This window comes from Bacteroidales bacterium (assembly GCA_035647615.1).
Classification (GTDB): domain Bacteria; phylum Bacteroidota; class Bacteroidia; order Bacteroidales; family 4484-276; genus SABY01.
Window position 1 is genome coordinate 1 of sequence record DASRND010000027.1, and the last position, 57,671, is coordinate 57,671.

At 46.3% G+C, this 57,671-nt stretch carries 46 protein-coding genes and 2 tRNA genes (1 of these 48 running past the window's edge); 10 read left to right on the forward strand and 38 right to left on the reverse strand.

The window, feature by feature from the left end:
- The 7 genes from VFC92_08630 to VFC92_08660 all read right to left on the reverse strand — a co-directional run.
- Window positions 1-197: hypothetical protein (locus VFC92_08630; protein ID HZK08253.1), on the reverse strand; the 197-nt coding region annotated here is incomplete at its 3' end.
- Window positions 166-615, reverse strand: coding sequence for a helix-turn-helix transcriptional regulator (locus tag VFC92_08635; GenBank protein HZK08254.1), 450 nt, complete (start codon window positions 613-615; stop codon window positions 166-168). The genes VFC92_08630 and VFC92_08635, both read right to left, overlap by 32 nt.
- On the reverse strand, window positions 603-1,112 hold the full coding sequence (locus VFC92_08640; protein HZK08255.1) for a hypothetical protein: 510 nt from the start codon (window positions 1,110-1,112) through the stop codon (window positions 603-605). The genes VFC92_08635 and VFC92_08640 overlap by 13 nt, the downstream gene beginning before the upstream one ends.
- 251 nt (window positions 1,113-1,363) lie before the next feature.
- Complete coding sequence (locus VFC92_08645; protein HZK08256.1) at window positions 1,364-3,199, reverse strand: DUF262 domain-containing protein; 1,836 nt, start codon at window positions 3,197-3,199, stop codon at window positions 1,364-1,366.
- Window positions 3,200-3,560: 361 nt separating this feature from the next.
- The gene (gene lpdA / locus VFC92_08650) at window positions 3,561-4,952 is read right to left on the reverse strand and encodes a dihydrolipoyl dehydrogenase (protein HZK08257.1); all 1,392 of its coding nucleotides are present in this window, start codon (window positions 4,950-4,952) and stop codon (window positions 3,561-3,563) included.
- Window positions 4,953-5,137: 185 nt separating this feature from the next.
- On the reverse strand, window positions 5,138-6,892 hold the full coding sequence (locus VFC92_08655) for a hypothetical protein (protein HZK08258.1): 1,755 nt from the start codon (window positions 6,890-6,892) through the stop codon (window positions 5,138-5,140).
- 74 nt (window positions 6,893-6,966) lie between these two features.
- Entirely contained in the window at window positions 6,967-8,391 is a 1,425-nt protein-coding gene (locus tag VFC92_08660; GenBank protein ID HZK08259.1) for an MBOAT family protein, read from the reverse strand.
- A 548-nt stretch (window positions 8,392-8,939) separates the two neighbouring features.
- Here VFC92_08660 and uvrA point away from each other — a divergent pair.
- The 4 genes from uvrA (at window position 8,940) to VFC92_08680 (ending at window position 13,335) form a co-directional block, all read left to right on the forward strand.
- Window positions 8,940-11,762: an excinuclease ABC subunit UvrA gene (gene uvrA, locus VFC92_08665; GenBank protein HZK08260.1), complete on the forward strand. Its 2,823-nt coding sequence runs from the start codon at window positions 8,940-8,942 to the stop codon at window positions 11,760-11,762.
- Between the two features lie 458 nt (window positions 11,763-12,220).
- Window positions 12,221-12,958 carry a TIGR00730 family Rossman fold protein gene (locus tag VFC92_08670; GenBank protein ID HZK08261.1) on the forward strand — a complete coding sequence of 246 codons (738 nt, stop codon included), beginning with the start codon at window positions 12,221-12,223 and terminating at the stop codon, window positions 12,956-12,958.
- 148 nt (window positions 12,959-13,106) lie between these two features.
- Window positions 13,107-13,182 (forward strand) — tRNA-Gly (locus VFC92_08675).
- A 65-nt stretch (window positions 13,183-13,247) separates the two neighbouring features.
- Window positions 13,248-13,335: transfer RNA gene (locus tag VFC92_08680), tRNA-Leu, on the forward strand.
- Between the two features lie 96 nt (window positions 13,336-13,431).
- On the opposite strand, the gene VFC92_08685 is transcribed toward VFC92_08680, so the two are convergent.
- The 14 genes from VFC92_08685 to VFC92_08750 all read right to left on the reverse strand — a co-directional run bounded on the left by VFC92_08685 (window position 13,432) and on the right by VFC92_08750 (window position 30,154).
- Window positions 13,432-14,499, reverse strand: a complete 1,068-nt coding sequence (locus VFC92_08685; GenBank protein HZK08262.1) for a hypothetical protein — start codon at window positions 14,497-14,499, stop codon at window positions 13,432-13,434.
- Window positions 14,499-16,985 (reverse strand): AAA family ATPase, encoded by a 2,487-nt coding sequence (locus VFC92_08690; protein HZK08263.1) that lies wholly within the window; start codon window positions 16,983-16,985, stop codon window positions 14,499-14,501. Before VFC92_08690 ends, VFC92_08685 begins: the two co-directional genes overlap by 1 nt.
- 40 nt (window positions 16,986-17,025) lie before the next feature.
- Window positions 17,026-18,855, reverse strand: a complete 1,830-nt coding sequence (locus tag VFC92_08695) for a hypothetical protein (GenBank protein HZK08264.1) — start codon at window positions 18,853-18,855, stop codon at window positions 17,026-17,028.
- Between the two features lie 96 nt (window positions 18,856-18,951).
- The gene (locus tag VFC92_08700; GenBank protein HZK08265.1) at window positions 18,952-19,419 is read right to left on the reverse strand and encodes a hypothetical protein; all 468 of its coding nucleotides are present in this window, start codon (window positions 19,417-19,419) and stop codon (window positions 18,952-18,954) included.
- 217 nt (window positions 19,420-19,636) lie between these two features.
- Entirely contained in the window at window positions 19,637-20,827 is a 1,191-nt protein-coding gene (locus VFC92_08705) for a hypothetical protein (protein HZK08266.1), read from the reverse strand.
- Between the two features lie 25 nt (window positions 20,828-20,852).
- Window positions 20,853-21,500, reverse strand: a complete 648-nt coding sequence (locus VFC92_08710; GenBank protein ID HZK08267.1) for a P-loop NTPase fold protein — start codon at window positions 21,498-21,500, stop codon at window positions 20,853-20,855.
- 99 nt (window positions 21,501-21,599) lie between these two features.
- Window positions 21,600-22,244 (reverse strand): hypothetical protein, encoded by a 645-nt coding sequence (locus VFC92_08715; GenBank protein ID HZK08268.1) that lies wholly within the window; start codon window positions 22,242-22,244, stop codon window positions 21,600-21,602.
- Between the two features lie 330 nt (window positions 22,245-22,574).
- Entirely contained in the window at window positions 22,575-25,724 is a 3,150-nt protein-coding gene (locus VFC92_08720) for a beta-phosphoglucomutase family hydrolase (protein HZK08269.1), read from the reverse strand.
- A 158-nt stretch (window positions 25,725-25,882) separates the two neighbouring features.
- Window positions 25,883-26,713: a translation elongation factor Ts gene (gene tsf / locus VFC92_08725; protein HZK08270.1), complete on the reverse strand. Its 831-nt coding sequence runs from the start codon at window positions 26,711-26,713 to the stop codon at window positions 25,883-25,885.
- Between the two features lie 107 nt (window positions 26,714-26,820).
- A complete protein-coding gene (gene rpsB / locus VFC92_08730; GenBank protein ID HZK08271.1) occupies window positions 26,821-27,738 on the reverse strand; it encodes a 30S ribosomal protein S2 in 918 nt (305 codons plus the stop codon).
- A gap of 110 nt (window positions 27,739-27,848) precedes the next feature.
- The gene (gene rpsI, locus VFC92_08735) at window positions 27,849-28,235 is read right to left on the reverse strand and encodes a 30S ribosomal protein S9 (protein HZK08272.1); all 387 of its coding nucleotides are present in this window, start codon (window positions 28,233-28,235) and stop codon (window positions 27,849-27,851) included.
- Window positions 28,236-28,238: 3 nt separating this feature from the next.
- Window positions 28,239-28,694, reverse strand: a complete 456-nt coding sequence (gene rplM / locus VFC92_08740) for a 50S ribosomal protein L13 (protein HZK08273.1) — start codon at window positions 28,692-28,694, stop codon at window positions 28,239-28,241.
- Between the two features lie 115 nt (window positions 28,695-28,809).
- Window positions 28,810-29,133 carry a MerR family transcriptional regulator gene (locus VFC92_08745; protein HZK08274.1) on the reverse strand — a complete coding sequence of 108 codons (324 nt, stop codon included), beginning with the start codon at window positions 29,131-29,133 and terminating at the stop codon, window positions 28,810-28,812.
- Window positions 29,134-29,182: 49 nt separating this feature from the next.
- Complete coding sequence (locus VFC92_08750; protein ID HZK08275.1) at window positions 29,183-30,154, reverse strand: M23 family metallopeptidase; 972 nt, start codon at window positions 30,152-30,154, stop codon at window positions 29,183-29,185.
- 197 nt (window positions 30,155-30,351) lie between these two features.
- Between VFC92_08750 and alaS the strand changes: the two genes are divergently transcribed.
- Window positions 30,352-32,976 carry an alanine--tRNA ligase gene (alaS, locus tag VFC92_08755; protein HZK08276.1) on the forward strand — a complete coding sequence of 875 codons (2,625 nt, stop codon included), beginning with the start codon at window positions 30,352-30,354 and terminating at the stop codon, window positions 32,974-32,976.
- 46 nt (window positions 32,977-33,022) lie between these two features.
- Here the strand turns inward: alaS and VFC92_08760 are convergent, their stop codons facing one another.
- The 15 genes from VFC92_08760 to mraZ all read right to left on the reverse strand — a co-directional run bounded on the left by VFC92_08760 (window position 33,023) and on the right by mraZ (window position 49,481).
- Window positions 33,023-34,129, reverse strand: a complete 1,107-nt coding sequence (locus tag VFC92_08760) for an alanine racemase (protein HZK08277.1) — start codon at window positions 34,127-34,129, stop codon at window positions 33,023-33,025.
- Between the two features lie 95 nt (window positions 34,130-34,224).
- Window positions 34,225-34,677 (reverse strand): GatB/YqeY domain-containing protein, encoded by a 453-nt coding sequence (locus VFC92_08765; protein HZK08278.1) that lies wholly within the window; start codon window positions 34,675-34,677, stop codon window positions 34,225-34,227.
- 69 nt (window positions 34,678-34,746) lie between these two features.
- Window positions 34,747-36,375, reverse strand: coding sequence for a cell division protein FtsZ (gene ftsZ, locus VFC92_08770; GenBank protein ID HZK08279.1), 1,629 nt, complete (start codon window positions 36,373-36,375; stop codon window positions 34,747-34,749).
- A 34-nt stretch (window positions 36,376-36,409) separates the two neighbouring features.
- Window positions 36,410-37,702 (reverse strand): cell division protein FtsA, encoded by a 1,293-nt coding sequence (gene ftsA / locus VFC92_08775; protein HZK08280.1) that lies wholly within the window; start codon window positions 37,700-37,702, stop codon window positions 36,410-36,412.
- Between the two features lie 4 nt (window positions 37,703-37,706).
- On the reverse strand, window positions 37,707-38,492 hold the full coding sequence (locus VFC92_08780; protein HZK08281.1) for a hypothetical protein: 786 nt from the start codon (window positions 38,490-38,492) through the stop codon (window positions 37,707-37,709).
- On the reverse strand, window positions 38,489-39,886 hold the full coding sequence (murC, locus tag VFC92_08785) for a UDP-N-acetylmuramate--L-alanine ligase (protein HZK08282.1): 1,398 nt from the start codon (window positions 39,884-39,886) through the stop codon (window positions 38,489-38,491). The genes VFC92_08780 and murC overlap by 4 nt, the downstream gene beginning before the upstream one ends.
- The gene (gene murG, locus VFC92_08790) at window positions 39,879-41,009 is read right to left on the reverse strand and encodes an undecaprenyldiphospho-muramoylpentapeptide beta-N-acetylglucosaminyltransferase (GenBank protein HZK08283.1); all 1,131 of its coding nucleotides are present in this window, start codon (window positions 41,007-41,009) and stop codon (window positions 39,879-39,881) included. The genes murC and murG overlap by 8 nt, the downstream gene beginning before the upstream one ends.
- On the reverse strand, window positions 40,993-42,168 hold the full coding sequence (locus VFC92_08795; GenBank protein HZK08284.1) for an FtsW/RodA/SpoVE family cell cycle protein: 1,176 nt from the start codon (window positions 42,166-42,168) through the stop codon (window positions 40,993-40,995). Before VFC92_08795 ends, murG begins: the two co-directional genes overlap by 17 nt.
- A 79-nt stretch (window positions 42,169-42,247) precedes the next feature.
- Window positions 42,248-42,802 carry a cyanophycin synthetase gene (locus VFC92_08800; protein HZK08285.1) on the reverse strand — a complete coding sequence of 185 codons (555 nt, stop codon included), beginning with the start codon at window positions 42,800-42,802 and terminating at the stop codon, window positions 42,248-42,250.
- Window positions 42,803-42,848: 46 nt separating this feature from the next.
- On the reverse strand, window positions 42,849-44,099 hold the full coding sequence (gene mraY, locus VFC92_08805) for a phospho-N-acetylmuramoyl-pentapeptide-transferase (GenBank protein ID HZK08286.1): 1,251 nt from the start codon (window positions 44,097-44,099) through the stop codon (window positions 42,849-42,851).
- A 29-nt stretch (window positions 44,100-44,128) separates the two neighbouring features.
- Entirely contained in the window at window positions 44,129-45,601 is a 1,473-nt protein-coding gene (locus tag VFC92_08810; protein ID HZK08287.1) for a UDP-N-acetylmuramoyl-L-alanyl-D-glutamate--2,6-diaminopimelate ligase, read from the reverse strand.
- Entirely contained in the window at window positions 45,598-47,706 is a 2,109-nt protein-coding gene (locus VFC92_08815; protein ID HZK08288.1) for a penicillin-binding protein, read from the reverse strand. Before VFC92_08815 ends, VFC92_08810 begins: the two co-directional genes overlap by 4 nt.
- 14 nt (window positions 47,707-47,720) lie before the next feature.
- Window positions 47,721-48,113 carry an FtsL-like putative cell division protein gene (locus VFC92_08820; GenBank protein ID HZK08289.1) on the reverse strand — a complete coding sequence of 131 codons (393 nt, stop codon included), beginning with the start codon at window positions 48,111-48,113 and terminating at the stop codon, window positions 47,721-47,723.
- Window positions 48,094-49,023 carry a 16S rRNA (cytosine(1402)-N(4))-methyltransferase RsmH gene (rsmH, locus tag VFC92_08825; protein HZK08290.1) on the reverse strand — a complete coding sequence of 310 codons (930 nt, stop codon included), beginning with the start codon at window positions 49,021-49,023 and terminating at the stop codon, window positions 48,094-48,096. Before rsmH ends, VFC92_08820 begins: the two co-directional genes overlap by 20 nt.
- On the reverse strand, window positions 49,023-49,481 hold the full coding sequence (gene mraZ, locus VFC92_08830) for a division/cell wall cluster transcriptional repressor MraZ (GenBank protein HZK08291.1): 459 nt from the start codon (window positions 49,479-49,481) through the stop codon (window positions 49,023-49,025). The genes rsmH and mraZ overlap by 1 nt, the downstream gene beginning before the upstream one ends.
- Before the next feature lie 460 nt (window positions 49,482-49,941).
- On the opposite strand from mraZ, the gene VFC92_08835 reads away from it, so the two are divergent.
- The 5 genes from VFC92_08835 (at window position 49,942) to VFC92_08855 (ending at window position 56,262) form a co-directional block, all read left to right on the forward strand.
- Complete coding sequence (locus VFC92_08835; GenBank protein HZK08292.1) at window positions 49,942-50,832, forward strand: 1-acyl-sn-glycerol-3-phosphate acyltransferase; 891 nt, start codon at window positions 49,942-49,944, stop codon at window positions 50,830-50,832.
- A gap of 4 nt (window positions 50,833-50,836) precedes the next feature.
- Window positions 50,837-51,763, forward strand: a complete 927-nt coding sequence (locus tag VFC92_08840) for a GNAT family N-acetyltransferase (GenBank protein HZK08293.1) — start codon at window positions 50,837-50,839, stop codon at window positions 51,761-51,763.
- 20 nt (window positions 51,764-51,783) lie between these two features.
- Complete coding sequence (gene yihA, locus VFC92_08845; protein ID HZK08294.1) at window positions 51,784-52,416, forward strand: ribosome biogenesis GTP-binding protein YihA/YsxC; 633 nt, start codon at window positions 51,784-51,786, stop codon at window positions 52,414-52,416.
- Window positions 52,417-52,507: 91 nt separating this feature from the next.
- The gene (locus VFC92_08850) at window positions 52,508-52,804 is read left to right on the forward strand and encodes a hypothetical protein (GenBank protein HZK08295.1); all 297 of its coding nucleotides are present in this window, start codon (window positions 52,508-52,510) and stop codon (window positions 52,802-52,804) included.
- Window positions 52,805-53,565: 761 nt separating this feature from the next.
- Entirely contained in the window at window positions 53,566-56,262 is a 2,697-nt protein-coding gene (locus tag VFC92_08855; GenBank protein ID HZK08296.1) for a T9SS type A sorting domain-containing protein, read from the forward strand.
- Window positions 56,263-56,422: 160 nt separating this feature from the next.
- Here the strand turns inward: VFC92_08855 and VFC92_08860 are convergent, their stop codons facing one another.
- Together VFC92_08860 and VFC92_08865 are read right to left on the reverse strand one after the other, a co-directional pair.
- Complete coding sequence (locus VFC92_08860) at window positions 56,423-57,124, reverse strand: LytTR family DNA-binding domain-containing protein (GenBank protein ID HZK08297.1); 702 nt, start codon at window positions 57,122-57,124, stop codon at window positions 56,423-56,425.
- A gap of 15 nt (window positions 57,125-57,139) precedes the next feature.
- Window positions 57,140-57,671: the 3' portion of a histidine kinase gene (locus tag VFC92_08865; protein HZK08298.1), read on the reverse strand. Its footprint extends 521 nt past the window's final position; only the last 532 of its 1,053 coding nucleotides appear in the window; the start codon falls outside the window, past its right edge; it ends in the stop codon at window positions 57,140-57,142.

Consider the following 57,671-nt stretch of genomic DNA (forward strand, 5'->3'; position numbering starts at 1 on the left):
ATAAACAACCTGAACCTGCATAGCTTATCCTTAAAATTAAAAGCGGAATCAGTAGCTGTTTCCACAGAATATTCATGAATGGTCTGGGGAGCATCTCTAAATGTTTCGTTGGCTTCGAGATGTGCTTTAAAAACTTTTACATTTAGAAGTGTAAATTTATCAATATCAATTGGCGTATTGTTTTGTTCTGGTTTCATTTTGAGTTGCATAAATTTTAAAAGAGCCACACCTTTCATCGAACATTTCCTCGTGCTCATAGCATGTATTCACGAATTCATTTTGCTTATTAACCTTAGCCGGCACAGCCAAAGGCACGTATTTTATCTTTTCATATTTTGCCTTTGCCTGAGCCGGTGTCATGATTATTGTTTCGCCTAAGGCCACCGAAATTTTAGTGAGGCTTTGTAGCGTCATGTTATGCGCACCACAAAGCCATTTACTAATTTCTGCCGGCGCCTTACCAAGCGCTTTGGCAAGGTCGCTTGAGTTCATGTTCTTGTCAGCCAACAAATCATAAATGTAGTCAACAATAGCCATGTTATCATTTACAAATTGAGCCTGCTCCGGGGTTGTCCGTTCTCTAATTTGCTCCAACATTTCTTTTAACTTAGCCATAATTCTATTCCTTCGTAGTTTAATAGGTTTGTTCTTCCGCGATCGAATTCTATTTGTCGATCTCTGATCAATTCGTCAATTCGCAGTGTAATTTTATTTGCTTCCTGAAAATATCCTTTCACATTTTCACAATCCTGAGCTTTGTCTTTTGTTTTTATACCCCCGTTAAAAAGGAATACAATGCTGGTTGAGATAAACAAGCAATAGAGTCTTAATTGCTCCCGCCCAAAATCGACCTCAATGTATTTGGCCGGTGGTGGCAAAGCATGGAACGACCCTTCTGATCGGAAATAATGTTCCCTGGCTCCTTTCCTGGAAAAGCGTTCAAGTGTTTCATTCAGATAGTTTAGTTGTACTTCGATTTCTGTATTAAAAATGTGCCGGAAAATAAAATCCTCAAATTCATTGCGTTCTCTTTCTTCAATATGAACTGAGTAGTAATTTACAGCCTTACCTGTGAAGTCTTCAATTTTAATAATTTTTGCAAATGTATTCACTTAACGGTTAATTTGGATTAAATGTTTAACTTTTAAGTTAATTTATAATTGTTCTTAACTTTTAGCTTACCACCTCCCTTACCGCCGCATTCATCCAAAGCTCAGCCTGTGTTTTGCTTTTGGCTGTTTCCTGCTCCAGGGTATCGCACAATTCCATCAGCCGGTTGACGGTGGAGACGATGGCTTTTCGCGCCGCTGAACGACGGTGACAAATCTACTGGTTGTGAATCAACCTTCTTCAAAAACTTCAATTAATGTTCAATTAAAATGTCTTCATCATCAAATTGGCTTTCGACAAATAGACCTTCCTCCTGATTCTGCTGGTTACGGGCGATAGGTTTACCCATTGCTGTTTCTATTTTTTGCAGAATACGCTCTTTCCGATCGTCGAAAAAACCATAAAAGTCATCGCTGTACATAAATTGTGGATCAACCACATGTGACTTAAGTATAGCTATAAATTCCTCATTAGGAACCCCTGCATGCTTTCGTATCCTTTCCAGATATTTGCCGGGTGCATCACCACTGACAATGCGATTTGTTCTACCCGATAAGGGCGTCTTGTTAATGATGCAGTCGAAATCATCACGTGGAATTCCATTCTTGTTACACCATGCAACCGGAAAGATATGATGAATGTCTATGGATTCGGAAAAGTAAGTACTAAAATCAATTTTTGTAGCCGAAAGCCAGTCTCTTGTTTCTTCGTTCAACAGGATCGCATAAACGCCCTTGTAGGCCGCACTGTTTCTTGTCCGGAGCGTATGTAGCCTCGATGGCGAAAAATTTGCATCATAAATAGTTTTAGGTTCCGTGGCATCGTTTTTAATCCAATCCACGACCTGCACCATATCCAGCGCATATCTGGTTTCATTGGCAGAGCCATACAGTTCACCAAAAACCCCGCACCAAAACCATCGCATCAGTTTTTTCTTATTTCCAAAGTTGTCAATGTCATTCCCAAGCTTGGCGAGAATTACGGCCATTGGAACCAGTTGCGTGCTATAGGGAATATCCCGTGAGTTAAAGATATGATTTTCCACTAAAATTTTTGAAGCCTTGATAAAACTAGCTACAATCTTATCGCAGTAATTCTTATAATCATCGAGCGATAAATTCAGCATCTCCTTCCGCTTTGCGCTCACTGCCGGCAGGTTTTCCTTTTCATCCTGCGACAAAAAGCTTGTGCGACGTTCGTATGTTGCAAAAAGTGTGATAGCCTGAATAATGTCAATGTTGCTTGTTTTGCCAAGCACCTTATAGTTTTTAAACTCATGATCAATCTTTTTCCAGTCGTCCTTCAGATCGAAATCATCCGCTGCAAATGAGGCTGTGAGCAGTTCAAACACTGACAGAGAAACCCCACCGGTATTCACTTTTTCAAATACTTGGCAAACAGCTTCTTTTGGATTGATCTTTTTCATTATGATCACCGGAAGCATATATCCGGTAAACGCTTTAATGATGTTTCGTTCAAATTCGTTCCAGAACTTGATCTTGTCTCGGTCGTAATCCCAATATTCCGAAAACTTAGTGCGCCACTCATCATATTCGTCAACCATGCAAACCGGGTACATGAGGTTTTGAAATTCATATTCTTCCCTCGAAAGGTCGAGCACTATATCACGACCAATGTTTTCCGTAACAATTTTATTTTCATTGATGGAAATAATGGCTTCCGCTAGATCAAGACTTCTGTCCATTGCTTTTTTCATATCGATATAATACCAGCGGAAAATTTCATAGCCTTTAACATTCCGGGTTTTAACTACCTTATTGGTGATAATAGCCTGATAAAGTGAGGTGAGCCGCTGCTGCCCATCCAGAATGAGCAATTCAGGATCGCAGTCATTTACACCCAAAGCACCTTCCACAGGTTTTGTTTTAAAGCGAATGCTTTCGTTTCCTGTTTCGAGCAACATAACAGCTCCGATAGGGAATGATTTTGCCACACTTGCTATGATGCCTTTTATACGGTCATCATCCCACACCCAACCTCTCTGAAAGTCTGGAAGTTGAATTTTGCCTTTGTGGACGTCCTTCAGCAAATCGTACAGGCCGGTTTTTGTTGAATCAAAAGTTTCCATGCTATTTTTAGATTTTACAAGTATTGTTAAATCAACAGATTTCTAATTTTTATAATCCGAAAAGATTCATTTATTATTTTTTACGAAAATAATCTGGCAACGAAAGTAGGAATAATTCAGTGATACAGCAAGAAAAGGCCGCGGTTAGGGCTGTTTTGTTGTTTTGGTGACTTTTGAAAATTTAGAATCTTATAGTTTTATTGATGAAGGTCGGGCGGGCTTTCCGCTTTATCCACGGCTGCGCCCTGGGCTAATGACGGCGATCCGTTGGGGCTGAAAGCCTATCATAAAAAAACCCCGGCCAACTTGCGACGTTGGCCGGGGTTTCAGGAAAAGATATTTTAAATAATCTGGCTACGTGCTACAGATGAATCACTTCATCGTAAGCTGCGGCGGCGGCTTCCATCACGGCTTCCGACATTGTGGGATGCGGGTGGATGGTCTTAATGACCTCTTCGCCGGTGGTCTCCAGTTTGCGGGCGGCCACCACCTCGGCAATCATTTCTGTTACGTTGTCACCGATCATGTGGGCGCCAAGCCATTCGCCATATTTGGCGTCAAATATCACTTTTACAAAACCTTCTTTGTTGCCTGCTGCGCTTGCCTTACCCGAGGCGCTGAAAGGAAATTTTCCCACCTTGATTTCGATTCCGGCATCGCGTGCCTGTTTCTCGGTCATGCCCACCGAAGCTATTTCAGGAGTGGTATAGGTGCAGCCCGGAATATTGCCATAGTCGATGGGGTTCGGGTCGAGGCCGGCAATTTTCTCGACGCAGGTGATGCCTTCGTGCGAGGCTACGTGCGCCAGCGCCGGACCATGCACAATGTCGCCGATGGCATAGTAGCCTTCGACGTTGGTACGGTAAAAATCGTCAACTTTTATTTTGTTGGCCTCAGTTTCAATACCGGTTTCTTCCAGTCCGATACCCTCCAGGTTGGTTGCTATACCCACGGCCGAGAGTACTATGTCGGCTTCTACCACCTCTTCGCCTTTTTTAGTTTTGATGGTCACTTTGCATTTGTCGCCAGAGGTATCTACTTTGGTAACTTCGGCAGAAGTCATCACTTTGATGCCGGACTTTTTGAAAGAGCGCGTCAGTTGTTTGGACACTTCTTCGTCTTCCAACGGCACAATCGCGGGCAGAAATTCCACCAAGGTAACTTTGGTTCCCATTGAGTTATAAAAATAGGCAAACTCTGATCCGATGGCGCCGGAACCTACCACCACCATCGATTCGGGCTGATTTTCCAGCGTCATGGCCTTGCGGTAGCCGATGATTTTTTTGCCGTCCTGTTTTAGCGCCGGCAACTCACGCGAGCGTGCACCGGTAGCTATGATGATGTGTTTGGCTTCGTAGGTAGTAGCCTCGCCTTTTTCGTTGGTCACTTCCACCTTCTTCCCGGGTTTTACTTTGCCTAAACCGTTGATTAAGTCGATTTTATTTTTCTTAAAAAGGAAATTCACACCATTGCTCATGCCGCCAGCCACATCACGGCTGCGCTTTACCACCGCCTCGAAGTCGGCTGTAGGCTCGCCATCTATTTTCAGTCCGTAGTCGGCTGCATGTTTCAAGTAATTGAATACCTGTGCGCTCTTGAGCAGAGCTTTGGTAGGAATGCAGCCCCAGTTGAGGCATACTCCGCCCACATTTTCTTTTTCTACTACGGCGGTTTTCATGCCCAGTTGAGCGGCTCTGATGGCAGCTACGTAACCACCGGGGCCGCTGCCTATTACTATCAGATCATAATTCATAAGTTGTTGATTTTTTAATTTCTGCAAATTTAGACAAAAAAGGGTGGCGCCATTTTTGGGTAAGCCGGGAACCGTTGTTAAATATTCTTAATCAGAAGGAAGTCGGCAGTTCTCCGGCGGCGGCTTTCAATCGGTAGTGAATTGAGATTAGGAATTGAACAAACAACGAACAACAAACAACAAACCTACTTCTGCTCCTGCTCCGCCATGTACTGCGCATCCATCCTGATCATCTCCTCCGGCGACCGGTTTTGTTCGGCAGCTTTTCCGGTTACTGCTTCGAGCCAGTCCGGGGTGCTGCGTATCAGATTTTCGAAATAGCTTATCCTTTCCTGCAGCGGGTCCTGCTGATTTAGATTGTAGAGATATTCCGCATCAATAGCAATCATCCGCTCCAGCGGCATGCGATAATAATTGGCTTTTTCGGCAACCTTTTGCAGCCAGGCGCTGTCGGCTTTTATGTAATCCATGTATTCATGAATCACCATATATTTAGCATAAATATCCGGATACTCATTTTGGAAAGTCCACAGCGCATCGTTGCGGAGCTGCTCCTCGTAGCTAATATTTTTTTGTGTGGCTTTATCTTTCACTGATTGGCTCCAGGCTTCGTCGCTGCTGATGGTGCGCACGTATTTTTGCAAGCCTTTCCAGGTGAGATACAGCTCGCGGTTTTTCTGTAGAGCCTGGAAGTCGGCTGCCTGACGCAATACGGTGTGCAAAGGCAGATTTAAGGTTTGTGCATCTTTCACCAAATCGTCAAACCAATAAGCATACGTGCGAATGGCATCTTCCTGCTTTTCGATGAAATCGCCGCTGTATTTTGGAGTGAACATTGCGTAAAGCTGATCGACAAAACCCCAGTCGTACTTATATAAAAATCGCTCTGTGATACTCAGCAGAATGATGTCCTGGCTGAGCACTTCCTTTTCGATATCCAAATCGCGTGTCCATTTCTCACCAAAATAAAAATCAGGGTAAACCTTGGCATTGAAATACCAAAAGGCCTGGTTGGCAAAAAGATGCTGCGGAATACGGGTATTAAAAAAGTTCCAGTAATAACTGTCGGCAACCGCCAGCACTCTGGGTTTCTGCTTTTCGGGCTGATCATAAAATGAAAAATGCGGATATGCCATCTGCGGATGCGACAATTTGCAAAGGAGGTTGAGAGTTCGACCCACATCGGTGTCGCTGTCAGAGACGCTGTCGGTGCGGGTGAATGCAACGCTGTAATCGGGCATGTCGATGCCACGGGTTTGCTCCAGAAAATGCAGCAAAGTATCGGCCACCCAAGGCATGGTGCCTTCGCTCCAGTGGATTCCATAAGGCGGGTAAAGTGGCCAGTTAGCGGTGTCGGCGGCGGCAACAAAAACTTTATTTAAATCCAAATAATTAATTCCCAGCGTGTCGGCCCTGGCGGCAATGTACTCGTAATTGGTCATGGAGCGACCCTCCCGCAGATAACGATCGGGAATATATTGTGGCAAAGTACGCGCCTTGCTCGGTTCGAGGATAAAAATGAAATCGATGTTGTGTTCATCACGCAGATAGTCCTGCACAAATTTCAGCCGGTTGAGTTTTTCGATGAGATAGGCAGCACCCAGGAAATCGCCGCCCGTGTAGGCACGGATGTAATCATACTCATATAGCACATTGTCTTTGCCAACCACCACTCCTTCGGCGTTGGCTTTGTCATAAAGCGAAAAATCGATCTGGTTGTTGAGCCGGACGAAAAAATTGCGAAAGCCGATATGATCTTCGATGTACCTGTCGAAGTTGATTTGAAAAGTTCCTTCCATCCATTGGCTCCAGCCAAAAGCCGGGCGTGGTTGTAGCACAAAGTCGCCGCTGAGCGGTTGCAGCCTGAAAATTTTAGTAACATGCTGCACTAATGGCAGCATCAACAAAACCATCAAAAGCACAAAAAGTATTTGCTTCACCAGCGGCTTTTTGGACCGGTCAGTTTCGGGATATCTGCTATTTGGCAAAGATGATTTCAAAATGTTTTTAAAAATTAAAACCTAAAATAAATAAAAGGGTTGAACGACGAAGAGGTGATTGCAGCGATGCACACCATCAGGAAGAGCAGCGCAACAACCGTCATCAGCACCATCGGCAAATTTTTCTTTTGCCTGGTGAGCAGGTTCATCCAACTTTTTTCGACGTGGGGGAGTACCGCAATGAAAGCAAACAATGCTCCGACAATCATCATAAAGACAAACTCATTTTCGATGGTAATGGTTGAAGAGCCACCATCGAAGGCAAACATGCGACCGAGATAGGCAAAAGCATCTGCAAGCGATGCTGCGCGGAACAGTACCCAGCCGATGAGCGTTATAAAATAGGTGATTACGATGGCCGGCACTTTACCCACAGCTTTGAGCACACGCAACAGAAACATGCGGTCGGCCACCAAAAATAAACCGTGAAAGGCGCCCCACACCACAAAATTCCACGCGGCGCCGTGCCACAACCCGGAAATTAGGAACACTACCCAAAGGTTGAAATACATGCGCAGGGCAGACACGCGGCTGCCACCCAGCGGAATGTAGAGATAGTCGCGCATCCAGCGGCCCAGCGTGATGTGCCACCGCCGCCAAAATTCCGTGATGCTTTGCGAGATGTAGGGATTGTTGAAATTCTCGGGAAACTTAAACCCAATCATCCTCCCAATGCCGATGGCCATATCGGAATAACCAGAAAAGTCGTAGTAAATCTGGAAAGAATAAGCCACGACGCCAATCCAGGCCGTGGCTGTAGAAAGGTCAGCAGCAGACAAGGCAAAGATTGCATCTACCTGTTCGCCCAGCACATTTGCGATAAGCACTTTCTTTGCCAGCCCAACCACAAAACGGAAGAAACCCAGCAGACGGTCATCGACGCGTTCAAAAGCGCGCCGGTCTTCGATCTGATCGGCGATTTCGTGAAAACGAACAATAGGCCCTGCGATGAGCTGCGGGAACATCAGGATGTACATGGCGTAATCCCAGCTGCGCCGCAAAGGAGCATGTACGCCGCGATAAACATCCACCGAATAGGTGAGCTTTTGAAAAGTAAAAAATGAGATGCCGATGGGTAGCGCGATGGCAGCCCAACTCACCGGCTGCATGTTCAGCGCAGAAAGCAGGAAATTGAAATTATCGATGAGAAAATTGGCGTATTTAAAATAGGCCAACATGCCGATGTTGAGCACCACCGAGATGGCCAGCAAAATCCTCCGCGCCTTACGCAGCGTTGATTTGTGCATCCAATCCACCAGATAAAAATCGATTAGCAAACTGGCAAGCACTATAAAAATGAAATCGGGAGCGCCCCAGGCATAAAACACAATACTGGCCAGCAGCGTGAAGATGTTTTTGAACCGGACAGGCAGCACGTAATAAACCACCAAAAAGAGGGGCAGAAAATAAAGGATGAATAAGCTGCTGCTAAAGACCATCGATAAATTTTTAAGGCCGCAAAAGTAATGATAGTTCCTTAGCGGAAAACGGCTTTATCATCAGAGAAATTTGCTGGTGATTTGGAATTGAAATTTATGTGGGAATATTCCAAGGAAAATGTGCATTCGCCTTTTTACATAAATTATGTAACACAAATTCTGCAATAATCATTACACAAATTTTGTAACACAAAAAGTGTAATTTCTGATTGAATAAAGGCATTTTTAGTAAAGATGCCTAATTTGAGCGTCTCCAAGTTGATTCAAGCTTCAATTTTTGATCGAAATAAAAGGTTGAAAGGTTGCTGACCACAACCATCACTCCCACCGCTCCACTTCTCCCCCACCCAACTATTTTTCCTATCATTGCAATATTCTTTTTGAATGACTTGTTAATGAAACTGTAAACACAAAAGTCTGTTTCGAAAGGAGCAGCTATTAATACAAAACTTTTTATTAAAATATTCCTGTAAGGAATGACCAACAACCAACATAATACGCCCGCAGCAGCAGCAAGTGACAGCGATGCCGGCACCGAAAGCCGTGAGATGCTCGAAGTGTATGGCGCACGGGTGCACAACCTCAAAAATATCGATGTAAAAATCCCGCGACATAGTCTGGTGGTAATTACCGGGCTGAGTGGCAGCGGCAAATCATCGCTGGCGTTCGACACCATTTATGCCGAAGGACAGCGCCGCTACATGGAGACCTTCTCAGCCTACTCGCGCCAGTTTATCGGCAACATGGAGCGCCCCGATGTGGATAAAATCGACGGCCTGAGTCCGGTGATTTCCATCGAACAAAAAACCGTCAACAAAAACCCCCGCTCCACCGTGGGCACCATTACGGAAGTTTACGATTTCCTTCGCTTGCTTTTTGCGCGCATCGGCCAGGCATACTCCTACGCATCAGGCGAAAAGATGGTGCGCAACACCGAAAAACAAATCATCGACCTGATTACCCAAAACTACGACGACAAAGCCATCAACATCCTGGCGCCGCTGGTGCGGGCACGCAAAGGCCACTACCGCGAGCTTTTCGAACAGATACGGCGGCAGGGTTTCCTCAAAACACGCATCGACGGAGAAATACGAAATCTGGAATTTGGGATGAAGGTCGATCGCTACAAAACGCACGATATAGAGGTAGTTGTGGATCGACTGAAAGTAGACACCGACAGTGCCGAGCGGCTACAGCGCTCATTGCAACAGGCACTGAAAGCGGGCAAGGGTGTGCTGATGATCCATGATCCCGCCGACAACACCATCCGCCACTTTAGCCGCCTGCTCATGGATCCCGCCACAGGCATTTCGTACGACGAGCCGGAACCCAACACCTTTAGCTTCAACTCGCCCTATGGCGCCTGCAAAAACTGCAACGGCCTCGGCGCAATTTCAGAAATAGATTTTAAAAAAGTAATGCCCGACGAAAAAGTCAGCATCCGCAAAGGCGGACTGGTGCCGTTGGGCGAATATAAAAACAACTGGATTTTTAAACAGGTCGAAGCCATCGGCAACAAATACGATTTTACGCTCGAAACACCCATCGGAGAAATAAGCAAAGAAGGACTTTCCACACTGCTCTATGGTTCCAATGAAGTGATTCATGTGAAGAACGATTACCTGGGCGTCACCTCTTCGTATGCGCTCAACTTTGAAGGCATCATCAATTTTATCCAAAACCAGGACGACGAGAATGCTTCGCGGGCGATAAAAAAATGGGCCGGTAGTTTTATGAATCATATCACCTGCCCCGAATGCAACGGAACACGGCTACGCAAGGAGTCGCTTCACTATCTCGTAAATGATAAAAATATAGCGCAGCTTGCCGACATGGATCTGATTGCTTTGCTCGCCTGGATAGAACAGCTGCCGCAACAGCTCGACGAGCGCGATCTTACCATCGGTCGGGAGATCATCCGCGAAATAGCAACGCGCATTCGGTTTCTGCTCAATGTCGGCCTTGATTATCTAACGCTCAACCGGCCCTCGCGCAGTCTTTCGGGCGGCGAATCGCAGCGCATCAGGCTGGCCACACAAATCGGCTCGCAGCTCACAGGGGTACTCTACATCCTCGACGAGCCTAGCATCGGGCTGCACCAACGCGACAACGCACGACTGATTCATGCATTGAAAGAACTTCGCGACGTAGGCAACTCAGTGATTGTGGTGGAACACGACAAAGAGATGATCCTGGCTGCCGATCACATCGTGGATATCGGCCCCGGCGCCGGACGCAAGGGCGGCCATATCGTTGGCGAAGGCAGCCCCGCCCACATGCAGTTGTGCCACACCATCACCTGCGAATACCTTAACGGAACACGCAAAATAGCCATCCCAAAGCAGCGCCGGCCAGGCAATGGCAACTTTATCATTTTAAAAAATGCCAGCGGCAACAACCTAAAAGATGTCACGCTGAAGCTTCCGCTGGGCATGCTCGTTTGCGTCACCGGCGTTTCGGGCAGCGGCAAGTCCACACTCATAAACGAAACGCTCTACCCCATCCTGAGCAATCTATTTTATCGCAGTGAAAAAAAACCATTGCCCTATCACTCCGTCAAAGGGCTGGAGCATGTGGATAAGGTAATCGAGATCGATCAGTCACCAATTGGACGCACGCCGCGCAGCAATCCTGCTACTTACACCAAAGTCTTCGATGAAATCCGCAAGCTCTTCGGCTCGCTGCCTGAGTCGCAAATACGCGGCTACAAACCCGGACGATTTTCGTTTAACGTAAAAGGCGGTCGATGCGAAACATGCAGAGGCGCCGGCGTGCGGGTGATAGAGATGAACTTTCTGCCCGATGTACATGTGCTGTGTGAAGAATGCTACGGACGCCGCTACAACCGCGAAACACTGGAGATACGCTACAAAGGAAAATCCATCAACGATATTCTGAACATGACCATCAACCAGGCGGTGGAATTTTTCGAAAATATTCCTTCGATCATACAAAAGATAAGAACGCTCAAAGACGTAGGGCTGGGTTACATCACGCTGGGGCAGCAATCTACCACACTTTCGGGCGGTGAGGCGCAGCGCGTAAAGCTGGCTGCCGAACTTTCTAAACGCGACACCGGAAAAACACTTTATATTTTGGATGAGCCTACCACCGGTTTACATTTTGAAGATGTGAAAGTGCTGCTCGAAGTGCTCGACAAACTCACCAACAAAGGCAACACGGTGCTGATCATCGAACACAATATGGATGTGATAAAAGTTGCCGATTACATTATTGATCTTGGTCCGGAAGGAGGTTCTCGCGGTGGCGAGATCGTTGCGAAGGGTACACCCGAAGAAATTGCTGCACAAAAACAGGGTTTTACGGGCAGCTTCCTGAAACACGAACTCAACGGACACGAAGCTAAATAAAATTCCAAATCGCAAAAATCAACCGTCAGTAGCCGGTGTAAACAATGACAAACAAAATCCAAATAACAATACTCAAAACTCCAAACAAGCTGGTTATTATTTGTAAATATTTAGGCGTTAGCGTTTGCAACAAGTGTTTAAGCCTTTTCGCTACCAATGCCCCATCCCCAACCCTTCCCCGACATGGAGAAGGGAGCTCTCTTTCGTGGCATATTGGGAAAACCAAAACGGAGTGCTTCGTTTGACAAACTACCAAACAGCCCGGCAAAAGAGCTCCACTCTCAAAATAGAGAGGGGTCGGGGTGAAGTAAAAAAAGAAGCACTTCGCACCACAATCATTCAAATATTCTGCAATAGCTAAACAGCTTTTATTATTTTTGAGGATTGAAATTTACCACGATATTGCGCTACAGCGCTTAAATGAGGTTATGATTATTAAAAAATAAATATTTAAAAAAATGATACACGAAGAAGACGCTTTCCATGTTCCCAAACAATTTGAAGAGGCGGTAAAAAAAGCTTTTGCGCCCAAAAACTGGAACGAGACAAAAACCAACGATTCCTGGACAGTTTTTAAAGTGATGTCGGAGATGGTGAATGGCTTTGAAAAGCTGGCGCGGATCGGGCCATGCGTATCCATCTTTGGCTCGGCGCGCTGCAACGAAGCACATCCCGACTACCGGATGGCCGAAGAGATTGCCTATCTGCTCACCAAAAAAGGCTTTGGCATTATCAGCGGCGGAGGACCCGGCATTATGGAAGCTGCCAACAAAGGCGCCCACTTTGCCGGTGGCAAAAGCGTGGGGCTCAACATAGAGTTGCCGCACGAGCAGCGTTCCAACCCGTTTATCGATCCCGACAAGCTGCTCACGTTCGATCATTTCTACGTCCGCAAAGTGATGTTTATGAAATATTCGCAGGGCTACATCGTGCTGCCCGGCGGCTTTGGAACCCTCGACGAGATGTTTGAAGCCATTACGCTGATACAAACGCACAAGATGGTACGCTTTCCGATCGTGCTGGTCAAGAAATCTTATTGGCAGGGACTCATCGATTGGGTTGAAGAACAACTGCTGACCGAAGCGATGATTGCTCCGGGCGACATGCGCCTTTTCAGGTTGGTGGATACCGCCGAAGATGCCGTGGAACACATCGACAGATTCTATCAAAAATTCAAGATCAAGCCGAATTTTTAGAAGTTTTTGGGGAAGACAGCGTTTTTGTTGAAATTTACTACACCGGTAACAGCATAGCTTTCAACGGATAAAAAATTCGTTAGAAAATATTTTCTGAAATATTTTGCCAAGTTGAATAAAGATTATATTTTTGCCGCCCTAAAACAATGCGAAAGTAGCTCAGCTGGTAGAGCACGACCTTGCCAAGGTCGGGGTCGCGGGTTCGAATCCCGTCTTTCGCTCCAACCAAATCCCGATCCGGGTACAATCGGGTCGGGATTTTATCTTTTCATGCTGTAAGCAATGCAATGCCCGGGTGGTGGAATTGGTAGACACGTTGGACTTAAAATCCAATGAACATTGCGTTCGTACGGGTTCAATTCCCGTTCCGGGTACCAGAAGTTGATTCAAAGCCCTGATAGTTCAAACTGTCAGGGCTTTTGTTTTTTGGAGGTAATAAATCTTTGTTCCAATAAGATTTCTTTTGAATCCCATCAATTTCCCACCAACTCCTCCAACCGCGCTCCTAACTCCCGCCAGTTCTGATTCAGGTCGATGGATTCGATACGGATGCGGTGACCCGAAAAATTCACATCCAAGCGTTCGATGGCTTGCAAAACCGGGTACAGGAGCATCCCTTCGGCAGTGGCATTGCATTTATGTCTGGGATTGCCGGCTAAATGCATAATATAGGTGTTAAGCTGATAAAGATTTGCCGATGCAAATTTCTTAACCGATCCCGGGAATCTGCTCTTCATGGGTTCCTGATAAAATTTAGCATCGATCACCATTTTTCTTTCAGGGCTTTCAAGTGTGATATCAGTACGCATTTCCGGTAAAAATATAGAGCCTATCCCACCTTCATCAACATTCCAGTTTATTACCTCCCTTTTAACCCTCCAGTTTTTCAGGTGTCTTTTGTAATAGTTGAAAATAAATTTTTCAAACAATGTAGCCATCCGCTGGTGATCCCGCTCAAAATCCAGAAATTCATACTTCCCCTCATTTTCATTTAATGTAGTGTTGTTAAGTATAAATTTGCACACCTCAACCGGAAAGAAATAATGAAGTTGATGGCGCTGCAAGTTAACCGAATGCAGCAGACGGTCGGCTCCGGTTTCGATGAGTGTGATTTCGCCAAAACGCTGGTAAATCTTTTTCAGATTGTTTCGTGTTTTTTTCTCCAATTTATAGCCACTTGATCTGAGCAGACGGAAAATTGTAGCTTTTATTCCCTGATTGATTGGGATGTCTGCTTCAAATTCATCATAAGCGCAAACAGTTTTGGCGTGATCCCAAGCCAATGTTCGGTATGTTTTCCCCGGATCAAGACGCCCTTTCGCGCCGCAGATACTCTCAACCTTCAGCACATAATCTCTGGCTAATCCACGTTTGAAAATACCTTCTGAGGATTCGATTAGCATCCTGGCAAGCAACTCCCATAAACTATCGTAATCTGACTCGTCAACAAAGCGCTTTTGCCAAGTGGGAGGAATGTCCCAGGCATAAGCCAACATGAAAAAGATATTGGCAATCGGTATTCTTGTTTCTTTCACTTTCATTATGCTAACCCAAGGATTTCTTTTGCACTGGAAATTTTTCCTTCGTCATCAAACCAATACTCTTCCAGGAGTGGCAATATTTCATAGCTAAATATTTCATTGAGCCAAATCTGCGGATATTTGGGAAGTTCCTGCGTGACAAAATAACTATGTCCCATCAAAAATCCCGTGCCTAAAGCAAGGTCTTTACCAATCATTTCATTGATGTTTTTGGCTTTATGAATAAGCTCGTCAATAAAATCATTGTCAAACCCTGTATTTTTCAAGTTTTCTATGAAACATTGTTCAAAGTGCGGGGGCATGGTAATAAATGCAAACCTGCGCCTCAGTGCATAGTCAACAAGAGCAAGCGAACGATCGGCGGTATTCATGGTGCCAATGATGTGCAGATTTGCCGGAACCGAAAAGTTCTCACCCTCGCGAGCATAGGCCAGCCTAATGGTTTCATTCCTTTTGTCGGCCTCGATCAGCAGCATCAGCTCTCCAAAGATTTTCGAAAGGTTCCCCCGGTTGATCTCATCAATGATCATCACATAATCTCTTTCCGGATCACGGGATGCCTGTTTGGCAAATTCATAAAACACACCGTTTTTCAATTTCAGCTGACCATCATCAGGCCGGTATCCCTGGATAAAATCTTCATAAGCATACGACTGGTGAAACTGGATGGTGCGCAGGCGGTTATTATCTTTTTCACCCATTAAGCACCAGGCCAGCCTTTTGGCAAAATAGGTTTTACCTGTACCCGGAGGACCCTGCAGGATTAAATTCTTTTTACGCTTAAGCAAAGACAATGCTCGATCCAGCGTGTCCGGTGAAATAAAAACATCGGCCAGCAAATCTGTTTTAGTGTAGGGTTCAACTTCAGGTTTACCATGCGTGAGTTCAACAATTGCTTCATATTCCTCTTTGGTCAACTTGAACAGACTCCCCTGGTTATTGGTAAATACTTCCGCTTTTTGAAGGATTTCAACTTTTTTGAGTTCTTCCCATGTGGGCTGTTGCCGGGTAAACTCCACTAACTTTAGATCAAAAGCTTCCTCTCCTTCTTCATTTTCATACACCGATCGGATGACTTCCAACAATGCCTTAACCTTTTGTATCGGTGAGGTTTCGTACCCAATTACTTTATCGCCGGGTCTTACTTCCGTCATGTATTTATAAATCCGTCTTTTAACTCTTCTCTCGTTATGTGTAGTGAAATCGACCTCAGGATTTATTTCCAATTCGTCCAACGACCAAATTTTCGGATTGGCGTTAAGCCAGTAGTAGTTTGTTGATGTATTAACATTTGCTAATGAAGCCTCTTCTGACAGTTCAATTCCGATTAGCTTTTTCAACCGTTCAACATAATCCGGATATTTATTAATATCTGTAAGGGTTTTCACAACGATAGGGTCTCCTTCTTCGATCCACTGCCCTTTCTTAACCCATTCTATTTTCCGGCAACTTTTGTAATACTGTCGGTTATCATCAAAATAATAATCTGATTGAACTATGCCATAACCAATGTATTCAGTCCGACCTTTTTTAGCAATAACAATATCACCAGGTTTCATTAAATCCTTGAATTCCAAGTTTGCCGTGGCATCATTTTTCATAGATCCGTCTGTTTGATTAATATCACGGAGTTTGTCTGCGATTTCCTCTTTTGAATCATATTGGGATAAATCGCCCAGGTCATCCCACCCCAAAGCCATAATGCCAGCGTCATAAAACTCATCCCAGTATTTGGCATTTGGTCCGGGAGCATACAACCAGTATCTTTTGTCTTTCACCTCATAATCGCTTTCCGCTTCCGTAACCTGATCTGATGTATCCTGTGGGCTTTTCAGGTAATACATCATTCTGTAAAGTAAATTCTGGACGATTAGGTTTTTATCGTCCCAATTCAAATCAGGATGGATCTTTTTGTGAAGATCAAGCAGCTCCTTATCTTTTTGAACATAATTTTGGTTTAAATCTTCAGACAATTCCAGGTAATGAAAATATTTTTGTCCGGCTGGTTTTGTTTTGATACCAAGGAAGTTGCAATATTGTTGGTAAAATGAGCTTTTGTAGAGGTAATACTTTTCAGGAAACCTGAATGACAAATAAACCGACAATGTTCGCTCGTCCTGAGAATGCTGAAGATTTTCACGACCCATTTCAGATTTAAGCTCACTCAACAATTCATCAGACTGAGATATGAACTGATTCATTCGCTCTTCCAGATCAAGGCCTTCATCAAAAAGATTCAGAAACATTTCCTTTGCCCGGATGGGTTTGTTTTTGGCTATTATGGTGTAAAACCATCTCGAGTCGTGATAAACTAAATTCGTGTGCTTTCGAAATGCTTCGATCAGCATCTCCCCAAAATCTTCTACATCAAGATTCCAGTTTTTTCTGAAATTTTCAATCGCATCCCATTTGTAGTTTTCATCCTCGTTACCCGTTTCCCGCAGGTATTCTTTGTACTTTTCGATTAGCTCTTGCTTTTTATCCATAATCATTTCTTTATAATTCTCATTTCAATTTCTTCATCATTTAATTAATCACAAAATCACTCAGCCCATAGATGGTGCCGTCGGCGTTGCGTTCGGGCTGCCAGGTGCGGACGTAGATTTTGGGCTGCAGCGAATCGCTGAGATCAATCATCAGAAAAAGGTAACCTTTGTCGGCATAGTTGGTCGAATAATAATCCTGCTTGATCTGGATGCCATAAACCTTATCCTCGCCGTTGACTTTCTTCACAATGTTTTCTTCAAAATGAATGTTGACAAATTCATTGGAATTAAAAACCTGCATGAGCCGGCCAAGGTATTCGGCTTTGTTTTGTGTTATGTATTCCACTTTTCGGCGGCCTGCCCGGGCATACATGCCGTCGATAGGCTCGGCCATCTGCACTACATTGCCAACAATAATAAGGGCGTTGTCCGCAAAAATGGGCGCTATCAGATCCAGCCGCTTCAGGCAATAGGCCGTTTTATAATATTCCAAAAAAGAAATCAGGTGATACTTATCTTCGGTTGACCCGAACCGATCGCTGCGGCTTGCGATATCGGCGATGGCCTTATCGGAAATGGCAAAAGAGATGGCATCGATTTGCTGATCCGCGTTAAGCGTAAAAACTACCTGTTCGATGAAATCGCGATGGTTTTTAGGATAGGAAAACCGCATGGGTACTGAGCGCACAATTGTATTATCGTCAATCTGTATCAGCCGCAGGGTATCGGCAAAAGGCAGCACCTTCACCTGGCCGCTATTGATGAGCCGCTCGTACATCATCAGTCCGGAAGGCGTAAAAAGATGATTGGCTGCAGCATAATTTTTATCCTGGATGGCATCGATAACTTTCATCACCGTTTTGCGCACCTTGCGCGCCTCTTCTATTTCGTTGAGTTGCTCAAAGTCGATGCTTTTGGCCTCGAGCTTCACCAGCTTTTTCTTTTTACTATCATCCACAGGAATAGCAATCACAAACTCACTGCGATCGATGTACGGAATGGAGATATTGTTCAAAACCTGGTACACCTCCAGGTCGTATCTTGCTTTGGGCAGATAAGCGTATTCTACTCTAATCTTCAGACGGTCGAGCCGACAGGAGGCGGCATCTAAAAACTCGACAAGCCCCATACCGCTGCGCACGCTCATGGTGTTGCTGTAGTGGTTGCCACACCAATATTCAAAATCCAGATTATCCACCGGCTCCCCGTGATAAGTTATCAGCAGGTGCAGCGCCTTGTAATTTTCATCACAACGATCTTCCACCTGACGTATCTGAAAGTGCAGGTCGGTGAAGATATCGTTCATCTTGTCGGGCAACGCCGAGAGCAGCAGCAGGCTGTTTTTTTTGTCAAAATTGTAAGTAATCTTGTCGCGGTCTTTGTGGCTTTGCAGCAGTGCCAGCGCCCAGTAATAGTTTTTCAGTGCATCGCCCAGGCGCAAATCCTTCTCTGCCATGGCGCCGGCAGCAACATACGCTTCTATTTTTCGGCGGCGGCTTTCGAAAAGATTATTCAGATTGTCGAAGGAGATGTAGCGCATCACGCGGAAATAGTTGCCCCGCTCTTCGAGCACCATGCTCAGCGCCGACTCAAGCGAGACGTTGCTGTAAGTTTTTACCACCGATTCGGCAAACTCTTTCACACTGCCTTCCTGCTCGGTGAGTTTTCCCTGAAAATAGCTCTCCACCTGCACAGTAATCTGTGTGATAAGGTGGTCTAAAGCGCTGGCATCAGCCAGGCGGTGGGTGCTGCCTTCGCCAATACCCCATAGGTAGTTGCCCGAATTCTGTATCTCTCCTACAGAAACTTGTCCGAGAGCCGTTGCCATCTGCGACAGCATAATAATAGAAAAGAAGATTTTTCTGATCATAACAACGAAAGGTGAAAATGAGTGGGGTGTAAAAGTAATGAAAAACTGCTTCGCACCCGGTGGCAGGGCGATTTTTCAAAGAATTGCCAATCCCGTTCATTCGCGCAAAAGCGCAACGGCACTATTTATCCAGCCGAGTTTTTCCATGGCCCATGTGCCGATAAGTATTGCTTCGGCAGCGTTGTCGTTGGTGGGAGAAGTTTTTTGGTTACTAATTTTTTGAATGATGATGCCGGCATAGTGCAAAGCTTTTTCTTTGGCTTGCGAGCCCTTGCGTTGTTCGCGGGTGAGCAGCAGCGCATGGCGCCATTCTTCAGCCATGATGTGCAGCACTTCAATGTTGCGCTTTTCGAGATAGGCATCCCAGAGCTTGAGCAGCGGCCCGCCGCCTTCTATCACGATATAGGTGATATCTTCCTCCAGGCTAACGATCCATGGAATGGCTTTGCGCAAACGCGCCTTATTACCAAAGTTCTGCGACCGATGCCACAACAACCGCCCCTCGGAGCTAAACAATGCCAGCCCCGTTTTTACACCCAAATCGACAGATAAGAGAAATTCCAAATTTTGTTTTTGAATATTAATACCCACAAAGGAAACGACGGATTAAATGAATTTGCGAACAACAATCAAATATTAATAATGTAACCCCCTTGGGGTTTGCCTGCGCTTCTGTTTTCAAATCCCAATTTATTGTTCCACTATTTCAGACGCACGGCCGTGCGTCTCTACATCCCATCATCCCATCATCCCATCATTTCAGACGCACGGCCGTGCGTCTCTACTGGTTCACCCGTTTGGCGCGATGGAACGGCTTTTCGCGATCGAACAGAAAACGATAGGTTACGTGCGTTTTGGCAATGTTGGCGCCGATCTGTTCCACCACTTTCATCATCGACGGGTTGAAGTCGCCGATCCAGTTCATCTGAAGGTCTTTGTATTTAAAACCTGGTTGTGCTATAACTCTCTCAAACGATCTTATCAGGCCTGCCTCCAAACCTTTCCCATGATGCTGGGGTACAATGCCAAAGATACGGCCAATAACACGCGTACATGAACGGCGCAGCTTCAGGTGGTAAATCAGCTTTAGCTTGTTGATGAAATTAAATTTGCCGTTGAAGCGCCGTATGATTTGATATAAATCGGGTATCATGATAAAAAATGCCACCGGTTCCCCGCGATAGTAGGCATAGTGTACCAGCCGTGTATCCATGATCGGGCGCATCTTTTTGAGCAGCAGCTGCGCGTGGGCTTTGCTGATCTTTTTCACACCCGGAAACCGTGCCCAACCTTTGTTGAAGATGATCATAAAGTCTTCGGCAAACTTGTCGTTGTTTTTCCAGGTAATGGTTCGGAAGCTATAATCGGGGTTACGGTCGATTCGGTCAGCTTTTTCCTGCATTACCAAGTCAATACCTTCCGAACTGAGAGGGCGGCGGTAGGTGTATTGGTTGAAATAATTCTGAAAGCCATAACCTTCAAACAGCTTTTGGTAGTAGGCCGCATTGTAGGGCATGTTGTAGATAGGCTCTTCGAAGCCATCAATCAGGCAGCCCCAGAAGCTGTCGCGCTCGCCAAAGTTAGTGGGCCCATCCATGGCTTCCATGCCTTTGGTAGCAAGCCACTGGCGACAAGCATCGAAGAGCTTGTTGGCCGCGGGCTGGCTATCTATGCAATCGAAAAAGCCAAGCCCGCCGGTGGGCTGATCGTTGGTACGGGCAGTTTGTTCGTTATAAAACGCAGCCACACGCCCAACGGTTTTGCCTTTGTTGTCGCGCAGCAGCCATCGGCACGCATCGCCCTGGCGGAAGAGTTTATTTTTTTTCGGATCGAAAACTGCCTCCACATCCTCATCGAGCGGGCGGATGTAGTTGGTGTCGTTTTTATAAAGCCTTGCCGGATATAGCAGAAACTCACGGCGGCTGGCAGCATCAGTTACTTCGAGAAGTTGGTAAGTTGTTGTAGAGGTCATCAGCGATATTTAGTTGACAACGAAATTATTTGTTTTGTTCCACCACGTCGTAGTCGGCAGTTACTATCAGGTCGGCTGAAGGCTTGAGCGCGCTAACCTGCTCATGTTCGCGGCCGAGTATCTCCCAGCGCACCTCGTCCATCACTTCCTTGCCGCGCGAGTCGGTGGTATGTTTTTCTTTTGTTTGTAAATAAGTGAGATCGATAAAAACCCGCACGTCAATATCTTTGGCCTTGATTGCGTAAAGCCCGTCGAGGATTAACATATCGATGTTTTTAAAATCGGTGGTAAGCTGATCCACCTGCTCGGTAACCAAATCCACGCAAGGCATCTGCACCACTCCCCCGTTTTTAAAAGCTTGCAACACATCATCGATGGCATCCCATTGATATTCGTTATACCCCACCACTTTTTGAATTCCGTTTTTTATGCGCCACTCACGTCGCAAAAGAGGATCTGTGTTGTAAAAATTGTCGGTGTGAATGGGTTTTGCAAAAACATCCTCTTTGCGCAGCGCTCTGGCTATCACATGTGCGAGCTCCGTTTTGCCGGAGCCTGACTCGCCCGAAATTGCTACAACCATTTTTTCTTTGGGATGACTCCGGATGTAATCCAGGATTTTCATTCCGGCTGCGCGGTGTTTGTCATTAATCAAAAGTACGTCTCCAAGCATATTTTTCAGGTGTTAATGATGACTAATGCATCAGAATAAAATAATTCAGGCGAAATTATCAATTCCGCCTGAAACAACAATTAATAACTAGAAATTTGTTTAAAGATGAAACAAACTCTGGCCAAAGTCGATGTAAAAGTCGGCTTTGCTTTTGAGCGACTGAACCACCTCGTGTTCACGCTTCAATACCTCCAGGCGGTTTTTATCCAGGTCTTCTTTCTGGCTGTAACGCTGCGCTTCGGTGGTTTCGTCGTAGGTTAGCTCTATCATCACCTTCAGGGCGGCATCTTCTATCTTCAGCGAATAAAGCCCGTTGATCAGCAAAATGTCCACGCCTTCAAAATCGGTGATAAGTTCATCCACATAGCCGGTAATCAAATCCACACAAGGAAGCGATGAAGTGCGGCTGTGCTTAAAGTCGCCGATGTTTTGGTTCACTCTGTCCCAGTCGTATTCCTTGTAGCCGATGCTTTCGATGCCTTTTTCCAGTCGCCATTCGCGGCGTTCGAGCGGCGGGATTTTATAATAGTCATCCAGATCGAGGATTTTAGTGCGGATTTCATGCTTTTTGAGCAGCCGTCCAAGCACAATAGAAATTGTACTTTTCCCTGAGCCTACCTCACCCGAAATGGTGATTATCATCTTCTCAGCAGGACTTTCAGCCCGCAATTCCATTATTCTGTCGAGGATCAGACGGGCAGCATTTTCGTGGCGGGGAGTTATCGTAATAAGATCGTTGAGCATAATCAGTTTTGTTTTAATAAAAAAATAAGCTTCATTTTTCAACCCACAACAGACGCCAAATATTGCTTGTGTGAATTTACTCGAATGTTATTGTTAGGAACAAAAAACAAAATTTGGGTGGTTGAGATTTCACAATACTAGTTAATTCACCTTTTAGTTTTTCGCTTCTTATGCCCCATCCCCGACCCTTCCCCGACACGTGGAAGGGAGCTCTTTTTCGTGGTATTATGGAAAAAACCAGACGAAACGCTTCGTTTGAAAACCCCCATTCAGCTTCGCAGAAGTGCTCCCCTCTCAAATTGGAGAGGGGTCGGGGGTGAGGTAAAAAAATCAATAACTTTTGGTAATGGTTTCATCATTCAGCAACTCTATCTCCTGGCCGGCAACCATTATTCGCAGCTTTTCGTCGGCACCGGTTTTTTTGATGGTGATAAGGTGGGGAGTTATTGTAAAATAAAGCCGGTGATTTCGCCAGCGGATGTTGAAGCTGATGCTGCGCCAATGCTCCGGCAACTGTGGGTTTACTGCAGGAATTTCACCGCGCACATCCACCCCCGCATACGATTGCAGCGCGATAAGTACTGTGCCGGCCATCACTCCGGCATGGATACCTTCGCCGGTGGTACCGCCCTGAATATCCACATAGTCGCTGGCCAGCGCTTCGCTGTAAAGCTCCCAGCTTAGCTCATTGTCGCCAATCATGTTGGCAAGCTGCGCATGCACTACTCGTGAAAGTGTGCTGCCATGCGAAGTGCGTTTTAGATAGTAATGAAGGTTTTTGTTGAGGTAATCGTCGGAAAGATCATATCCCAATCGCTCCAGCACATGATCTACCTCAGCAGGCGGCAAAGCGTAGAAAGTCATCAATGTGTCGGCTTGCTTGGCTACTTTGTAATGATCAGCCGATTTGCCTTCAGCTTTCAGCAGCCGGTCGAGGCGATGGATGTTTTCGTATTTATTACGGTAATAATCCCAGTCGAGCTCTTCCAAATCAAAATACCCATCGTATTGCGAAATGATGTCATCTTTTATCACCAGATTAAGCCGATGTGTTATCTGTTTCCATTGGTTCGTTTCCTCTTCACTGAGGCCAATCTGGTTTTTAATTTTTGCGACAGCTTCTTCCCCCAGCATTTCAAGCATATCGGCGGCGCGCTCCAGCGTCCACGCAACCATTAGGTTGGTGTAAGCATTGTCTTTGAGGCCGCCTTCGGTAGCATCAGGATAGGACTCGTGAAACTCGTCGGGCCCCATCACATTTTTTATCGACAACCGCCCGCTGTTTTTATCTTCGTAGGTCATCGAAGCCCAAAACCGGCAAATCTCCAAAAACATCTCCGCGCCATAATCCTGCACAAAGCCCCTATCGCCGGTGATAAGCATGTACTGCCAAATATTGTAGGCGATGGCCAGCGAAACGTGTCGCTGCAAAGAACTGTAATCGTCGCCCCACTCGCCCGACACCGGGTTGAGATGGATCACCTGCGTCTCTTCGCGGCCATCGCTGCCGCTCTGCCACGGAAACATTGCGCCACGACGCCCATGCTGCTTAGCATAAGCACGCGCGGCATCTAACCGGCGATAACGATACATCAACATGGCGCGCGCAGCACCTTTAAAATGCAAAGCATAGAGCGGAAGGATAAATAGTTCATCCCAGAAAATATGCCCACGGTAGGCTTCACCGTGCAATCCACGCGCGGTGATGCCCGCATCAATGTTATTGTTGTGTGTTGAAAAGGAGACCATCAGATGATACAGATGCAACCGCAACAACTTTTGCGCAAAGCGATCGCCGGTGATTTTCATATCCAACTCATCCCATATTTTATCCCACGCAGTGCGGCTCTCCGCAAGCATTTCCTGAAAAGAACCTGTGAGCATCACGCTTACTTTGGCATGATGCAACGGTTTGTCGGTGTCGTCAGGTTTGGATGTATAAATGGCCACACTTTTTTCGACTTTTAATACCTGAAATTTTTCCAGCTTTACGCTAAATGATGACGCTACAGCGGAAGGTAGAATTTCGTTACTCATTTCAGGATCGAAAGGTTTGTTATCGACAGATGCTTTGAGGCGTGCTGCAAGCACAATGTCGATGGCCGATTGCGTGGTAGAAACCTGCAGCCAGCTAAGCTTACCTTCGGCACTGGCCTCGCCGGGCTGCAGATGCTGTTGGTTAAGGTCGCGGTAACGCGCTACGCCGTCATTTATCAAATCGCCATCGAGCAAAGATTTTAGTACGATGGTACCGCTATAGTTGATTGGCGACACGCTGTATTGCATAGAAGCATGATGCGGGTTGGCCATCGAAACCATGCGTTGCGACTGAATAAGCGTTTCGCGCCCCTGATCGTCGCGAATGGTAAGCACACGCGACAACTCGCCACTCCTGAAGTCGAGACACCGGTACATATCTGTAATTTCGGTGTTATTAATATCAAGCCATTCGCCGTCATCAATTTTAAAAGTAACGGGCAGCCAGTTGGGAGCATTTACAAAATCTTCATTTTCGATATCACGACCGCCCACTTTTGAGGTCAGCCGGTTGTAAAGTCCGGCGATGTATGTTCCCGGGTAATTTACTTCGCCGGCTTTGGCTTCTTCAGGAGCGCCACGTGTTCCGAAATATCCGTTGCCGATGGCCAGCAAAGCCTCACGTGAACGTTCGCGCTCTGCATCGTAATCAGTGTAAACAAGTTGCCAGTTATCCTCTTCCAAACCTTCGGCAAACCACTCTTTGATGCCCTGATAACCGATATCACCAATGTCGTCCACAACGATATCGGCACCATTTTGTCGCAACTCTTTGTGGTTTCCTTCGCGTGCTATTCCCAGCACCAGTCCGAAGTTTCCTTTGCGCCCGGCCTGCACACCCGAAACGGCATCTTCAATAATCACTGCTTCGTCGTAAGGCACACCAAGATTATCGGCAGCAACGGTAAAAATATCCGGCTCAGGTTTTCCATGCAGCCCCAGCTCTACCGACACTTCACCATCCACACGTGTCTGAAAGCGATCCAGCAATCCGGCAGCTTCGAGCACAGCTTTACAATTTTTGCTCGATGAAGCCACGCCTATTTTAATACCATCTTTCACAAGCTCATCGATGAGCGCCACCGTAGTGGGATAAACTTCAACACCATCGCGTGCCAGCACCTCATTAAAAACCTGATTTTTACGATTGCCCAGCCCACAGACCGTTTCCATCTCAGGCGTATCATCAGGAGTTCCGTAGGGAATCCCGATGCCCCGATGTTCCAAAAACGACTGCACGCCTTTGTAGCGCGGCTTGCCATCCACATATGGGAGGTAATCGCGCTCGTGATCGAATGGGCGAAAAGGCGTATTGGTTTTGGATGACCAATGCTGCAGAAATTCATCAAACATCTTTTTCCAGGCGGCACTGTGTACCAAAGCAGTTTGGGTGATTACACCATCCAGATCAAAAATGACAGCAGAGATAGTAGGTTGCTTCATATCGTTGAGAGTTTTTTTTAAATCAATAGCTTACTTAATAATGTCGGCAAAAATACAATTTATGATGCAGACTGAGAGCGGCTTCCAAAACCATAGGCAACAAAAAGGCCGTCCCACAAAGTGAAACGGCCGTTTTTTTATCTTAAAAAAGAAAAATCCTAACCAAGTGCAAAGCGGTAAAATTTGGTTACAACCAAATCTTTATCGGTTTTTTGCAGATAGTCGCGAACAGACATTTTGCCGTCTTTGATAAAATCCTGGTTGAGCAGTGTGTTTTCTTTGAAGAATTTCACCAAACGACCTTGCGAAATTTTCTCAAGCATGGCTTCGGGTTTACCTTCCTGGCGTGCCAGCTCTTTGCCTACTTCGAGTTCTCTTTCGATCATCTCTTGCGACACAAAATCTTTGTCGATGGCCACCGGATTCATGGCAGCAATTTGCATGGCTACATCATGTCCGGCTTCGGCAGCGCCAGTTACGTTTTTGCTAAAACCAACCAGTGTTCCAATCTTATTTCCCAAATGGTTGTAGGCAGATACGGTGGCAGCATTGATGGCGGCGTAGGTATCATATTCCATTTTTTCGCCGGTTTTGCCAATCATATCGTTGAGTTTCTGCTCTACAGTAGTGTCGCCTATTTTGAGTGCCAACGTGTCCTGCAGCGTTTCTGCTTTGTGTTTCAATGCTGCTTCGGCGATACTTTTTACAAAACCAACAAATTCTTCGCTCTTGCCCACGAAGTCGGTCTCGCAGTTTACCATCACCATCACGCCAAAGTCGTTGGCGCTGTTGGTAAGAGCTACAACGTAACCTTCGGTGGCATCTTTGTCGGCGCGCTTGGCGGATACTTTGGCTCCTTTTTTACGTAAGTAATCTATAGCTTTTTCGAAATCACCGTTGGTTTCCTGAAGAGCTTTTTTGCAGTCCATCATTCCGGCACCGGTTTGTCTGCGCAATTTTGCAACGTCAGCAGCTGTTATGTTTGCCATTTTCAATGTTTTTTATAAGTTATTTTATTCGTTTTCTAATTTAAAAAAAGAGATTCAGAACACTTTCCTCCTCTCTTTTATAATTCTTGATCAGCTCAAAAGCCAAATTATTTTTTGCGGATGGCTGTTCCTTTGCGAACACGTCTTTCGCCGTCGTCGTCGCCACCTTCTTCTCTTCTTCCTTCAGATTTGATGCGTGGACGCTTTGTAGCCTCTTTACTTTTGGGAGTTTTTTCTTCGTCCAGTTCCTCGTCTAGCTCTTCTTTGGTGCGGGTTTTAATTTTACGTGCCTCTTCTCTTTCGAGCTCCTCTTCTTTGGCGCGCTTATCTTTATCCTCTTTGCGTTCCATCATACCTTCTTCGATGGCCTGGACCATAATTTCAATAATCAACGAAATCGACTTGGATGCATCGTCGTTGGCGGGAATTGGGAAATCAACTTTCTTGGGGTCGGAGTTGGTATCGACGATAGCAAAAGTTGGGATGTTGAGTTTGCGGGCTTCGGCGATGGCAATATGCTCTTTAAGGATATCTACCACGAAAATTGCCGAGGGCAGGCGATTCAGGTCGGAAATGGAACCAAGTTGTTTCTCAAGTTTGGCACGTTCACGGCCAATCTGCAGGCGCTCGCGCTTGGAGATATTGGTGAAGCTGTTTTCTTCCATCATTTTATCGATGGTAGCCATTTTGCGCACCGCTTTGCGGATGGTTGCAAAGTTGGTGAGCATACCGCCGGCCCAGCGTTCGGTAACGTAAGGCATGCCTACGCGCTTCACTTTTTCGGCAACAATTTCTTTCGCTTGTTTTTTTGTGGCAACAAACAGAATTTTCTTTCCCGAACGGGTTATCTGTTTTACGGCCGAGGCTGCCTCTTCTATTTTAGCAGCAGTTTTGTATAGGTCGATGATGTGGATTCCGTTGCGCTCCATAAAGATATAAGGAGCCATGTTGGGATTCCATTTGCGCTTGAGGTGTCCGAAATGAACACCGGCGTCGAGCAATTCTTCAAAATTTGTTCTTGGCATTTACTTGTTGGTTTATGTTTACATTCCTAATTATTAAAGCAACCGGCAAGTAGCCCGGCCATAGCCGGAGTCTTACTGGTTTGGATACTAAACACCTTAATATCCTGATTCTATCGTTTGGAGAACTGGAATTTCTTACGAGCACCTGGCTGACCCGGCTTTTTACGCTCCACCATACGGGGGTCGCGACGCAGCAGCCCATTAACTTTGAGCACCGAACGATGCTCGGGCTCCAGCTGAATGATGGCACGTGCCACACCCATACGGAAAGCTTCTACCTGACCTTTGAAGCCACCACCATCGATATGTGCATCGATATCATATTTTCCTACGTTGTTGGTAAGTTCCAGTGCCTGACGAGCTACATACTGTAGCGTTGGCAATGGGAAATACTCTTCGAGGCTGCGTTTGTTAATTTTGATATTACCGTTGCCGGGTCTGAGGTAAACGCGTGCAACAGCAGTTTTTCTTCTGCCTAAAGCATTGATTACATCCATCGGTTATTTGATTTCATTAAGTTTAACTTCTCTTGGTTTTTGGGCTTCTTGTTTGTGCTCGGGGCCTGCATAAACAAACATATTGCGAAACAGCTCCCTGCCCAGGCGATTCTTAGGCAACATACCACGTACAGCATTTTCCACCACAGCTGTTGGCTTCTTGACCATGAGCTTGCGTGCGGAGATGCGACGCTGTCCACCAGGATATCCTGAGTGACTGATGTATTCTTTGTCGTCCATTTTGTTGCCTGTCAAACGAATTTTCTCAGCATTGATGATTACCACATTGTCGCCGCAATCGGCATGTGGTGTGAAGAGGGGCTTGTGTTTCCCACGAAGTATCATCGCTGTGGCAGAGGCCAGCCTGCCCAAAATCTGATCTTCGGCATCAATGATAACCCACCCTTTGTTGGCGGTTTCCTTGCTGGCGCTTACTGTTTTATAACTTAAGGTATCCATTTATTAATCAGTTAATTCAATATCTATCTACACCTTCCCAAATTTGGGGCTGCAAAAGTAGAATTATTTTTTTTGATAAACAAAATATTATTACAAATATCTTTTTACAAAGGTATTACAGCTCCTTTTTGAGGTCAACCAGAAAAGAGCGAATCTTTTTGAGAGAGTCGACTACGGCGGCTTGGTCGATCACATCCTCCTTGTTTTGATTGAGCTTATTGCGCGCACCTTGCAAAGTAAAACCACGCTCCTTCACCAGGTGAAAAATAATCTTGAGGTTCTCAACATCTGCGGGTCGGAAGAGCCGATTTCCTTTAGCATTCTTTTTGGGTTTAAGGATATCAAACTCTTTCTCCCAAAAACGAATCATCGAAGTGCTCACTCCCAGCATGTCGGCAACCTCGCCGATAGAATAAAACATTTTCTCGCTTGGAAGCATCAGCGGCTATATTATATATGGTGTTGTGAAATGATCTGCCAGCGCAAATTTAGTCGAGCGTTTGCGAAGGAAGCTGCGAGCGCTCGAGCATCAATTCATATTCTTCGGGTGTGATGTCGGAGAAGAAATAGTTGATCGGATCAATGGGTCTATTGTTTTTATGTACCTCGTAATGAAGATGCGGCGCAGTAGATTTTCCGGTATTGCCCACTTTGGCAATTACCTGCCCACGTTTTATCTGTTGGCCTCTTTTCACGAGTATCTTGCTGCAGTGGGCATAAAAAGTATGATAGCCAAAACCATGATCGATTTTCACGTTGTTTCCATATCCCCTTTTGGAAACGTTTATCTCAACCACAACGCCATCGCCGGTAGCATAAATATCAGTTCCTAATGGAGCTGAAAAGTCGACGCCCTCGTGATGCTTCATTACTTTATAAAATGGGTCCATCCGATAACCAAAAAATGACGATAAACGCCTCAGGTCTTTATTACTCATGGGCTGGATGGCCGGCATCGAGGAGAGGAATTTCGCTTTGTTTTTCGACATCTCAAAAACCTCATCAAACGATTTGCTTTGCACCACCAGCTGGCTGGTTATCTTGTCGAGTTTTTCGCTCGTTGTAATCAGGATATTGCTGTTTTGATAGCCTTCGAGTTTTGCATAACGATTAGCACCACCAAAGCCTGCCTGGCGCACGGCGCTGGGAATAGGCTCCGATTCGAAGATGACGCGGTAGATGTTATCGTCGCGATCCTGCAGATCGTTCATCACAGCTACCACATGCTCCATACGGTCGTCGAGCACCTCGTACTGAAACTTCATTTGCGCAAGCTCGCGCCTTAAAATCTTTTCTTTTGGAGAATCAAAAAAGCTGTAGGCAAAAAAAAGCACGAGAGTAGAAAAAACTACTACCCCGGCAAGAAAAAGTATAAATCGTCCCAATTGCTTTTTTATCGGACGCTTGACACGTTCATACGTCAGCGTCAGATGATTGAAGAAATATTTTTCTTTACCCATAGAATATTAGACAGGTTTCTTATAACTTTAAGCGGACAAAATTAATCATTTTAACTAATTTTGCAAGCTTTGAAAAAAATCCAAACAATGATTTATCAACAACTTAAATAATTTATTGTTAATTAATTAACTCTATTTTTCGCGTAAGTTTCAACAATTATTTTGCTACACAGCGAAAAACTTAACCACGTTATTTTATTATGAAATCTGCTGACGTAAGAAGAACTTTTTTAGAATTTTTTGCTCAAAAACAACATAAGATTGTACCCTCTGCACCGATGGTCGTCAAGAATGATCCCACCCTGATGTTCACAAATGCAGGCATGAACCAGTTTAAAGATATTTTCCTGGGCAATGCTCCTGTAAAATATGCCCGTATTGCCGACTCACAAAAGTGCCTGCGGGTATCTGGTAAGCACAACGACCTGGACGAAGTTGGCCACGACACGTATCATCACACCATGTTCGAGATGCTGGGAAACTGGTCGTTTGGCGATTATTTCAAAAAAGAAGCCATTGTCTGGAGCTGGGAATTGCTAACAGAAGTTTATGGTCTCAAACCCGAAAACTTGTATGTGACCATTTTTGGTGGCGACCCAAAGGAAGGCCTGGAAGTGGACGAAGAAGCGCTGGAGCATTGGAAAGCCATCGTGCCGGAAGATCGCATTTTGCATGGCTCCAGGAAAGATAACTTTTGGGAAATGGGCGATACAGGCCCATGCGGCCCCTGTTCGGAGATTCATGTGGATCTGCGCAGCGCCGAAGAAAAATCTAAAACTCCCGGACAACAGCTCGTCAACAACGACCATCCGCAGGTGATAGAAATCTGGAATCTTGTATTCATCCAGTACAACCGCAAAGCCGATGGGAAGCTGGAACCTTTGCCTGCCAAACACGTCGACACCGGAATGGGTTTTGAGCGCCTCACCATGGCGTTGCAGGGCAAACAGTCCAACTACGACACCGACATATTTCAGCCCATCATACAGAAAATTGCATCGTTTGCAAATGTTGCCTACGGCCATGCAACCGCTACTGACATAGCCATGCGCGTAATCGCCGACCATCTGCGCGCTGTAGCTTTTGCCATCGCCGACGGGCAACTGCCGGCAAACAACAAAGCCGGTTATGTTATCCGGCGCATCCTGCGTCGTGCCGTTCGTTATGGTTTTACGTTTTTGGATTTTAAAGAACCTTTTATTTATAAACTGGTGCCGGTGTTGGTAAAAGAGATGGGTGATTTTTTCCAGGAGATCGCTGCGCAACAGACACTGATCGAGCGCGTAATTAACGAAGAAGAACAAACCTTTCTGCGGACGCTGGCTCTTGGCATCAAACGCTTCGAGCAATACATCGAAAGTCATCCGCAGGCACGCGAAATAGAAGGTGCTTTTACTTTTGAGTTATTCGACACCTACGGATTCCCGGTAGACCTTACCCAACTCATGGCACGCGAAAAAGGACTAACTGTGGATATTGCAGGATTCAATCGCGGTCTGGAAGAACAAAAAAGCCGCTCGCGCCATGCTGCCGAAAAAGATACCGACGACTGGGTGGAAATTCGCCAGGGAAGCGACGCCACACGTTTTGTGGGCTACACGCATCTACAAGCCGATGTTGAGATTTTGAAATTTAGAAAAATTAAAACAAAAAAAGAAACCTACTACCAAATCGTGCTTAACCAAACGCCGTTTTATGCTGAGTCGGGCGGACAAGTTGGCGATCACGGGAGATTATTCAACGACGAAGAGAAAATTGTAATAAAAGACACACAGAAAGAAAACGATCTGATCATTCACCTAACTGACCGCCTGCCTAAGGATTTGCACGCTGCTTTTACGGCAGAGGTGGATGCCGCCAAACGCCTGGCTACCGTGAACAACCACAGCGCCACCCACCTGATGCATGCCGCACTCAAGCGCGTACTCGGAACACATGTAGAACAACGCGGATCGCTGGTGGACGAAAACCGCCTGCGTTTTGACTTTTCGCATTTTGTCCGCATGAGCCACGAAGAGATTCGCAAAGTGGAGCAAATCGTCAACACCAAAATCCGGGAGAACATCCCAATTGAAGAACAGCAAAATGTGCCCATCGACGAAGCAAAAGCCATGGGAGCCGCTGCCCTGTTTGGTGAAAAATATGGCGAACAGGTGCGCGTGATCACTTTCGACCCACAATATAGCATCGAGCTGTGCGGTGGTACACATGCCGCCGCCACCGGACAGATCGGAATGTTTAAGATCGTGAGCGAATCGGCCATAGCTGCCGGAGTACGCCGCATCGAAGCTATCACCGGAAACAAAGTGGAGGAATTGCTTTATCAGCAGGAAGATACTCTTTGCCAGTTGCGCGATGTCTTGAAAAACAACACCGAACCCATCAAAGCTGTGACAACGCTCATAGATGAAAAATACATGCTTGAAAAAGAGCTCGAGACAATGAAAAATGAGAAGGTTGATAGCCTGAAGCAAACACTGAAAGAGCACGCCGAAAAAATTGGAGAGGTAAACTTTATTGCTTACAAGCTGGATGGCGACATGCAGACAGCCAAAAATCTTGCTTTCCGCATGAACGATGTGATGGAAAATTTGGTGATGGTGATCGGCAATACCACCGGCGACAAAGCCAACCTCACGGTAATCGTTTCTGAAAACCTGACTGCCAACGGCGCAATCAACGCCGGACAAATAATCCGCGAGATAGCCAAAGAGATACAGGGTGGTGGCGGCGGACAACCGCACTTTGCAACTGCCGGTGGCAAAAACCCTGCAGGAATCGACAATGCGCTGCAAAAAGCACGGGAGATGATCAAGGGATAAGCACTTCCTGGATTGCGGATATTCGCAAGGGAAGCCCGTACAAATATTATTTAAAACTTTGCATGGTGGTAATCTTTTGGCCGGTAGTGGTCATCATATCCCGCATAAGATGGGCGGTAAGGCAGGAATGGATGGGTAAAATTCCAATAAAATCTCCTATCGAAATCTGGTTGATATATTCGGGAGTGGTGCGAATGATGCCGTGCTCCTGCGAAAGTGCTTTTGCATAGCTATCTTCCCACGGGTTGCTCCAGCCATTGCCGGTAAGGCTTACAATTTTACCATAAATGGGGATACCGTCAGCATTATTTATTGATTCTTTGCTCAGGTGAATAGCGCCACCATAGATGACTATTTCACAGCGCTGCTTGTGGATGGCTACCACCGGACACGCCAGTGCCACGGCAATGTCGCTGTAATCACAAGCGCCGATCTGCTGCTGCATCACATCATAAAACACAAAGTTTCCCGGGCGTATCTCATCCACACCTGCAAAATCATTCACAAGACTCATCGAAGGTGTATCACCAAACGAAATAAGCACTTTTTCGGCCTGGCTGGTTATTGCCTGACGTAGTATATCCAGCGCTTCCACGCTGCGGCGATGAATATCGATAACCTGCTGCGGATGGCTCGTATGGTAAGTATGGCCATTATGAACTACAAATCCGCGAAAGCGCAAGTAAGGCTGCTTATCGATGACATCGATAAGTTGCTGCACCATTGGGTGATCTTCTACCGGAACACCGGTGCGATGATAGCCTGCATCGATCTTGAGATAAACACCAATGGTACTTATGGATGTGGATGCCAAAGTGCGGATGGCTTCGATGTTTTCGACCACCACGCTAAGCTGGATTTCGGCAGCCAATCTTGTGATGTCTTCTATCTCCGCAAGATTGAGCGGAAAGGCTATTAGGATATCGTTCCAGCCATGGCTTGCAAAATAGTTCGCCATGCTTACCGACGATACGGTGATTTTGTTGGTGCCGCCCTCGGCAAACCATTGCGCGATAGCTGCCGACTGGTGGGTCTTGAAATGAGGCCGGTAAATTACTTTTTGTGCCACTGCCTTTTGTTGCATGCGCCGGATGTTGTTGCGGCACTTTTCTGCGTCAAGCAGCAGGGTGGGCTTGATCAGTTTTTGTAACAAGATGCTATGGTTTTTCCTCTTTTCGTTTAGGTAAAATGGAATGTTTTATAAATCTTCGTTTTCCTGCACAACAATTCAGCAAGAGCTGATCCCACCTATTGCAACATCTCCTTTATGATCTCAGAAATGATGCGATTGTCGGCTTTGCCTACTAACTGCTTGCTGGCGGCGCCCATTACTTTGCCCATGTCTTTGATGCTTTGCGCTCCGGTTTCGTCGACGATCTTTTTGACGACGGCACGTATTTCATCTTCACCCATCTGCTGCGGCAAAAACTTTTCGATGATGGCCGCCTGAAAGAGTTCTTCTTCGGCCAGGTCGGCACGGTTTTGTTCTTTATAAATTCCCGCCGACTCCTTGCGCTGCTTCACCAGACGCTGCAAAAGCTGCAGCTCGACGGTTTCGGGAATTTCGCCCGACGACATATCTTTGCCGGTTTTGGCTATCAACAGTGCGGCTTTGATGGCACGCAGCGCCTCAAGCTTTTGCTTGTCTTTGGCAAGCATCGCCCGTTTGATCTCATCATTGATTTTTTCAGCTAATTTCATTTTTCAACAGGTTTTTAATACGCATACAAAAAAGTTTGGTGCAGGATTTCGGCTGCCAGCAACTCACGTTCAATCTGGCTTGTTGTGGATAAACGGAATGTCGTTCTCACGCAAAGCACCATCATCATTATCGTTGTCGGCACTAAGCACATAACGGGCTACATTAGGCTCCGACGAAGACATCACCGGCTTGAGCTGAATGTTTTTGCGCACGTAGGCGGGCACTTTATCGGTATCTTCTTCCGGCTGTGCAGCCTTTTTGCCGGAGAAAAAGCTAAAGCCTTTCAGTTTCTGTACACGCTCCTCTACCCTTTTCTGCATCATCTCATGCGAAGGCATATCGGCGGCATGCTCCATATCAGCAGGGAAAGCTCCCACCGTATGTTTTATGCGTAAACTTCCATTTGCGGAGTTGGCGATATTAGCAGGGTCTTCGACTTGCTTTTGCAACGGCCGATGCTGTTGGCCAAAAAGTGTGTGCTGTTTCGGCTGCTCAGCGGGAACACTTTTGGGAGTTATCGGCAGAGTGCCCGTCGAAGATGATTTTTCGGCTTCAATCGGTTTTTCTTTTTTTATAAGCTTAATTTCAGTTACAGGTTCTTCCTCCGGTTCTTCCACTCCGGCAGTCACCGGAGTTTCGTTCTCGGTAGTTTTGTTTTGGTCGCCTGGATGCGTATCGTCGAGCGTAAAGATCTTTTTCTTGCGCCCATGGTTAAGGGTAGATCTATCGATGTCGTCGGGTGCCTGAAAACCTGTGGCAATGAGAGTAATGCTGATCTTATCGCCCAGCTCTTCCTCGTAGCCGTTGCCCCAGATCACCTCGGCACTCTGGCCAGCTTCTTCCTGAATATAATCGGTGATTTCGGTAACTTCGTCAAAAGTGATTTCTTCTTTTCCTGATGAGATATAGAGCAGGATGTTAGAGGCGCCCTGAATTTTGTTGTCGTTGAGCAACGGAGAAGAAAGTGCTTCACGCACAGCCATTCCGGCGCGGTCTTCGCCTTCGGCAGTAGCCGATCCCATGATGGCGGTACCACTATCTTTCATCACTGTTTTTACATCTTCAAAATCCACATTGATGTAACCGGTGACGGTAATAATTTCGGCGATGCCTTTGGCGGCAATGGCGAGGATATCGTCGGCTTTGCCAAAAGCTTCCGACAGCTTGAGGTTACCATGGATTTCGCGTAACTTCTCGTTGCTGATGATGAGCAATGTATCGACGTGTTGTTTAAGCTCTTCGATACCTTTTTCGGCTTGCAGACGGCGTTTACGCCCTTCAAACGCAAAAGGAATGGTAACGATTCCAACTGTGAGGATGTCCATCTCTCGCGCCAGCTTGGCAATAACGGGTGCTGCTCCGGTGCCGGTGCCGCCGCCCATGCCGGCAGTTATAAAAAGCATCTTGGTGTGATTCTCGAGGAACTCGCGGATATCGTCGAGGGTTTTTTCGGCAGCAGCTTTCCCAACCTCCGGAACAGCACCTGCGCCCAAACCTTTATCACCAAGTTGTATCTTGTTGGGCACAGCACTTAGTTCCATGCTTTGTGCATCGGTGTTGCAAATAATAAAGTCTACTCCTTTTATTCCCTGCCGGTACATGTGCGTTACAGCATTACTCCCGCCGCCGCCTACGCCCAGCACTTTGATGATTGATGCACGCTGTTTTGGGGCATCAAATGTTAACATTTCGTCCATAGTTTCTAGGTGTTTATGTTTGTTTTCTTAATTTCTATTCCGAATCACTTTCAAAAAATTCCTGAATCTTTTTCAGGAAGTTGCCCTGCCGCCGCGGTTTTGCTTCGGCATCTTTAGATTTTTTTTCCTTATTAGTACCCACCAAAGCATTTTCTTCGCGACGTATTTTCATCTCCACACGTTCGAGGCCTCCAATCACCAACCCAATACTGGTAGCATACATGGGACTGCTCATTTCTTCGGGAGTGTTGTTGGTAAGGTGCTCGTTGGGATATCCAATGCGGGTATCCATGCCCGTCATAAATTCGGTGAGTTGTGCCACATGCCGCAGCAGCGCGCCACCACCGGTAAGTACGATGCCGGCGATGAGCTTTTTATCATATCCCGAATTTTTTATCTCAAAATAGATGTGCTCGATAAGCTCTTCCATGCGCGCCTGGATAATGCTGGCAAGATTTTTCAGGCTGATCTCTTTTGGAGGACGTCCACGTAGACCAGGGATAGCCACGATTTCTTCGTCTTTGTTTTCGTTGGCCAACGCTGACCCAAATTTTACCTTGAGCTCTTCGGCATGCTTACGAATGATGCTGCAACCTTCTTTAACATCTTCGGTAAGAGCGTCGCCGCCAAGCGGAATAACGGCAGTGTGTCGGATGATGCTGTCCTGGAAAATCGCAATATCGGTAGTGCCGCCACCAATATCGACCAAAACCACTCCGGCTTCTTTTTCTTCTTCACTCAGCACTGCCGCGGCCGAAGCAATGGGCTCGATGAGCAACTCGACCACTTCAAGGCCTGCTTTTTTCACACATTTATAAATGTTTTTTGCCGCAGTAGTTTGTCCGATGATAATGTGAAAGTTGGCCTCCAGCGAATTTCCCAACATGCCGATAGGATGGCGGATTCCCTGCTCATTGTCGATAATATATTCCTGCGGTATTACGTCGATGATCTCTTCGCCGGGACTCATGTTCAGGTTGAACATACTGTTGAGCAGCGTATCGATGTCGTCCTGACTGATTTCTACTTCGTTGTTTTTGCGAATGAGGCTGCCACGGTGCTGCAGGCTCTTGATGTGCTGGCCTGCAATGCCCACGTTGACGTATTTGATCTCCGCATTCGATTTCTGCTCGGCATCTTCCACGGCTTTGCGTATCGACTGCACGGTGTTTTCGATGTTGGAAACCACACCGCGTTTTACGCCAATCGATTCGGTTTTGCCATAGCCAATCACTTCAATTTTTCCGTGTTCACCACGACGGCCAGCGATGGCTGCTATCTTGGTGGTTCCGATGTCGAGTCCTACGATGATATTGTTAGATTCCATAGTTTTATTTTTTACAAAAAACCTGATTGGAGTATTTCAAATTTACCACACTGTAACCGTCGGTCATTTCATCCTGACCAGCCCGGTAGAAGGCAAGCAGCTTTCTGAACTTGTGTGGCAAATCGCTTACATCACCAATCAAAATAATATGCGATCCGTCGGCGGGAACCAATTCTATCTCGCCGTCGGTATCGAAAAATATTTGTACGATTTGCTTGCTCAGGACAGGATGCGAAGCCAACTGGGTGCAAAGATAATGCAGACACTCCATCGGCGAAAGCGATGATGCCCCCTGTTTATCAACATTGTATTGTGCATAACGTGCGCCGCTGTGATAGCTTTCGCTGATAGCACCACTAGCCACGTGCAATCGCGGCACATAATCGTTGCCCAGTGGAAGCAGACTTCCAAGCCGGCTAAGATAAAATCCCTCGCCCGCCTGATTGACAACCCGAACCAGCGGCTCCTCCCGTTCTGCCTTGATGCGGATGCTGCCGGTAATAGACTTCACGACGTCGGCATTGCTCAGATAAGCATTGTGGCGAAGGATGGTTTCGAGCGTGTCGGTGTTGATGCTATCGAGCAACTGCCCCTCCAGCACACCGAAATGGCTGACGATGATCTGGCGGATGTCCTGCTCGTCAATAAACCCAGCGGTGCAGTTATCCAAAAGAAGAATCTCCACCTGGTTGCACTTTACATTGCGATAGTCGGCCAGCGCAAAACCCAACAACACCAGCAAGCCACCAGTGAGCACCATCCACAAAATGATATCAAGTATTTTTTTCATGATGATGAAGGTTTTTGATATTTCTTTTCGAGCATATTCCTTATCGGTGCCACCAGTTTATCTATGTCGCCGGCACCAATGGTGAGCAGCAGTTCCGGCTCCAGGCCATTCAGATATTCAAGCAATGTTTCTTTGTGCACCAGCGCTTTGCGCGGATGGTCGATCAACTGATAGATGGTGTTAGCACTCACATTTTCTATCGGCTTTTCACGGGCAGGATAGATATCGAGCAGCAATATTTCGTCGAGCTCCTGCAGACTGCTTGCAAATTCTCCGGCAAAGTCGCGTGTACGCGAAAAAAGATGCGGCTGAAAGATGCCGGTAATCTTACGGTTGCCATAAATAGATTTGATAGAACGTATCAGCGCGCGTATTTCGTTGGGATGATGCGCATAGTCGTCGATGTAGATTACCTCGGGGCTGCTGAATTGTTTATCGAAACGCCTGACAACACCTTTAAAACCGGCCAGCCCGCTGCGCAATTCATCTTCGGTAATGCCGGATTGCAAAGCAATGAAAGAGGCCGCCACAGCATTTTCGATATTAATAATACCGGTGGGCTCCATCTGAAGTTTTTTTATCACGCCTTCGGGTGTCACCAGATCGAAAACCATGAAATCGCTGCTAAACCAGATGTTGGTAGCATACGCATCGGCGCTGCTATCCGTCAAAGCGTAACTAAATATTCTCTTTTCTTTCAAAAGATTCCGGTTTATCGCCGCATCCTTTTTTACCAACAATATCCCATCGTTGTCAGTCTGGCCGGCAAAGGCATTGAAAGATGCAATAAGATTTTCGATCTGACCGTAAACATCAAGATGGTCGGCGTCGGTAGAAGTAATGACGGCCATGTGCGGATGCAGGCTCAAAAAGGAACGATCGAACTCATCGGCTTCGGTAACGAAAAAGGGAGATTTTGTTGAAAAGAAAAAGTTGGTATCGTAGCCTTTGGCAATTCCTCCAAGCAACGCAGTGCAACCAATGGCCGACTGCCGCAACAAGTGCGCTATCATGGTAGAAATGGTGGTTTTGCCATGCGTTCCGGCTACAGCTATAGTTTTGTAATGGATGCTGACATTCCCCAACAGTTGCGCCCGTTTTACAATTTTAAAATTATGATTTTGGAAATATTTAAGCATCCGGTTTTCGCTGCTGATAGCGGGAGTGGTAACCACGAGGGTGGTGGCAGCATTTGTAAATTCCTCCGGAATCAATGCAACATCGTCATCAAAAACTACCGAAACACCTTCTTTTGCGAGCCTGGAAGTAAGCACAGAGTGTGCGCGGTCGTAGCCGGAAACAAGCTTGCTTTGAAGCATCATGTACCGGGCCAGCGCCGACATTCCTATGCCACCAATGCCCAAAAACCAGATATTTTGATAATCCTTAAACATCTCTTTTCTTCTGTACTAATTTTAATATCTCATCGGCAATTCTGCCAGACGAATCTTCCACAGCATTCTTCTTAATATTTACCGACAAGGTGTGTTGCCGTTCCTTGTCACTGATCAGCTCCGCAGCAATTTTGCCCAGTTCAGCCACCGCCTTAGCATCCGGCAGATGAATGGCGGCATTTCGTTGCTCCAGCGAAACAGCATTTTTTGTCTGATGATCCTCAGCCGCCGAAGGCAACGGGATGAGAATACACGGCTTGGCCACAGCGCTCAATTCGGAGATGGCAATGGCGCCGGCACGCGATATCACCACATTGGCAGCAGCATAAGCCAGCTCCATGCGATTGATAAAAGCATGCACTTTAAAATATCCTCTCTCTTTTTCCGTAAGCTGCTCATCGATCATTTGCTGCGCCCACGTTGCCTGAAGCTGACCCGTTTGCCAAATCATCTGCACATTGTGACTTGCCAAAGTTTTTAGATTTTCAGCCACAGCTATATTAATCGAGCGTGCTCCCTGGCTACCACCCACCACCAATATTGTATCTTTTTTTGCGTCAAGCGCAAAAAACTCCAACGCTTCGTTGCGTCTACCTTCAATCTGAATCACTTTGCTGCGAATCGGGTTGCCGGTGAGGATAATCTTTTCGGCTGGGAAATACTTTTCCATGCCGGGATAAGCCACACAAATTTTAGCAGCCTTTTTTGCCAGCAGTCGGTTGGTGACACCTGGCAACGAATTTTGTTCCTGCAGCACTGTGGGAATTCCTTTTCGTGCAGCCATTTTAAGCGTCGGGCCGCTTGCATAGCCACCCACTCCTACCACCACATCCGGCCGAAAGCGACGGATAATTGCGGCAGCCTTGATCAGGCTCGACACGAGCTTGAACGGAAACATCAGGTTGCGCCACGAGAGGCTTCGCTGAAAACCACTGATCCACAATCCTTCAATCGGATATCCGGCTTCGGGCACCTTCTGCATCTCCATACGGCCGCGGGCGCCAACAAAAAGCAGCTCCACTCCCGGCACTTTCAGCCTGAGCGCATCGGCAATGGCAATGGCCGGAAAAATGTGTCCGCCTGTGCCACCACCAGAAATCAATATTTTAGGTTGCTGCAGCATAAGCTATGTTTTTATTTTTAATTTCTTCTGCAACTTTGGCCTGCTCTGCCGAACGGCTCACGCTCAGGATCATTCCTATTCCGATACACGAAAACCAATAGGAAGTTCCACCCATCGAGATAAAAGGCAACGTCTGTCCGGTGACGGGAAGCAGATCAACCGCCACGCTCATATTTACCAAGGCCTGAAACACCATCATAAAACTGATGCCGATGACCAGGTAGCTACCAAACTTCATCTGGCACAGCCGCGCTATTTTTATCGATCGAAACAAAATGATGATAAACATAAGCAGAATAATCGCTCCACCCAGCAAACCGTATTCTTCGATGATGATGGCATAAACGTAATCGGAGTAGGCGTGCGGAAGGTAATTGCGCTGGGTACTCTGTCCGGGCGCCAGCCTTACCAGTCCGCCTTTAGCAATGGCCGTTTTGCTTTGCACCACCTGATATTCCTCTGCATTATCACTAAAATGATTTTCAAAACGATTCGCCCAGGTATCAGCCCGCGGCATCAGTCCAGGCTCGACGATCGCCACTGCCATCATCAGCGCAACCGCTGCAAGCACGAATCCTGAAAGTATCGCCAGATGCTTGATGCGAACCCTGCCGATAAAGAGCAATCCCAGACTGCCTGCAAACATCAGCACGGCGGTAGAAAGATTCATCGGGAAAATCAGCGCACACATGATAATCACCGGGATGATAGCATAAAGAAAGCTCCTTCCGTTTTCGATCACATTTTGTTTTTTGGCCAGAAAACGCGCCAGATACATGATCAACGCAAGCTTGGCCAGGTCGGAGGTTTGAAAAGTTATTTCGCCGATAAGCGGCAAATGAAAAAGCAAATAGCGGCGTGCACCATTTATAACAGGCCCCCACATCAACGTGGCAATGAGCAGCGGGATGGAAATGTAAAATAAGATCAGCCCCGAATAAGAGAAATACTGGTATTTGCTGCGATGCACCAGGAACATAAAAAACAGTCCGAGGAGCACCGTGATGAGCTGCTTCACCAGATAATACTCCGTATTGCCATTGCGCTGCAGCCAGGCCAGCGATCCGGTACTGCTGTAAATAGCCAACAACGACACCACCGATAGCATGATCGCCAGCACCCATATTACTTTGTCGCCCTGTATGTATTTACTCAGCATTGTTTTTTCTGTGTTTTTATAATTCTGTTATCGTTCTAAATTATTTTAAAGCATTTAAAAAAATGAGATGTCTTAATTTTTAAAGATTCACAACTGCCTTCATGAATTGGTTTCCACGGTCTTCGTAATTATCGAACAAATCGAAACTTGCACATCCTGGCGAAAGCACCACAGTGTCGCCTTTTTCTCCAAGCCTGTAGGCCATCTGCACGGCTTGTTCCATATTTATGGTTTCTAAGATGGTAGCACAATGCGGCGTCATGCACTCAATAATGTTTTGGTTATTAATACCCAAACAGATAATGGCTTTCACCTTTTCCTTTACTATCGGAATCAAAGCCTCGTAGTCGTTGCCATTGTCGCGCCCACCGGCAATCCAGATAACAGGAGTGTTTTCGTTTTCGAGGGCGTACCACGAGGAGTTAACGTTGGTGGCTTTGCTGTCGTTGATAAAACGGATGCCGCGGATGATGGCCACCATTTCGAGGCGGTGCCCGGTGCCCTGAAAGTCGCTCAGGCTCTCTTTGATGTTCTCCTTGCGCACTTCTCCCCATCGCGCCATCGCAGCCGCTGCCGTGGAATGATAAACCGTTTTCCGGCCGCTAAGTGATAATTCCTGAAGGGTCATTACCATTTTATTTGCTTTTTATAGTTTATAAAAGTTGTTGTCATGGAGTTTTTTATCTGATTTTAAGTGTGATTACTGTAAATACCGCCAGCATAATGCCGACGATGAAAAAGCGCAAAACGATCTTCGGCTCGGAATATCCGAGCACCTGATAATGATGGTGCAGCGGCGACATTCGGAAGATGCGTCGTCCGGCACCATATTTTCGTTTTGAAAATTTGAAATAACTCACCTGCATCACTACCGAAAGACTCTCGGCCAGGAAGATGCCGCACAAAATGGGGATGAGCAACTCTTTGCGCAGCATGATTGCAAACACGGCGATGATGCCGCCCAGCGCTAGCGAACCGGTGTCGCCCATAAAAACCTGCGCCGGATAAGAGTTGTACCACAAAAACCCGATACATGCGCCCACAAAAGCGCTGATAAAAATCACCAGCTCGCCCGTGTCGGGGATGTACATAATGTTGAGGTAATTTGCAAAAAAGATGTTGCCCGAAACGTAGGCAAAAACGGCCAGCGTTGCACCGATGATAGCCGATGTACCTGTGGCCAACCCATCCATGCCGTCGGTGAGGTTGGCGCCGTTGGATACTGCTGTGATGATGAGAATCACCGCCGGGATAAAGATCAGAAAAGTCCATTTGCTAAAACCTTCGCCCAGCCAGGTGAGAAAAATCGAATAATCAAATTCATTGTTCTTGAAAAACGGAATGGTAGTCTTGGTGCTTTTGGTGACCTCCCGGCTAAAGAGCATAGGCGTGGCATTGATCTCATCAAACCGATCAGGCATGCTTTCGATAAAGGAAGTTTCTGTCACTTTTTCGCGGATAACGATATTGGGATTGAAATACATCATCAATCCGATGAAAATGCCAAGCATCACCTGTCCGAGAATTTTGAAACGTCCCGCCAGCCCTTTTTTGTCTTTTTTAAAAACTTTGATATAGTCATCAATAAATCCAAACATGCCCAGCCACACGGTGGTGACGAGGATCATAATGATGTAAATATTATCGAGCTTGGCAAAGAGCAACGTGGGCACCAGAATAGCTGTCAGGATGATAAGCCCGCCCATGGTAGGTGTCCCCTGTTTTTCCATCTGCCCGTCGAGCCCCAGGTCGCGGATACTTTCGCCTACCTGCTTTTTCTTTAGAAAATTGATCAGCTGTTTACCGAAAACCAGCGAAATCACCAGCGAAGTAATCACTGCAGCTCCAGCCCTAAAAGAGATGTACTCGAACATTCCGGCGCCCGGAAAATCAAAAACCTGATGCAGATATTTAAAAAGATAGTAAAGCATGCTGTATTTTCGGCTACAGCCGAATGATATTATTTAATGATTTCGTTTTCGCTGTTTAAAAATTCGCTCAACACCTCCCGGTCGTCGAAGTGGTGGCGCTGGCCTTTTATTTCCTGATAAGTTTCGTGGCCTTTTCCGGCCACCAGAATGATGTCGCCTTTTACGGCAATCATGCAGGCAGTTTTGATGGCTTCGCGACGGTCGGCAATTTTCACCGTTTTGCGCTGGTCGGCTGCCGCTACTCCGGCTTCCATTTCGTTGATGATTTCCAGCGGGTCTTCGTCGCGCGGGTTGTCGCTGGTAAGTATTACGCGGTCGCTCATGCGGCTCACCACCTGCGCCATCAGCGGGCGTTTGGTGCGGTCGCGGTTTCCGCCGGCGCCCACTACTGTTATCAGATGCTCGCCGCCCTGACGTGTGTCGTGGATGGTTTGCAATACATTGCTCAAAGCGTCGGGTGTGTGCGCATAATCCACAATGCCCACAACTCCCGAAGCCGACGGCACCACCTGAAAACGTCCTTCGGCGGCGCGAAGCTCGCTGAGAATTACCAGCACCTCTTCTTCCGGCTGACCGTCGAGCATGGCGGCGCCGTATGTGCCCAGCAGATTGTAAGCGTTAAAGGCGCCCGTAAGCCGTGTGTAAATGTCGTGTTGTCCGATGCGCAAAAAGAGACCCTCGAAAAGATTCTCCAGGATTTTTCCTTTATAATCCGAAGGCCTTTTAAGGCTGTAGGTAGCTTTGTGCGCACGGGTATTTTGCAGCATCACCGCGCCGTTGCGGTCGTCGCTGTTTACCAAAGCAAAAGCGGCTTCCGGCAACTGGTCGAACAATTTCTTTTTAGCTTTCAGATAATTATCGAAAGTGAGATGATAATCGAGATGATCGTGGGTGATGTTGGTAAAAACAAGCCCGTGAATGTATAATCCGGCGGTGCGATGCTGCTCGGCGGCGTGTGAGCTGATCTCCATAAAACAATATTCACAGCCGGCGTCGGCCATCCGGCGCAGGTTGTCGTTGATCTGCAGAGCGTCGGCAGTGGTGTGTGTAGAAGCCAGCTGCTGGCTGCCGATGCGGTTTTCGATGGTAGAAAGCAAGCCGCAGACAAAGCCCAGTTTGCTGTAAAGCTGATGCAAAAGGAAAACCGTGGTAGTTTTGCCGTTGGTTCCGGTAACACCGATAATTTGCAAATCATTCGACGGATGATCATAAAATGCCGCCGCCACCTGTCCGAGCGCTTCCGCGGAATTATCCACCAAAATAAAGGTGGCGCTTTCGCGCAAATGTTCGGGCACTTGCTGGCATATCACAGCTACAGCTCCCTGGCTGATGGCTTTTTCGATATATTGATGCCCATCGGTGCGGGTACCCGCCACAGCTACAAACAAACATCCGGCTTCGATCCTGCGCGAATCGAACGTCACAGAATTTATATTGACATCGTTGTTGCCGATGATCTGGCGAATGGTAAGGCCGGGGATAAGTTGCTGCAACGTTTTCATATCTCCAGATTTAAATAGATGTGATCGCCTTTGCGAAAAACGTAGCCAGGATCCAGCGACTGGCGTTTCACCAGCCCGCGCCCTTTTAATTTTACCACCAACCCGATATTTTCGAGCATGAAAATGGCATCGCCAACACTCAGCCCTCTGACGTCAGGAATCTGATCAACCTTTATTTGTTGGCCAAATTCTTCCATCTTAAGATGTCCCAGCATCAGCTCTTCGTTGGCACCAGCCAAAAAAGGAAGCAGCTTGTCGCCGCTGGTATCTGTAGCCGTTTCGGTGATGTTTTCGAGGTAGGCGTTATAATCGGCCGGATGGATGTCGAGATCGAGCGAATAGACGATGTCGGCAATTTCTTTAAAAACCGGAGCCGCCACCTGCGAAGCGTAATAGCCGCCTTCTTTAGGACGATAAATCATTACGATACACGAATATTTGGGATTGTCGGCCGGGAAATATCCCACAAAAGAAGCGTTGTATTTTGCAATGTAGCGCCCGTTTTCGTTCACTTTGGAGGTACCGGTTTTGCCGGCAATTTTATACACTGCATTTCTGACGTTGCGCCCTGTGCCATTTTCTACAACACCTTCGAGATATTTGCGCGCAGTGGCGATGGTTTTGTCCGAGCATATCTTCTTTTTTATGATTTCGGTTTCAAAAGTCTTAGTGATAATTCCGGCCTCGCTCACACTTTTCACCAGTCGCGGACGCACCATCACACCATTATTCGCCACAGCATTATAAAAAGTAAGCATCTGCAGCGGTGTCACGGTGATTTCGTAGCCAATCGACATCCACGGTAGTGTAACCTTGGACCAATAAGGATTGTCGGGATTTTTAATACCGGGCGACGGCTCGCCGGATATATTGATACCAGTGGATTCCATAGGGAAAATCTTCTGGAGTCCATTAAAAAAATCCCATTCGTGGCCGATGTAGGTATCGTAAATGATTTTGGAAACGCCAGCATTGGAAGAATGCACCAGACACTCCTCGGGCGTAAGCCATCCGCTCTCCTTAATCCGGTGAGAGTCGCGCATGGTTCGGTTATGAAAAACGATGTTTCCGTTGCCGATGTTAACCGAGTCGATACGTGCGAGGGCACCATCTTCCATGGCAACCATAAACGAAGCAAGTTTAAAAGTGGAGCCGGGTTCGATGGCTTCACCCACAGCCAGGTTGTACTTCTCGGTATAATCGCCCGTAACTGTATCGTAGCTGAGGTTGGCAATGGCTTTTATCTCACCGGTCTGTACCTCCATCAGCACCACCGTTCCTTTCTCGGCGTCGTGCAGGCGGAGCTGCTTCATCAGCGCCGACTCAGCCACATCCTGCAGGTGCGTGTTGATGGTGGTAATAATATCTTTACCATCGATTGGCTCGATATTAAGTTCGTTGTAAACAGGTTTCCAGGCGCTGTTGGCCATGCGCTGTTTGAGCTGACAGCCCGACTGCCCCTGCAGATAGTCGTTGAAGGCCCCCTCCAGCCCAACCATCAGTGAATCCTTGCCGTTAACGAGCGTATAACCAACGGTGCGTTTGGCCAGAATCCCAAAAGGATATTCGCGGCGTGTGGTGCGCTCGGCGATGAGTCCACCGCTGTACTTTCCTCGATTTAAAATGGGCATGCGCCGGATTTTTGCAAGCTGGTCATAGGTCACGTTTTTCTGAATTGCCAGATAGCGGTTTCCTGCTTTGCGGCCATTTATGAGCCATTGTTTGTATCCCCAATGTGTTTTGTCGCCAAACATATTTGCCAGATGCGAGGCAAGATAGCCCACGCTGTCGTTGAATAATTTATCGGGGATAAGATCGGAAGCGGCATCCATCCTAATCTCAAAAATAGGCACCGAGGTGGCCAGCAAGCTGCCGTCGGTGGCATAAATATTTCCGCGCATCGATTCCGAGTCAAAAAACCGATAGTCCATTTTGTGCGCGTTGGCTTTTAGTTCACCACCCTCAACAAACTGAACCTTGAGCGCCCTGCACATGATTAACAAACCCGCCAACAGCATCAGGATGAACACAAAATAAGTGCGCCCCATGCTTTGTTTGCCGGGGCCACACTGTTTTTGTTCTGATATGTTTTTCTGTTGGTTCATTTATTCAATCATTGTCATGGTTTTATAAATATCTTCTCCGGCGGCTCCACCAGCGGCCTTATGCCCATGGGAGCAAGTTTCTCGGCCAGATACGAAGAGCGATTTTTTTCGTAAAGCTTTGTCTTCATGTGGTGATAATTAAAACTCAGCTCCTTATTGACGTTGGTAACCTTTGAAATCTTGCGGATTTTCTTCTCCGCCATGTGGTAGTTGCCGATGTAAATCAACATAAGCGCTGCAATGAAAATGGCGAATACCAAGTGTCTGAAGATGTCTTTCCTGTTGAGAAACGAACCATCGAGCAGCGCATGCAAAAACTTGAGAAAGCTGAAGCGCCCGAAACGACGCTTACCGCGCAATCGACCACGTGCTTTGGTATCTTTTATTTTATTTACCGGAGGTGTCATGATCTGGGTTTTTAATTTTGGAAGCAATACGCAGACGGGCACTCCGAGAGCGGCTGTTTTGCTGCTGCTCAGCAATCGAAGGCATGATTGGCTTGCGGCTTACCGCCTCGAAGGGAGCCGAAGGATTACCATAAAAATCTTTTTCTATCTGGCCTTCAAAATTACCGGCGCGGATAAAATTCTTCACCAGGCGGTCTTCGAGCGAATGGTAACTGATGACCACCAGCCGGCCTTCGGGACGAAGTACCTGCGCCGACTGCTCAAGCAAAGCTTTGAGAGCGTCCAGCTCGCCGTTGATCTCGATACGCAGAGCCTGCATAAGACGGGCGTAGAATTTATTCTCTTTCCCGCGCTGCGCCAGATGCTTCGTAGCCTCCTGCACCTGTCCGAAGGTGGTAAGCTTTTGTTGTTCGCGCTTTTGCACCAACACCCTGCTGATGGCACCTGCATTCGGAAGCTCACCGTAATTCCTGAAAAGTGCCGTCAGCTGATCCTCTTCGTAATCATTCAAAACTTCGCGTGCCGAAAGCTGTTGGTTGCGGTTCATGCGCATGTCGAGCGTTTCCTGCGAACGGATCGAGAACCCGCGATCGACTTGGTCAAACTGATGCGAGCTTACTCCCAGATCGGCAAAAATGCCGTCAACCGGCAATGCCTTGTGGTACTGCAGGAAGTTTTTGAGAAATTTAAAATTATGATGTATCAAAACAAGCCGCTCATCATCAATGCGGTTGGGCAACGCATCGGCATCCTGATCAAAAGCTATCAGGCGTCCGCCCTGCAACCGGTCAAGAATGGCACGCGCATGACCGCCACCGCCGTAGGTAACATCCACGTAAGTGCCACCCTGCCGGATGTTGAGTCCGCTGACGCTCTCTTCCAGAAGTACCGGCTGATGATACATATTCATTAGCTTTGATCGTTTTGGTTGCCCATGACCTCTTCGGCCAAATCCTCGAAATTGAAATCGTCAGTATCTACTGCCGTTTCGTAAGCTTCGGTATCCCAAATCTCCAGGATGTTGATCTGTCCGTTGAGAGTAATATTTTTTGTGATGTTCGCATAGGTTATCAACTCGTTGGGCAGATTGATGCGCCCCATGTTATCCATATCTACCCAGCGCACGCCGGCCAAAAACCTGCGGATGAACTCTGCATTTTTCTTTACAAACCGGTTGAGCTTGTTGATCTCTTCAAGTTTCTTATCCCACTCAGGCTTGGGCCAAAGCTCCAAACAACGCGCAAAGACGCTGCGTTTCACATAGAAACCACCGTCGCTACCCGCCAACAGGTCGCCCTTGAGCTTGCCCGGGAGCAGCACCCTGCCTTTATTGTCGAGTTTACATTCGTATGTGCCTGTGAGGGACATTTTTCTTTATTTTTAAAAAATCAAATTTAGATAAGTTTTACCACTTACTTCTACCTTGTTAATAACTTTTCCCACTTTCTACCACCCAAAATTTCATCTACAAACGCTGCAAGCTTCGCCCGTAGTATGATTGAAGATTTTTCTTAAAAATATTTAATTCGTAAATAAAGTGGAGAAACTGAAGAAAATGGAAAAGGTAAAGACGCGATGCATCGCGTCTCAAACATCACATCGCGTTTTTGGCTAATGAATTGAAAAACAAAAACCTTATCCCTAACTTCTTAGACCTTAGCAGAAAACCGTCTTTTAACACCCAAGCCTATTACCTTATTAATAATAAAAGAAAGCAAAAACGCACAACCAAAATCACATGCAGCAGCCCCGGAAAGACACTTGCTAATTTTTTTTAAAACTAATCTGATTGAATATCCTTAATTTTGTCGTTTCTTAGTAAATGCACATGCAGGAAGAAAAGACGGAAATACATATTACACCAGATTTCCTCGATCTGGAGAAGATAATTGGCGGCAAAAGCCCACATCTGCTGAAGATAATGCCACGGTTTTTGATCTCGTATCTTAAGCGGGTAATCCATCAGACGGAGCTTAACAAAGATATCTGGGAAAACCGAAATGATTTTGGTGTGGATTTCGCCACCAACATTCTGGCCTCTTTCGGCGCTATCGTAACTTCTACCGGACTGAGCAATCTGCCAGGCGAGGGGCGACAACTGCTGGTGAGCAATCATCCGCTGGGCGGCCTCGACGGTATGGCGCTGATGAGCGAGACGGGCAAAGCACGGCGCGACATCCTTTTCCCCGTCAACGATCTGCTGCTCTACCTGCCCAACCTGCGCGAACTATTTATCCCGGTGAACAAACACGGCAGCAACGCCGAAAACATCCGCATCTTCAACGAGGCCTTTGCCTCCGACAACCTCATCCTCTATTTTCCCGCCGGACTGGTATCACGCAAAAACAAAGGGATTATCAAAGATTTGGAGTGGAAAAAGACTTTTCTGACGAGGGCACAAAAATTCAATCGCGACATCATACCGACCCACATCTCCGGAAAAAACACCAACTTCTTTTATAATCTGGCTAAATGGCGCAAACGTTTAAAAATAAAAGCTAACATAGAAATGTTGTATCTGGTGGATGAGATGTACAAACAAAAAGACCAGACGGTACACATCACCTTTGGACAACCGGTACCCATCGGTTTTTTTGACAAACAACACACTGCTGCACAATGGGCGCAGTTGTTGCGGGAATATGTGTATGCACTGGGCGCCGGCACGAGGAAAAATTTTATAGAGTGGCATAAAAACAATCAAACAAAACAAGCATAAGAAAATGGAAGAATTGATCCCAAAAATCGATAGGGCATTGTTGAAAAAAGAGCTGACCAGAGACAAGTTTGTGAAAGAAACAAATTTTGGGAAAAACGAGGTATATATTATCGACGAACAATCGGCACCTAATGTGCTGCGCGAGATAGGTCGTCTGCGGGAGGTATCTTTCAGAGCGGCCGGCGGTGGCACCGGCAAAAGCCTTGACCTGGATCGCTACGACATTGGCGAACATGCTTTCAAACAGCTTTTGGTGTGGAATCCGGCCGACGAAGACATCGTGGGCGGATACCGCTTTGTGCATTGCAAAGAGCTGCCCATCGACGAACAGGGACAGGTGCAGACGCCAACATCAAAACTTTTCCGCTACTCCAAAAAGTTTATCCGCGAATATATACCCGTAACCATCGAACTGGGACGCTCCTTTGTGCAGCCCGAATATCAGCCGGCGCGCAACATGCGCAAGGGCATCTACTCGCTCGACAACCTTTGGGACGGGCTGGGTGCAGTGGCTACAAAAAATACTGATGTCGAATATTTCTTTGGAAAAATCACCATGTACGCCCACAGCGATCTGCTGGCACGCGAAGCAATCGTTTATTTTCTTAAGAAATATTTCCCCGACCCCGACAAGCTGGTAGTTCCGCACGATCCAGTAGAGCTGAAGACGCCGGAGGAAGTGTTTGAGAAAATTTTTACCGGTAAAAGCTACGAAGAAAATTTTAAGCTTTTGCAGCAATATGTGCGCAGCCACAACGAAAATATCCCGCCGCTGGTGAACGCTTACATGAATCTCTCATCGACGATGCGTTTTTTTGGCACAGCCGTCAACCATGGCTTTGGCGAAGTGGAGGAGTCAGGCATTATTTTAAAAATCGGCGACATCTACAGCGAAAAGAAAGACCGCCACATACATGGGATTTTGAAATAAACAATAAAAAGAACCCGACGATGGAGATAAAAGAATCAAAGTTTGTGATGAGCAACACCGATCACCGGCTGTGTCCGCCACCGATGCTGCCGGAGTTTGCTTTTATCGGCCGCAGCAACGTGGGCAAGTCGTCGCTGATAAATATGCTGACAAAGCGTAAGAACCTAGCGCGCATCTCGGTGCAGCCGGGCAAAACGCAGCTCATCAACCATTTCCTGATCGACGACCGCTGGTACCTGGTGGATCTGCCGGGATATGGCTACGCCAAAGTTTCAAAAAAAAGCCGCGCCCAGTGGCAACGCATGATCGACGGCTACCTAATGAGCCGCATCAACCTGATGTGTACTTTCATCCTGCTGGACCTGCGCATCGAACCCCAGGCCAACGACCAGGAGATGATAGATAAATTTGGTGCCAACCAATTACCTTTTGCCCTCGTATTTACAAAAGCCGACAAGCTCAAGCCTGCCGAAGTAACCACCAACTTTGAGCTATACAGGCAGTCGCTGCTCGAGCGCTGGGAGGAGCTGCCGCCGATGTTTATCACCAGCGCCGAAAAAGCCACCGGCCGCGACGAGGTGCTTGCTTTTATTGGTGAAACCCGGCAATTCTTCGATGCCGAAGCTATTGCACGAACTTTGGGAAACCGGTAAACACATGATTAGCGGACTCTCGATTTCATCTAACATCCTGAAGTTCTTTTTTATTTTAAAATGAACACTACAGAAATTGTACTTTTGTGGAATGAAGACATTATTGATTGATATTGAAGGTGCCGATAATTTGCAGGCTTTTTTACAAGTTGTCAAAAAACTAAACTTCGTAAAATCGGTGAAGCTGGTCAATCCTGATAAGCAAGAACCGAATGCTTCATCGGCTAATGAACCCCAAAAGGAATATTTCTGGACAAATCCATCCCGACCTGCCTCAGAAAATGAAATTGATCTTTTGATTGATACAATGGAAGGCTCTGAGGGAGAGTATTCCACGGATGAAGTCAGGCAAAACATGAAACAATGGGCGGCCGAAAAGTCAAAATAACGTGGAAGCCGGAAGCACTTGAAGCCCTGCAAAATATCTACGATTACATTTGGGATCGTTCCCCACAAAACGCCGAAAATTTTATTGAACTTTTGATAGGTTTTGGAGATGGCCTTGGTGATTTTCCACAGAAATATGTTAAATGCCGCCACCAGAAATTCAGCGCAAGAAATTACAGATGCGCGGTTTTTAAAAAGAATTGGATTTTTCTATTCAAGACTACACCTACCGAATTGATAATTCATAATATCATCCATGCAAAAGCGATTCCCTGATTTTAAGTCAATCAGTCACCCAGTGAATTCGGCTTGAGCAACGTGATAGTTTTCAAAATACCGACCAACAGCTTGGGCAATTCACCGGGTGATTTTCAGGATGCACTCGCTGAGGATGTAGTCAGGGTTTCACTTTGAGTGAAGCCCTGACTATCAAGATTCTTAACCAACACCATAAAAATAGTCGCCCGGTGAATCCCGCTAAAGCATCGTGCTAAAAGTTCAAAATACCGACCAACAGCTTGGGCAATTCACCGGTTGACTTTTGACTTAACCTTACCTCTTGAAAATAATTACCGAAAACTTTCCTTCGTGAAGTCATTTCTTTTTTTAATTTCGTGGACTGTTGCGTCCGGATGTATGGCAAACGCATTCGCAATACTACTTTTCTTTTCTTATTACGCTGCCTCCCGGCATTCAGTGACAGGTTGTTTTAGAACTTCACTAAATGTTTCTAAACTATAAAATCACAACATTATGAAAAACATGAACATCATATTTAGCATCAGCATTGTGCTGATAATGTGTGTAGCGAACAGTGCTGCTGCACAATGCGTTCAATGCGAGGGCGGAATCGCTTCCGGAACCAACGCAAGCATAATTGGCACAAACAACATTGCCAGTGGTAATTCGTCCTTTGCCGGAGGAAAAGATTCTGAAGCAACAGGAAGGGAATCTTTTGCATTCGGCAAAAACGCAAAAGTAATAGGAAGCAGCCCTTTTGCTATTGCTATTGGACATGATGTAACCGCCTTCGGAGGTTCTTCTATTGTCCTAGGAAGAAATCTGATGACCACCACATCTGGTGCAATGATTATCGGTACAGGTTTTAATGATAGCATTAACAGTCTAAAAAATGAGGTGCCCTATTCCCTAATGATTGGCTTCAATTCCTCAAAACCTACATTTTTTGTAGGCGAATCTTCTGGCTCGAGTGGAACCGGCAAAATCGGAATAGGAAACGTCACCGATCCGCAGGCCAAACTGCATATACTCGGAGACTATAATTCATACAATCCTACCGAAGCTTCTTTGCTCATCGAGTCAGCTGGAAATCATTACTCAACCCTTTGGCTTGGGGATAAAGAACACAGCATCTATACCAAGCCTGGGTCTGATTTTAAATTTAGCACCAGCTTGAATACGGATTTTGTATTTGAAAATGGCAATGTGGGAATAGGAACAAATTCTCCCGAGCAAAAGCTCGATGTAAATGGAACAATAAAAGCCACAGGATTTCAATTGGTGAACAATACGCAGGGTTTTGGTAAAATCCTGCAATCAGATGAATTTGGAAATGCGACCTGGGTCGATGCGCCGTCGGGAGCATGCGTACAATGCGATAGTACAACAAATACAGGAGAATTTTCATCAACACTTGGTAAAAAGACAACTGCTTCGGATTTCGCCTCATTTGCTTCAGGATACGAAGTATTATCTTCCAATGCCTTTAGTTTTGCACACGGAAAGTTTTTAACTGCATCGGGAGCAAATTCTTTAGCCATTGGCAGCTTTGCTATAGCAGAAAAATATTCTTCAATGGTTATTGGTGTTGGATTTAGTAATGATAATAGACTGAAGAATGATATCAGAAATTCGTTAATGATAGGGTTTGGGTCTAATGTACCCACTTTTTTTATTGAGGGTTATCATGGAATGAACCGCACTGGCCGCATAGGCATCGGCAACGTTACCGCCCCCCAGGCTAAGCTCCACATCAGAGCAGATGAAAACTACGACACCGCAAGTGTATTTATCCAGGCTTTTAACGACAATAAACCTGCATACCTGTGGATGGGAAACAAGAACTTCGGGATACATAAATATAGTACAACGCTTGAATTTTTGAGCGGTGGCGATTATGTGTTCGGTGGGGGTAATGTGGGAATAGGAACAAATTCTCCCGAGCAAAAGCTCGATGTAAATGGAACAATAAAAGCCACAGGATTTCAATTGATGAACAATACGCAGGGTTTTGGTAAAATCCTGCAATCCGATGAATTTGGAAATGCAACCTGGGTCGATCCATCGTCGGGAGCATGCGTCCAATGTGATGAAAATTCAAATCCTTCCGGACTTTATGCAAGTGTTATTGGGATTGAAAATACGGCTTCTGGAGAAGCAGCCTTTGCGTCAGGGAAAATAAATACTTCGCCGGGGGATTTCTCAACTAGCTTAGGGTATGGTAACAACGCTGAGGGGAAGTTTTCGTTGGCTGGTGGCGAAGAGTGCAGTGCAACCGGTCAACGTGCTTTTGCTTATGGCCAATTTGCCAGAGCCGAAGGGTCGAGGAGCCTGGCTCTCGGAAAATTTGTTTTGGCATATGGGGCAAATTCTGTTGCAATCGGACGCTACGTAAAATCCGTTATTTCTGATGCAATGATTATCGGGTGTGGTATAGACACAAACAATTATATTGAAAACAACGAGGTTAGTACCTTAATGATCGGCTTCAACAGCAACCGCCACACATTTTTTGTCGATAAGGCTTCCGGCCTCAATACAACCGGGAAAATTGGTATTGGCAATGTTACCGATCCTGAAGCTAAACTCCACATTCTTGGTGATAATGATCCATATAATACCGATGATGCGTCACTGTACATCGAATCTGCCGGCAGCTATTATTCAACAATTTATCTAGGCGACAAGAGCCATTTCATAAAAACCAAGCCAGGTAAAGATTTGGAATTCAATGCTGCCGGACAGGATTTTTATTTTAATAACGGCAATGCCGGTTTTGGAACTAACCAACCCGCTGCCAAAGTACAGGTAAAAGACGGCGACATCTTTATCGAAGACATCGACCGGGGCATCATCATGAAGTCGCCCGACGGAAACTGCTGGCGCGGAACCGTCAATAACCAGGGGATGCTGGAGTTTACCCAGGTGGACTGCCAGACCCTGGAAACCGGTATTAACAGTCCGGAGCCTTCCAACTCCAAACGCGTAAAAATCTATCCAAACCCAGTAGGAAACCAGGTTTTTATTAATTGCGAGGAAACCCTTGCCGGACTGCAACTGGAAATCAGCGACATCAACGGACGACTTATCCTCAGTCAGAAACTCAGAAACACTGAAAACTCCATCGACGTTTCCACCTATCAGCCCGGCACTTATCTTTTCAGGCTCACCGATAAAAACGGAAAGCTGGTGGCTACGGAAAAGGTGATTAAAGAGTAGGTGGGTTAATTTCATCGCGTAACTCCCAGGTAATTTATTAGTCACCTGGTGAATTCGGCTTGAGCAGCGTGCTAAAGTTCAAAATACCGCCCGGCTGCCCGAGCAATTCATCGGGTGACTTCCAGGTTCCTAAGGCGATGAACATTGTGTCTTTATTTCGTCATGTCGCGAGCAGAGCCGCCACCACATCGCGGTAGGTTATCCCAATAGGAATTTCAAAATCTTTTATAAAAATTTCTGAGCTTGAAAAGCTTTCAATTTTCATCCTGTTTACCAAAAACCCCCTATGCACCCTAAGGAATTGCTGGGCAGGCAGTTTCGCTTCCATACCCACCAGCCGATCGTAAACATCCAGTTTTGAATTGTGTGTGTGGATGCGGATAAAATCGTCCATGCTCTCGATAAATAAAATTTCTTTGATAAAAACTTTGTGAAAACGTTTGTTTGCCTTAAGAATAAGAAATCCCAGATGGGTGGCATCGGAATTTTCGAGAACGGGCTTATCCGATACCGCCTCGTAAAACCGGTTGACGGCTTTCATAAATCGCTCCAGCGAGATGGGTTTCAATAAATAATCGAGCACCTGGAAATCGAAGGCCTCAGCAGCATAATTGCGGTGGGCGGTGGTAATGATGACTTTGGGCAGTAAGCTTAACGTTTTTAATAAACCAAAGCCGGTAATGGCAGGCATCTCGATATCGAGGAAGAGTAAATCCACAGGATGTTTGGCCAGGTATTGCGAGGCAGCCAGCGGACAGGTAAACGTTCCGGTCGCACGCAAATTCTCTATCTGTGCCAGGTGGTTTTGCAATACCTCGATGGCCATAGGTTCGTCGTCAATAATCACACACTTGTATTCCATAGGTTTTGTAATTTATCACACCGAATCCAGCGCGAGCGAAAGCTGCAATTTGTAACTATTCTCTGTCGCTTCAATTGTCAGTTGATGCTTACCTTCGTACAATATTGCCAACCGTTCTTTCACATTTTTTATCCCGATGCCCTTAATATCAGAATTTCTTCCCTTCGTATTGCAGGTATTAAAAGTTGTGAAAATCAGATTTTGATTTATGATCTTTCCATCGATTTTGATAAAATACTCCTGCCCGGTAGTGCTTTTTACATGTTTAAAACAGTTTTCGCAAAAAGGCAGCAAGATCAGCGGGGCAATCAAAAAGTTACTCTGCCCAACGGGCCACGAAATTTCAAGGTTTAAATCCTTAAACTTATGCTTTTCCAGAGCAATATAGTCTTTTAAAAAATCTATTTCTTTTTCGATAACAATCAGCTCATCATCGCAGCGGTAAAGCATATAATCCAACATATTCGAAAGATGAATAATCAACTGTGGCGTTAGCTCCGACTTTTTAAGACTATGACCATAAATCAGGTTCAACGAATTAAATAGT

Excerpts from the sequence above, each read along its gene's own strand:
- VFC92_08745 (HZK08274.1), bottom strand. The coding sequence starts at position 29,133 with ATGCTTCCAAGCGAGAAAATGTTTTATTCTATCGGCGAGGTTGCCGAC.
- VFC92_08815 (HZK08288.1), bottom strand. The coding sequence starts at position 47,706 with ATGAACCAACAGAAAAACATATCAGAACAAAAACAGTGTGGCCCCGGC.
- lpdA (HZK08257.1), bottom strand. The coding sequence starts at position 4,952 with ATGAATTATGATCTGATAGTAATAGGCAGCGGCCCCGGTGGTTACGTA.
- yihA (HZK08294.1), top strand. The coding sequence starts at position 51,784 with ATGGAGATAAAAGAATCAAAGTTTGTGATGAGCAACACCGATCACCGG.
- VFC92_08820 (HZK08289.1), bottom strand. The coding sequence starts at position 48,113 with ATGACACCTCCGGTAAATAAAATAAAAGATACCAAAGCACGTGGTCGA.
- ftsZ (HZK08279.1), bottom strand. The coding sequence starts at position 36,375 with ATGGACGAAATGTTAACATTTGATGCCCCAAAACAGCGTGCATCAATC.
- uvrA (HZK08260.1), top strand. The coding sequence starts at position 8,940 with ATGCTCGAAGTGTATGGCGCACGGGTGCACAACCTCAAAAATATCGAT.
- murG (HZK08283.1), bottom strand. The coding sequence starts at position 41,009 with ATGCTGCAGCAACCTAAAATATTGATTTCTGGTGGTGGCACAGGCGGA.
- VFC92_08645 (HZK08256.1), bottom strand. The coding sequence starts at position 3,199 with ATGGAAACTTTTGATTCAACAAAAACCGGCCTGTACGATTTGCTGAAG.
- murC (HZK08282.1), bottom strand. The coding sequence starts at position 39,886 with ATGTTTAAGGATTATCAAAATATCTGGTTTTTGGGCATTGGTGGCATA.
- VFC92_08860 (HZK08297.1), bottom strand. The coding sequence starts at position 57,124 with ATGGAATACAAGTGTGTGATTATTGACGACGAACCTATGGCCATCGAG.
- VFC92_08855 (HZK08296.1), top strand. The coding sequence starts at position 53,566 with ATGAACATCATATTTAGCATCAGCATTGTGCTGATAATGTGTGTAGCG.
- VFC92_08850 (HZK08295.1), top strand. The coding sequence starts at position 52,508 with ATGAAGACATTATTGATTGATATTGAAGGTGCCGATAATTTGCAGGCT.
- VFC92_08710 (HZK08267.1), bottom strand. The coding sequence starts at position 21,500 with ATGCTTGGAGACGTACTTTTGATTAATGACAAACACCGCGCAGCCGGA.
- tsf (HZK08270.1), bottom strand. The coding sequence starts at position 26,713 with ATGGCAAACATAACAGCTGCTGACGTTGCAAAATTGCGCAGACAAACC.
- rpsB (HZK08271.1), bottom strand. The coding sequence starts at position 27,738 with ATGCCAAGAACAAATTTTGAAGAATTGCTCGACGCCGGTGTTCATTTC.
- VFC92_08705 (HZK08266.1), bottom strand. The coding sequence starts at position 20,827 with ATGACCTCTACAACAACTTACCAACTTCTCGAAGTAACTGATGCTGCC.
- VFC92_08800 (HZK08285.1), bottom strand. The coding sequence starts at position 42,802 with ATGGTAATGACCCTTCAGGAATTATCACTTAGCGGCCGGAAAACGGTT.
- VFC92_08635 (HZK08254.1), bottom strand. The coding sequence starts at position 615 with ATGGCTAAGTTAAAAGAAATGTTGGAGCAAATTAGAGAACGGACAACC.
- ftsA (HZK08280.1), bottom strand. The coding sequence starts at position 37,702 with ATGGAATCTAACAATATCATCGTAGGACTCGACATCGGAACCACCAAG.
- VFC92_08660 (HZK08259.1), bottom strand. The coding sequence starts at position 8,391 with ATGGTCTTTAGCAGCAGCTTATTCATCCTTTATTTTCTGCCCCTCTTT.
- VFC92_08695 (HZK08264.1), bottom strand. The coding sequence starts at position 18,855 with ATGATCAGAAAAATCTTCTTTTCTATTATTATGCTGTCGCAGATGGCA.
- VFC92_08780 (HZK08281.1), bottom strand. The coding sequence starts at position 38,492 with ATGAAAAAAATACTTGATATCATTTTGTGGATGGTGCTCACTGGTGGC.
- VFC92_08690 (HZK08263.1), bottom strand. The coding sequence starts at position 16,985 with ATGGATAAAAAGCAAGAGCTAATCGAAAAGTACAAAGAATACCTGCGG.
- mraY (HZK08286.1), bottom strand. The coding sequence starts at position 44,099 with ATGCTTTACTATCTTTTTAAATATCTGCATCAGGTTTTTGATTTTCCG.
- VFC92_08715 (HZK08268.1), bottom strand. The coding sequence starts at position 22,244 with ATGCTCAACGATCTTATTACGATAACTCCCCGCCACGAAAATGCTGCC.
- VFC92_08765 (HZK08278.1), bottom strand. The coding sequence starts at position 34,677 with ATGAAATTAGCTGAAAAAATCAATGATGAGATCAAACGGGCGATGCTT.
- rpsI (HZK08272.1), bottom strand. The coding sequence starts at position 28,235 with ATGGATGTAATCAATGCTTTAGGCAGAAGAAAAACTGCTGTTGCACGC.
- rplM (HZK08273.1), bottom strand. The coding sequence starts at position 28,694 with ATGGATACCTTAAGTTATAAAACAGTAAGCGCCAGCAAGGAAACCGCC.
- VFC92_08720 (HZK08269.1), bottom strand. The coding sequence starts at position 25,724 with ATGAAGCAACCTACTATCTCTGCTGTCATTTTTGATCTGGATGGTGTA.
- VFC92_08750 (HZK08275.1), bottom strand. The coding sequence starts at position 30,154 with ATGGGTAAAGAAAAATATTTCTTCAATCATCTGACGCTGACGTATGAA.
- VFC92_08685 (HZK08262.1), bottom strand. The coding sequence starts at position 14,499 with ATGAAAGTGAAAGAAACAAGAATACCGATTGCCAATATCTTTTTCATG.
- VFC92_08795 (HZK08284.1), bottom strand. The coding sequence starts at position 42,168 with ATGCTGAGTAAATACATACAGGGCGACAAAGTAATATGGGTGCTGGCG.
- VFC92_08835 (HZK08292.1), top strand. The coding sequence starts at position 49,942 with ATGCAGGAAGAAAAGACGGAAATACATATTACACCAGATTTCCTCGAT.
- VFC92_08840 (HZK08293.1), top strand. The coding sequence starts at position 50,837 with ATGGAAGAATTGATCCCAAAAATCGATAGGGCATTGTTGAAAAAAGAG.
- rsmH (HZK08290.1), bottom strand. The coding sequence starts at position 49,023 with ATGAATATGTATCATCAGCCGGTACTTCTGGAAGAGAGCGTCAGCGGA.
- VFC92_08670 (HZK08261.1), top strand. The coding sequence starts at position 12,221 with ATGATACACGAAGAAGACGCTTTCCATGTTCCCAAACAATTTGAAGAG.
- VFC92_08810 (HZK08287.1), bottom strand. The coding sequence starts at position 45,601 with ATGAAAACGTTGCAGCAACTTATCCCCGGCCTTACCATTCGCCAGATC.
- mraZ (HZK08291.1), bottom strand. The coding sequence starts at position 49,481 with ATGTCCCTCACAGGCACATACGAATGTAAACTCGACAATAAAGGCAGG.